57 protein-coding genes and 1 pseudogene (1 of these 58 running past the window's edge) are annotated in these 55499 nt (G+C 61.5%); 34 read left to right on the top strand and 24 right to left on the bottom strand.

Going from position 1 to position 55499, the window contains the following annotated elements; genetic code table 11:
- Positions 1-113: 113 nt before the first annotated feature.
- The 10 genes from AC1VNY_RS07465 to AC1VNY_RS07420 form a co-directional block, all read right to left on the bottom strand.
- The gene (locus AC1VNY_RS07465; RefSeq protein ID WP_482404693.1) at positions 114-533 is read right to left on the bottom strand and encodes a DUF2000 domain-containing protein; all 420 of its coding nucleotides are present in this window, start codon (positions 531-533) and stop codon (positions 114-116) included.
- An 82-nt stretch (positions 534-615) separates the two neighbouring features.
- On the bottom strand, positions 616-1434 hold the full coding sequence (locus tag AC1VNY_RS07460; RefSeq protein ID WP_225162487.1) for an SDR family oxidoreductase: 819 nt from the start codon (positions 1432-1434) through the stop codon (positions 616-618).
- Between the two features lie 4 nt (positions 1435-1438).
- Positions 1439-2233 (bottom strand): enoyl-CoA hydratase/isomerase family protein, encoded by a 795-nt coding sequence (locus tag AC1VNY_RS07455; RefSeq protein ID WP_482404692.1) that lies wholly within the window; start codon positions 2231-2233, stop codon positions 1439-1441.
- A gap of 107 nt (positions 2234-2340) precedes the next feature.
- Positions 2341-3543 carry an ABC transporter substrate-binding protein gene (locus AC1VNY_RS07450; protein WP_482404691.1) on the bottom strand — a complete coding sequence of 401 codons (1203 nt, stop codon included), beginning with the start codon at positions 3541-3543 and terminating at the stop codon, positions 2341-2343.
- Between the two features lie 93 nt (positions 3544-3636).
- Positions 3637-4407, bottom strand: a complete 771-nt coding sequence (locus AC1VNY_RS07445) for an enoyl-CoA hydratase/isomerase family protein (protein WP_225162484.1) — start codon at positions 4405-4407, stop codon at positions 3637-3639.
- A gap of 31 nt (positions 4408-4438) precedes the next feature.
- A complete protein-coding gene (locus AC1VNY_RS07440) occupies positions 4439-6433 on the bottom strand; it encodes an acetyl/propionyl/methylcrotonyl-CoA carboxylase subunit alpha (protein ID WP_482404690.1) in 1995 nt (664 codons plus the stop codon).
- A gap of 15 nt (positions 6434-6448) precedes the next feature.
- Positions 6449-8056, bottom strand: a complete 1608-nt coding sequence (locus AC1VNY_RS07435) for a carboxyl transferase domain-containing protein (RefSeq protein ID WP_482404689.1) — start codon at positions 8054-8056, stop codon at positions 6449-6451.
- A gap of 167 nt (positions 8057-8223) precedes the next feature.
- A complete protein-coding gene (locus AC1VNY_RS07430; protein WP_482404688.1) occupies positions 8224-8640 on the bottom strand; it encodes a Zn-ribbon domain-containing OB-fold protein in 417 nt (138 codons plus the stop codon).
- Positions 8640-9821, bottom strand: coding sequence for a thiolase C-terminal domain-containing protein (locus AC1VNY_RS07425; RefSeq protein ID WP_482404687.1), 1182 nt, complete (start codon positions 9819-9821; stop codon positions 8640-8642). The genes AC1VNY_RS07430 and AC1VNY_RS07425 overlap by 1 nt, the downstream gene beginning before the upstream one ends.
- Entirely contained in the window at positions 9818-11359 is a 1542-nt protein-coding gene (locus AC1VNY_RS07420; protein WP_482404686.1) for a class I adenylate-forming enzyme family protein, read from the bottom strand. Before AC1VNY_RS07420 ends, AC1VNY_RS07425 begins: the two co-directional genes overlap by 4 nt.
- Before the next feature lie 132 nt (positions 11360-11491).
- On the opposite strand from AC1VNY_RS07420, the gene AC1VNY_RS07415 reads away from it, so the two are divergent.
- Positions 11492-12301, top strand: coding sequence for an enoyl-CoA hydratase/isomerase family protein (locus AC1VNY_RS07415; protein WP_028342801.1), 810 nt, complete (start codon positions 11492-11494; stop codon positions 12299-12301).
- Between the two features lie 102 nt (positions 12302-12403).
- Here the strand turns inward: AC1VNY_RS07415 and AC1VNY_RS07410 are convergent, their stop codons facing one another.
- Positions 12404-14419, bottom strand: a complete 2016-nt coding sequence (locus AC1VNY_RS07410; protein ID WP_482404685.1) for an AMP-binding protein — start codon at positions 14417-14419, stop codon at positions 12404-12406.
- Between AC1VNY_RS07410 and AC1VNY_RS07405 the strand changes: the two genes are divergently transcribed.
- On the top strand, positions 14420-15232 hold the full coding sequence (locus AC1VNY_RS07405; RefSeq protein WP_482404684.1) for an enoyl-CoA hydratase/isomerase family protein: 813 nt from the start codon (positions 14420-14422) through the stop codon (positions 15230-15232). It abuts the gene before it with no gap.
- 7 nt (positions 15233-15239) lie between these two features.
- On the opposite strand, the gene AC1VNY_RS07400 is transcribed toward AC1VNY_RS07405, so the two are convergent.
- The 3 genes from AC1VNY_RS07400 to AC1VNY_RS07390 form a co-directional block, all read right to left on the bottom strand.
- Positions 15240-15971, bottom strand: coding sequence for a TetR/AcrR family transcriptional regulator (locus tag AC1VNY_RS07400; protein ID WP_482404683.1), 732 nt, complete (start codon positions 15969-15971; stop codon positions 15240-15242).
- Between the two features lie 296 nt (positions 15972-16267).
- A complete protein-coding gene (locus AC1VNY_RS07395) occupies positions 16268-16480 on the bottom strand; it encodes a hypothetical protein (protein ID WP_482404682.1) in 213 nt (70 codons plus the stop codon).
- A 631-nt stretch (positions 16481-17111) separates the two neighbouring features.
- Entirely contained in the window at positions 17112-17291 is a 180-nt protein-coding gene (locus tag AC1VNY_RS07390) for a hypothetical protein (protein ID WP_482404681.1), read from the bottom strand.
- Positions 17292-17543: 252 nt separating this feature from the next.
- On the opposite strand from AC1VNY_RS07390, the gene AC1VNY_RS07385 reads away from it, so the two are divergent.
- Positions 17544-17876, top strand: a complete 333-nt coding sequence (locus tag AC1VNY_RS07385; RefSeq protein WP_482404680.1) for a hypothetical protein — start codon at positions 17544-17546, stop codon at positions 17874-17876.
- Between the two features lie 29 nt (positions 17877-17905).
- On the opposite strand, the gene AC1VNY_RS07380 is transcribed toward AC1VNY_RS07385, so the two are convergent.
- Both AC1VNY_RS07380 and AC1VNY_RS07375 read right to left on the bottom strand, forming a co-directional pair.
- The gene (locus tag AC1VNY_RS07380; RefSeq protein WP_482404679.1) at positions 17906-18130 is read right to left on the bottom strand and encodes a hypothetical protein; all 225 of its coding nucleotides are present in this window, start codon (positions 18128-18130) and stop codon (positions 17906-17908) included.
- 171 nt (positions 18131-18301) lie between these two features.
- A complete protein-coding gene (locus AC1VNY_RS07375; RefSeq protein WP_482404678.1) occupies positions 18302-19192 on the bottom strand; it encodes a 3'-5' exonuclease in 891 nt (296 codons plus the stop codon).
- A 344-nt stretch (positions 19193-19536) separates the two neighbouring features.
- On the opposite strand from AC1VNY_RS07375, the gene AC1VNY_RS07370 reads away from it, so the two are divergent.
- Positions 19537-19749 carry a hypothetical protein gene (locus AC1VNY_RS07370; RefSeq protein WP_080686856.1) on the top strand — a complete coding sequence of 71 codons (213 nt, stop codon included), beginning with the start codon at positions 19537-19539 and terminating at the stop codon, positions 19747-19749.
- Between the two features lie 15 nt (positions 19750-19764).
- Here the strand turns inward: AC1VNY_RS07370 and AC1VNY_RS07365 are convergent, their stop codons facing one another.
- Positions 19765-20430 carry an SOS response-associated peptidase gene (locus tag AC1VNY_RS07365; protein WP_482404677.1) on the bottom strand — a complete coding sequence of 222 codons (666 nt, stop codon included), beginning with the start codon at positions 20428-20430 and terminating at the stop codon, positions 19765-19767.
- 10 nt (positions 20431-20440) lie between these two features.
- Entirely contained in the window at positions 20441-20647 is a 207-nt protein-coding gene (locus AC1VNY_RS07360; RefSeq protein WP_370144986.1) for a hypothetical protein, read from the bottom strand.
- Positions 20648-21287: 640 nt separating this feature from the next.
- On the opposite strand from AC1VNY_RS07360, the gene AC1VNY_RS07355 reads away from it, so the two are divergent.
- The 3 genes from AC1VNY_RS07355 to AC1VNY_RS07345 all read left to right on the top strand — a co-directional run bounded on the left by AC1VNY_RS07355 (position 21288) and on the right by AC1VNY_RS07345 (position 22884).
- Positions 21288-21533, top strand: a complete 246-nt coding sequence (locus tag AC1VNY_RS07355; RefSeq protein ID WP_209909225.1) for a LuxR C-terminal-related transcriptional regulator — start codon at positions 21288-21290, stop codon at positions 21531-21533.
- 634 nt (positions 21534-22167) lie between these two features.
- Positions 22168-22587 (top strand): thermonuclease family protein, encoded by a 420-nt coding sequence (locus AC1VNY_RS07350; protein WP_482404676.1) that lies wholly within the window; start codon positions 22168-22170, stop codon positions 22585-22587.
- Between the two features lie 105 nt (positions 22588-22692).
- Positions 22693-22884, top strand: a complete 192-nt coding sequence (locus AC1VNY_RS07345) for a hypothetical protein (protein ID WP_482404675.1) — start codon at positions 22693-22695, stop codon at positions 22882-22884.
- Between the two features lie 1142 nt (positions 22885-24026).
- Here the strand turns inward: AC1VNY_RS07345 and AC1VNY_RS07340 are convergent.
- Positions 24027-24554 carry a transposase gene (locus tag AC1VNY_RS07340; RefSeq protein ID WP_482404674.1) on the bottom strand — a complete coding sequence of 176 codons (528 nt, stop codon included), beginning with the start codon at positions 24552-24554 and terminating at the stop codon, positions 24027-24029.
- Positions 24555-24873: 319 nt separating this feature from the next.
- On the bottom strand, positions 24874-25251 hold the full coding sequence (locus AC1VNY_RS07335) for an IS110 family transposase (protein ID WP_482404673.1): 378 nt from the start codon (positions 25249-25251) through the stop codon (positions 24874-24876).
- Between the two features lie 610 nt (positions 25252-25861).
- Here AC1VNY_RS07335 and AC1VNY_RS07330 point away from each other — a divergent pair.
- Positions 25862-27052 (top strand): DUF932 domain-containing protein, encoded by a 1191-nt coding sequence (locus AC1VNY_RS07330; protein WP_482404724.1) that lies wholly within the window; start codon positions 25862-25864, stop codon positions 27050-27052.
- A 320-nt stretch (positions 27053-27372) separates the two neighbouring features.
- Here AC1VNY_RS07330 and AC1VNY_RS07325 read toward each other — a convergent pair whose 3' ends face one another.
- On the bottom strand, positions 27373-28569 hold the full coding sequence (locus tag AC1VNY_RS07325; RefSeq protein ID WP_482404672.1) for a thiolase C-terminal domain-containing protein: 1197 nt from the start codon (positions 28567-28569) through the stop codon (positions 27373-27375).
- An 11-nt stretch (positions 28570-28580) separates the two neighbouring features.
- Complete coding sequence (locus tag AC1VNY_RS07320) at positions 28581-30140, bottom strand: class I adenylate-forming enzyme family protein (protein ID WP_482404671.1); 1560 nt, start codon at positions 30138-30140, stop codon at positions 28581-28583.
- Between the two features lie 138 nt (positions 30141-30278).
- Here AC1VNY_RS07320 and AC1VNY_RS07315 point away from each other — a divergent pair, with 138 nt between their 5' ends.
- The 17 genes from AC1VNY_RS07315 to rlxS all read left to right on the top strand — a co-directional run bounded on the left by AC1VNY_RS07315 (position 30279) and on the right by rlxS (position 45638).
- Positions 30279-30911, top strand: a complete 633-nt coding sequence (locus tag AC1VNY_RS07315; RefSeq protein ID WP_482404670.1) for a TetR/AcrR family transcriptional regulator — start codon at positions 30279-30281, stop codon at positions 30909-30911.
- Between the two features lie 276 nt (positions 30912-31187).
- Positions 31188-31718 carry a cupin domain-containing protein gene (locus tag AC1VNY_RS07310; protein ID WP_482404669.1) on the top strand — a complete coding sequence of 177 codons (531 nt, stop codon included), beginning with the start codon at positions 31188-31190 and terminating at the stop codon, positions 31716-31718.
- Positions 31719-31840: 122 nt separating this feature from the next.
- Positions 31841-32704 carry a fumarylacetoacetate hydrolase family protein gene (locus AC1VNY_RS07305; RefSeq protein WP_482404668.1) on the top strand — a complete coding sequence of 288 codons (864 nt, stop codon included), beginning with the start codon at positions 31841-31843 and terminating at the stop codon, positions 32702-32704.
- Positions 32705-33131: 427 nt separating this feature from the next.
- A complete protein-coding gene (locus tag AC1VNY_RS07300; protein WP_482404667.1) occupies positions 33132-34784 on the top strand; it encodes a carbohydrate porin in 1653 nt (550 codons plus the stop codon).
- A gap of 234 nt (positions 34785-35018) precedes the next feature.
- Positions 35019-35741, top strand: a complete 723-nt coding sequence (locus AC1VNY_RS07295) for an autoinducer binding domain-containing protein (RefSeq protein WP_209909208.1) — start codon at positions 35019-35021, stop codon at positions 35739-35741.
- 211 nt (positions 35742-35952) lie between these two features.
- Positions 35953-36591 carry an acyl-homoserine-lactone synthase gene (locus AC1VNY_RS07290; protein ID WP_482404666.1) on the top strand — a complete coding sequence of 213 codons (639 nt, stop codon included), beginning with the start codon at positions 35953-35955 and terminating at the stop codon, positions 36589-36591.
- A gap of 158 nt (positions 36592-36749) precedes the next feature.
- Entirely contained in the window at positions 36750-37202 is a 453-nt protein-coding gene (locus AC1VNY_RS07285) for a cysteine hydrolase family protein (RefSeq protein ID WP_482404665.1), read from the top strand.
- 327 nt (positions 37203-37529) lie between these two features.
- Complete coding sequence (locus tag AC1VNY_RS07280; RefSeq protein WP_155258737.1) at positions 37530-37676, top strand: hypothetical protein; 147 nt, start codon at positions 37530-37532, stop codon at positions 37674-37676.
- Between the two features lie 16 nt (positions 37677-37692).
- On the top strand, positions 37693-38316 hold the full coding sequence (locus AC1VNY_RS07275) for a thermonuclease family protein (RefSeq protein WP_375764440.1): 624 nt from the start codon (positions 37693-37695) through the stop codon (positions 38314-38316).
- Positions 38317-38398: 82 nt separating this feature from the next.
- Entirely contained in the window at positions 38399-38761 is a 363-nt protein-coding gene (locus AC1VNY_RS07270; RefSeq protein WP_482404664.1) for a hypothetical protein, read from the top strand.
- Between the two features lie 7 nt (positions 38762-38768).
- Entirely contained in the window at positions 38769-39794 is a 1026-nt protein-coding gene (locus AC1VNY_RS07265; protein ID WP_482404663.1) for a DUF2285 domain-containing protein, read from the top strand.
- Positions 39795-39951: 157 nt separating this feature from the next.
- Positions 39952-40170, top strand: coding sequence for a helix-turn-helix domain-containing protein (locus AC1VNY_RS07260; protein WP_035633119.1), 219 nt, complete (start codon positions 39952-39954; stop codon positions 40168-40170).
- Positions 40160-40699, top strand: coding sequence for a S26 family signal peptidase (locus tag AC1VNY_RS07255; RefSeq protein WP_051448108.1), 540 nt, complete (start codon positions 40160-40162; stop codon positions 40697-40699). The genes AC1VNY_RS07260 and AC1VNY_RS07255 overlap by 11 nt, the downstream gene beginning before the upstream one ends.
- A 345-nt stretch (positions 40700-41044) precedes the next feature.
- A complete protein-coding gene (locus AC1VNY_RS07250) occupies positions 41045-41455 on the top strand; it encodes a hypothetical protein (RefSeq protein WP_482404662.1) in 411 nt (136 codons plus the stop codon).
- 59 nt (positions 41456-41514) lie between these two features.
- A complete protein-coding gene (locus AC1VNY_RS07245) occupies positions 41515-41763 on the top strand; it encodes a PilZ domain-containing protein (protein ID WP_482404661.1) in 249 nt (82 codons plus the stop codon).
- Between the two features lie 1012 nt (positions 41764-42775).
- Positions 42776-43087, top strand: coding sequence for a DUF736 domain-containing protein (locus AC1VNY_RS07240; protein ID WP_209909191.1), 312 nt, complete (start codon positions 42776-42778; stop codon positions 43085-43087).
- Positions 43088-43670: 583 nt separating this feature from the next.
- Positions 43671-45638, top strand: a complete 1968-nt coding sequence (rlxS, locus tag AC1VNY_RS07235) for a relaxase/mobilization nuclease RlxS (RefSeq protein WP_482404660.1) — start codon at positions 43671-43673, stop codon at positions 45636-45638.
- 26 nt (positions 45639-45664) lie between these two features.
- On the opposite strand, the gene AC1VNY_RS07230 is transcribed toward rlxS, so the two are convergent.
- Complete coding sequence (locus AC1VNY_RS07230) at positions 45665-46255, bottom strand: RES family NAD+ phosphorylase (protein WP_482404659.1); 591 nt, start codon at positions 46253-46255, stop codon at positions 45665-45667.
- Entirely contained in the window at positions 46252-46917 is a 666-nt protein-coding gene (locus tag AC1VNY_RS07225; RefSeq protein ID WP_482404658.1) for a hypothetical protein, read from the bottom strand. Before AC1VNY_RS07225 ends, AC1VNY_RS07230 begins: the two co-directional genes overlap by 4 nt.
- A 484-nt stretch (positions 46918-47401) precedes the next feature.
- Between AC1VNY_RS07225 and AC1VNY_RS07220 the strand changes: the two genes are divergently transcribed.
- The 9 genes and pseudogenes from AC1VNY_RS07220 to trbL all read left to right on the top strand — a co-directional run.
- Positions 47402-49429 (top strand): conjugal transfer protein TraG, encoded by a 2028-nt coding sequence (locus tag AC1VNY_RS07220; RefSeq protein WP_482404657.1) that lies wholly within the window; start codon positions 47402-47404, stop codon positions 49427-49429.
- Positions 49430-49441: 12 nt separating this feature from the next.
- Positions 49442-49999 carry a CopG family transcriptional regulator gene (locus tag AC1VNY_RS07215; protein ID WP_482404656.1) on the top strand — a complete coding sequence of 186 codons (558 nt, stop codon included), beginning with the start codon at positions 49442-49444 and terminating at the stop codon, positions 49997-49999.
- Positions 49992-50975 (top strand): P-type conjugative transfer ATPase TrbB, encoded by a 984-nt coding sequence (trbB, locus tag AC1VNY_RS07210; RefSeq protein ID WP_482404655.1) that lies wholly within the window; start codon positions 49992-49994, stop codon positions 50973-50975. Before AC1VNY_RS07215 ends, trbB begins: the two co-directional genes overlap by 8 nt.
- A gap of 109 nt (positions 50976-51084) precedes the next feature.
- Positions 51085-51354, top strand: a complete 270-nt coding sequence (locus AC1VNY_RS07205; protein ID WP_035633115.1) for a TrbC/VirB2 family type IV secretion system protein — start codon at positions 51085-51087, stop codon at positions 51352-51354.
- Entirely contained in the window at positions 51354-51611 is a 258-nt protein-coding gene (locus tag AC1VNY_RS07200; RefSeq protein WP_482404654.1) for a VirB3 family type IV secretion system protein, read from the top strand. Before AC1VNY_RS07205 ends, AC1VNY_RS07200 begins: the two co-directional genes overlap by 1 nt.
- Positions 51605-54184 carry a conjugal transfer protein TrbE gene (trbE, locus tag AC1VNY_RS07195; RefSeq protein WP_482404653.1) on the top strand — a complete coding sequence of 860 codons (2580 nt, stop codon included), beginning with the start codon at positions 51605-51607 and terminating at the stop codon, positions 54182-54184. Before AC1VNY_RS07200 ends, trbE begins: the two co-directional genes overlap by 7 nt.
- 26 nt (positions 54185-54210) lie before the next feature.
- The gene (locus AC1VNY_RS07190; RefSeq protein ID WP_482404652.1) at positions 54211-54426 is read left to right on the top strand and encodes a hypothetical protein; all 216 of its coding nucleotides are present in this window, start codon (positions 54211-54213) and stop codon (positions 54424-54426) included.
- Positions 54427-54441: 15 nt separating this feature from the next.
- Positions 54442-54963: pseudogene (trbJ, locus tag AC1VNY_RS07185) on the top strand (P-type conjugative transfer protein TrbJ); the annotation flags it as partial.
- Between the two features lie 9 nt (positions 54964-54972).
- Positions 54973-55499: the 5' portion of a P-type conjugative transfer protein TrbL gene (trbL, locus tag AC1VNY_RS07180; protein ID WP_482404651.1), read on the top strand. Its footprint extends 631 nt past the window's final position; 527 of the gene's 1158 nt are visible here — the first part of the coding sequence; it begins with the start codon at positions 54973-54975; its stop codon lies off the right edge, out of view.

Here is a 55499-nt window from a genome sequence, read left to right as displayed (position 1 = left end):
CCCAGCGAGAGCACCTTGACGCTATGCTTGAGCGGAGATGGCGCCATGGCGTAAGGGTACACGACCATGCTCATGATGAGGTCAGTCCTCAGGTCCATGACGCGGCGATATCTTCAGCGCAAGAGCTTCAAATTGCCCGTCAGCGACCGAACCCATTTCTCAGGCCCGTAGAAGCCCAAGCCGTCGATCGTCTCGTTCGAGAGCGCGCGCAGCGGAAATTCGGCGAGATAGTCCTCAAAGCGGTGGAGCCCCCTGGCGAATTGCGGGAAAGGTACCAAAACGGCGCCGCTCGCCAATGGCTGCGCGCGCGTCAGCAGTACGGACAGCGCTTCGGGCGTGGCTTGCAGAATTGGTACCGGACGGTTTGCACTGGTCCGGACGGTGAGCCCGTTACCGTCGGTCAAGAGGTTTCCCCCGAGGTCCGGCTCCGCGGCGCCGATACCGATGCCCAAGGCCGCAACTGTGTTCGCAATCAACCCGAGCGGCAAGGCTGGATTCACAATAATGGCAACGCGCGCGCTGACGATGTTCATTCGGAAGCCATTCCTGCAGCCGGCTAAGTCCGAGTACCTCGATGCTTCCCTGCCGGGAAGCTTTCCCCGATCGTTGCTGCAGTCATTCGATCAAGATGTCTGGCGCAAGCTGGCTGGCAGGATCTATTGCATAGACCGACAGGTCGTCGACACCCTGCAAACGCAAAACCTCCTCGTCGATCAAGGTTCTGCCCGAGAATGCGCGGCTGTCTTGCGTAACGATGAAGTGTGCCGCATCGGCCATGATTGAAGGCGAGCGGCTGCGGCGATAATCCGACCCGTAGTGCACACGCACGGCATCGGTCGCAATCATGGTCTTTGGCCAAAGAGCATTGGCGGCAATTCCAAACGATCGAAATTCCTCGGCCAGCGCCAGCGTGTACATCGTCATGCTGTACTTCGAGGTGGCGTATGCGGGATACTTGCCGAGCCAGATCGCCGACCTTGGCAGTGGCGGCGACAAGGTGAGAACGTGGGGATTTGACGACCGCTTCAGGTGCGGTACAGCATGATAGGCACAGATGTAGGTCGCCCTGCCGTTCACCGCACTCAGCAAATCGAACTTCCTGGCCGGCGTATCGAGCAATCCGGTCGGACTGATGGCGCTGGCATTGTTCACGAGGATGTCCAACCCGCCGAATTCCTGAACCGTCCTTTCGATGGCGTTTGCGAGTGCGTCTGCGTCGCGCACATCGACACGGAGGGGAAGGGCGGCGGTACCGAGCTTACGAATGTCTTCGGCCACTGTATGGATAGTTCCGGGAAGAGTTGGATGCGGCTCGCTCGATTTGGCCGCGAGCGCAACTCGCGCTCCTTCCGATGCGAATTTAAGCGCGATCTCCCGGCCTATGCCGCGGCTCGCGCCTGTAATGAAAACGACCTTACCGTCCAGGGATCCCATTTTCTCACTCGCCTGCGAATATTGGCGGCCGCCTATCGTTGAACGCCTTCATGCCCTCGCGAAAGTCCGCCGAGGAGGCGCAGTCGACGAATGAAGCTAGCTCGGCCGACAGTTGTTCGTCGAACGTTGCGGTATCGGCGCTCCAGACCAGGGCTTTCACCGCACGGCTTGCGGCGGGTGAGTTATCGGCTAGCGCCCGCGCCATTCGGGTCAGCTCGGCCTCGAGCTCCTGCTCTGCACATACTCTCGTGATCAATCCGCGCGACAGTGCCTCGCTTGCGCTTGTGCGGTCAGAGAGGAGCATCAACTCCAGCGCTCGTCTTGGCCCCGCCAGGCGCGTCAGCGAGTGACTCATGCCGCCATCGGCGGGAACGCCCAGCCGCCGGTACGCTACTGAAAAATGTGCCGTGTCGGCGGCTAGAACGAAATCACAGGCCAACGCCAGGGACATTGCTCCGCCGGCGCAAGCCCCGTGCACCGCGGCGATAGCCGGCTTTCCTGAGCATCTCAGTGAAACGAGCGCGTCGTGGAAAGCAGTAATGATGTCCATTGCAAGCCGCGGGAAGGTGGCGCCGGCAGCGGAGAAAGCTCGAAGATCTCCGCCGACCGAGAAATTTGCTCCGCGGCCTCGGATGACGACGACCTTGACGCTGGCGTCACGTTCGAGGTCGAAGGCAGCTGCCCTGAGCGCAGTCGCCAGCCCGAGCTCGATCCCATTGCCTCGCTCCGGCCGGTTCAGCCAAATCGTCCCGATCCTGTCGGCAACGACGAGTTCGATTGGAGATGATGCTGTGGTCACGAACTGATCGTCCTTCCGATGTTCGGCAATGATTTGCCTTACTTGTTTCCAAAATCCGCCCGGCCAAGCAGTGGCCTTCGCTCGCTCTTTGCGCCGATCAGGTCGTTTCACTTCTTGAGAAGCGCGCACTTCGATTCGCTGACAGGCCGATATGCGTCTTCACCCCGGATTGTCTTGACGATCTCGAGATAGTCCCACGGCTCCTTCGAATCTGATGGCTTCTTTACGCGCGCCAGGTACATGTCACGGATCACCCGCCCGTCCTCGCGCAGCCTGGCGCCATGTACGAAGGTGTCCTCGACCGGAAGTTCGCGCATCTTGGCCATGACCGCGGCGGGATCATCTGTGCCGGCGGCCTTGATCGCCTTGAGATAGTGCAGCACAGAGCCGTAGACGCCGGTGTGAATCATGGTCGGCATGACGTTGGTCCGGGTGAAGAACCTCTTTGACCAGGCGCGGGTCTTGTCATCCATGTTCCAGTAGGAGGCCGTCGTCATGTAAGTGCCTTGTGCGGCCTGCAGGCCGACAGCGTGCACGTCGGTATCGAACATCAGCAGGCCAACAAGCTTCTGGCCGGCCTGAACCAGGCCGAATTCACCGGATTGCTTGATGGCATTGTCGGTGTCCTGGCCAGCATTGGCAAAGGCCACAACATCCGCCTTGGAGTTTTGCGCCTGCAGTACAAATGACGAGAAGTCGGCTGTGTTGGTCGGATGCCGCACGTTGCCGAGTACCTTGCCGTCCAGCTCCTTGATGAAACGCGTCGCGTCTTTCTCGAGTTGCTGGCCGAACGCGTAGTCGGCGGTGACAAAAAACCAGGACTTGCCACCCTCCTTGATAACAGCCGACGCCGTCACTTTGGATAGCGCGTAGGTATCGTAAGAAAAATGTACGGTGTTGGGGCTGCACAATTCGTCGGTCAGGGAGCTCGCGCCCGGGCCGGACAGCAGCGCGATCTTGTTGCGCTCCCGCACCATATTGTGAACGGCGATCGCAATTCCCGAGTTCGGAATGTCCGCTACCGCGTCGACCTTGCCGTTGTCGAACCAGTCGCGAACGATCTGCAGGCCGACGTCGGTCTTCATCTGGTGGTCGGCGCTGACGATCTCGATTGGCATTCCGAGCACTGTCGGGCCAAACTCCTCAACGGCCATTTTCGCCGCCTCGACCGAGCCGGGACCGCTGTTGTCGCGTCCCCAACTTGACAGGTCAGTCAGCACGCCAATCCGGACCACGTCATTCGAGATTTGGGCGGAGGCGGTCGACGCTGTCGCAACCAGGATGGCCAGGGCCAGGAAATTCCTCTTCACGTGTTCTCCCTCATTGTTTTATCGGACAGTGGAATGGTCGGCCGCCCAGATGTCTGCGCGACGATGTGGTCGGGCCGAACGCAGCCGTTACGGCTACGTCTTATCGAATCGCGGCTCGCGCTTTTCCCGGAATGCATTGATGCCTTCGCGTGCATCGGCGTGCATCAGCAGGAACGGAAACCCATCGATCGCATGACGCATCTCGTTGCCGCCAAGACCGCGATTGTAAAAGGACTTGGCCATCTGCACGGCAAGGCGAGGCTGTGAGGCGATGCGTTGCGCGAACGCGATTGCGTCGACGAGAAGACGTTCGTCGGGAACGACGCGCGATACGAGTCCAAGACGACTTGCTTCCGCGGCGTCGACAGGGTCGCCGAGGATGCTCATTTCCTTGGCTTTTGCGCGCCCGACGATGTCCTGAAGCCGAACGATAGCGAAGCCGGGCAGCAGCCCGAGCTTGATCTCGGGTACGGCAAAGCGAGCGCTCTCGGCCGCCAGGATGAAGTCGGATGCAATGGCGAGCTCAAATCCACCGCCATAGGCTATTCCGTTGACCGCGGCGATCACCGGCTTGAGTGCGCGTTCGGGAGCGCTCAGGACCTCCATGGCGTCGATGAAGAACGCGCGCGCTTTCTCCGGATCGAAATCGAAGGTGCCGATATCGGCGCCAGCGCAGAATGCCTTGCCACCGGCGCCGGTGATGATGCTGACACGTACCGCATCGTCCTGGTCAGCCCGCTGTAGTCCTTCGCGGATGCCCATGCGAATGCCGCTGGTCAGTGCGTTCAGCTTTTTGGGTTCGTCGAGCGTCAGGATCGCGATGTTGCCCTGAACATCATAATTTACACTTCCCAATCGTAACATGTGCTTTCCTGAAGGGTTCGTGAGGAGGTGGCTATTGCGGGTCAGGCTCGACGACGGCGACGACGGCGTTTCGCTCGACGGTGTCGCCGGGTTTGAAGTGGACGGCGGTCACGACGCCGTCCACCTCGCTGGCAATGCGCAGTTCCATCTTCATGGATTCCATGACAACGGTCGGATCGCCTGCCTTCACGCGGCTACCGACCGTGACATTGATCTTCAACACCACGCCGGTCATCGGGGCACGCAGTTCGCCGCTGATCTCGGCGTCGGTGCTGATGTATCTGAGGTAGGCGATCGCGGTCATGGTATGGGCGCGGCGCGGATCGTGCACGAAGATCGCCTGGTCTTTCTGTACGATCCGCACGATCTCGCAGCGCGCGTTGACTGTGGCTGCGAACATGCCATCGGCAAGTGGCGACAGCTGCACCCGAATCCTGTCATCGTCGACACCGATCAGCATCGCGCCATCTGGCTGCAAGGGCGCAAAGCGGATCTCCGCGCTGTCGCCTGCGGCCTCAAGGTGGAGAATGGGGATCGGTGACAAGCCGTCATCGGCTGCCGCCATCTGCCAGCCGGTCAGACTGTTGGACTGCCAGGGGTTGCCGGAAGCGGCAGCGCGCTGGCGCATCATCCAGAAAAATGCACCAACCGCCAGCGCTTCCGGGTCAATGTCGCCAGCGGTGGCCGCGAGCGCATCGATCTGTTCGTCGATCAGACGGGTATGAAAAGTCGCGGCCCGGGTCGCAGGCAAGGCGATCAATCGCCGGAGAAAATCCCGGTTGGTGACGACACCGAAGATCGAGGTTTCACCGAGCGCGCGATCGAGTTGGTCGAGCGTCTGATCGCGGGAGGCGGCATGAGCAATCAGCTTGGCGAGCATCGAGTCGTAATAGGGCGTAACGATCGACCCACTTTCGACGCCGGTCTCGACGCGAATGCCGCTGGACGGGAACCTGACATGGGCGAGCTCTCCAGTGGATGGCATGAAGCTGTCGTTTGGATCTTCGGCGCAGATCCGCGCCTCGATCGCGTGGCCCTGGCACAACACTTCGCCCTGCTTCATAGGCAGGCCTTCGCCGGCGGCGATGCGGAGCATGGCCTCGACGATGTCGATGCCGGTAACCATCTCGGTTACGGGATGCTCGACCTGGAGCCGGGGATTGACCTCCAGGAAATAATGGTCGGTGCCGGTGACGATGAATTCGACCGTGCCGACGCCACGATATCTGAGCCTGCGTCCGAGCCGGACAGCATCGTCGAGGATACGCTGGCGTAAGGCGGGAGCCAGGTTGGCAGCTGGCGCTTCCTCGATGAGCTTCTGGTGGCGACGCTGCAGCGTGCATTCACGTTCGAACAGGTGGATCACGTTGCCGTCGCCGTCACCCGCGATTTGCACCTCGATGTGCCTGCCTTGCAGGATCAGTTTCTCTACGATCAGCCTTGCGTCGCCGAAAGCATTCCTTGCCTCACGCATCGCGGACTCGATTTCGTCGGCAAGTCCGTCATAGGTCGAGATCGCCCGCATTCCCTTGCCACCGCCGCCGGCCGCGGCCTTGAGCATGACCGGCAGTGCGAGCCGACGGACGCTGCGTTCGACTTCGATGCGATCCTCGCTCGGAGCTTCGCTTCCGGGTACCGTGGGGACACCGGCGGCGACGGCTTCCCGCTTCGCGGATGCCTTGTCGCCCAGCCGCTCGATGATATCCGGCGTCGGTCCGATGAATACCAGTCCGGCTGCTTCGACCGCCCGGGCAAAGTCAGTGTTTTCCGCGAGGAAGCCGAAGCCAGGATGGATCGCTTCCGCGCCGGTGGTTTTCGCGGCGGCGATGATGGCATCGATCCGCAGATAGCTTTCCGATGCCGGCGCGCCGCCGATCCCGATGGATTCACCGATAACCCTGACGTGCAAGGCGTCGGCATCTGCGGTGGAGTGCACGGTGGAAACCGCAACGCCGAGCCGTTGGCAGGTGCGGGCGATGCGGCAGGCGATTTCGCCTCGATTGGCAATCAGAATTTTCCTGAACATGGCGGCCCCCTTCGTCTACATCCGGAACACGCCGAAATCGGTGTGCTGACGCGGGACGCGCCCGGCGAGGTCAAGCAACAGCGCCATCACGCTGCGGGTTTCGAGCGGATCGATCACCATGTCGCACCAGGTGTTGCGGGCGAAATTGTAGGCATTGGCGAAATCCTCGAACGTTCGCCGGGTCGGCGCCATGTAGGCCTCGCGCTCTGCGTCCGTCCAACTCGTGCCCTCGCGTTTGTGCACCTCGTCGCGAACCATCGCGAGCGTGGTCGCGGCCTGGTCGGGACCCATGATGGCGGAACGGGCATTTGGCCACATCATCATGGCATTTGGCCGGAACGCCCGGCCGCACATCGCGAGGTAGCCTGCGCCGTAGGCATTACCCATGATGAGCGTGTATTTCGGGACATTGGCGCTTGCCATTGCCGTGATCATTTTTGCGCCGTTCTTGGTGATGCCGCCTTCCTCGGCTTCACGGCCAACCATGAATCCCGTGACATCCGCCATGAACAGCAGCGGGATGTCGCGCTTGCAGCACAGCTCGATAAAGTGCGTCGCTTTCAGCGCGCTTTCGGAGAACAGCACGCCGTTGTTGCAGAGAATGCCGATCTCGAAGCCCATGATTCGCGCAAAGCCGGTCACCAGCGTGTCGCCATAGAGCGGCTTGAACTCATGGAATTCACTGCCGTCGACGAGACGCGCGAGGACATCGCGATTATTGGTGGGAATGCGCGGATCCGAACTGATCAGGCCGTAGATTTCGTTGGGGTCGAAGTGTGGCTCGCGCACCGGGGCGACGGTCCGGGTTTGCCGGGGAATCTCGCCGAGACTGGCGACGATCTCGCGCGTGATGGCAATTGCATGGGCGTCGTTTTCGGCGAGATGGTCAGTGACACCGCTCACGCGGCTATGCATCTCGCCGCCGCCGAGTGCCTCGATGCCGACCTCTTCGCGGGTCGCCGCATAGACCAGCTGCGGCCCGCCGAGGAACATGGCGCCCTGGTTTCTGATGATGACGGTCTCATCGCTCAATGCGGGAATGTAGGCGCCGCCCGCGGTAGAGGGACCGTGCACCACCGCAATTTGCGGGATGCCTTCAGCCGACATCCTGACCTGGTTGTAGAAGATCGAGCCAAACTGGCCATCGTCAGGGAAGATATTGGGCTGGTCGGGCAGGTTGGCGCCGCCGGATTGGACCAGGGTCACGCAGGGCAGACGGTGCTGCCAGGCGAAGCGCTGCGCACGAACATGCTTCTTGCATGTGATACCATAATAGGTGCCGCCCTTTACGGTGGGCTCGTTGGCGATGATCATGCAGGGACGATCGGAGATCATTCCAACGCCGGTAATGATGCTGCCGCCGGGCGGCACGCCTTCGTACAGGCCGTCGCCGGCCAGCTGACAGAATTCGAGGAACGGTGATCCGGGATCGATCAGCGCCGCGATCCGCTCGCGCGGCAGCAGCTGATCGCGTTCCTTGTGAAGCTTGCGTGCCCGTTCCGGACCGCCCAGTGCTGCCGTGGCCCGGCGCCGCCTGAGATCCGCAACGCGTTCGGCGTAGGCGCTGCGGTTGCGGGCGTAGTCCTCGGTCGAGGTGACGACATCCGATTTCATGATTGCCATTGCGGGTGGTCCTGGCGGCTGCGCGGCAAGCCCGTCGGTGACCTGCCGCTGGTGTAAATCGACCGGTGGGTCGGCGGTGCGAGCGCCACAAAATCGAGGTGCTGCAAAATTCTAACAATTGTTAGAATTGATCGTGCGCGGATGCAAGCAGAACTCATGCGGATCCCTCAGGCTTTCCGGAAGCGCGGCAGAGTTATGTCGTCAGAGACCTGGTCGAATGCGAGCTCGACCTCCATGTCGAAGGTGACGTCCGCCGGATCGCTCCCCGTCAGGGTGCTGATCATGCGCGGCCCTTCGTCGAGTTCGACGAGCAACACGGCATAGGGGACATCCACCTTGAATGCGGGGCCGGGAGCCCGATAGACCACGCTGAAGGAGTGCACTTTGCCGCGGCCGGTCGCGGGCCTGTGCACGAGCTTATCGCCGCCGCACTCGCGACATGTGGTTTGCTGGTAGTACTGCACGTTGCGGCATCGGCGGCAGTGCTGCAGCAGGAGCTTGCCGTGGCGCAAGCCATGCCAGAATGCGGTCGTATCGGCATCCGGAGCGGGCAGGGGCTTTCGGGTGGAATTCTCGGATGCCATCACAGCGCTCCCTCAGTGCCCAGAATGGCCGTGGCATTGGTGGCGAATCCCGCTCCGAGGCTGTGCACCAGCCCGAGCGCGGCGCCGTCGACCTGCCGCTCGCCGCATTGCCCACGCAGCTGCGCGATCACCTCATGGAAGTGGAACAGGGCGCCAGGCATTCCGGAATGCGCGAATGACAGCAGGCCGCCATGGGTGTTGGAGGGAATTTGGCCGCCGTAGCTCATTTGTCCGTCGGCGACGAACGGGCCGCCTTCACCCTTCCGGCAGAAGCCGAGGTCCTCAAGCATCATCACCACGGTGCCCGTGAAGCAGTCATAGATGCCGGCGACATCCATATCGCGCGGCTGGTAGCCGGCCATTGCGTAGGCCCGCCGGCTGGATTCGACGGCACCGGTCGTGGTCAGGGACGGCATCAGGAAGATGTGTTCGTGGGTGTAGCATTCGCCGCAACCGAGGACGAAAATTGGCTTCTCGATCCCGAGGGCCTTCGCATGCTCGGCCGACGTGAGGACAAATGCCGCGCCACCGTCCGAGATCAGCGAACAGTCGAGCTTGTGATAGGGCGTGGTGACCATAGGCGAATTGAGCACGTCCGCTGCGGTGATCGGTGTCGTCTGCTGCGCGCCGGCGGTCCGCGCCGCGTGACGCCTGTGCACGACGGCGACCTCCGCCAACTGCTCGGGCGTGGTGCCGAACTCCCTCATATGCCGGTGCGCGGTCATTGCGAAAGTGTTGGCAACCGGAATGCCGAACGGCATCTCGTATTGCTGATCCCGGCTTTCGGTGAGCGAACGAAGCGCCAGATCAGGCGTCAGCCCCGTCATCAGACTGTCGGCCGCGACCAGCAGCACTACCTTGGCGAGGCCGCCGTGAACGGCGGCCGCACCAATGCTGAACATCGTTGCCGCCGTGGCGCCGGACACCTGCAACGTGTTCGAGAAGATCGGACGGATTCCAAAATATTCGCTGAAGGCAACGCTGAAGCGATGGAACGGGGAGGCGAAGGCATGGCTCGACAGTACGCCGTCCACCTGGCTCTTGGCGAGGCCGGCGTCGGCGAGTGCGTTTGCCGCGGCCTCTGCCGCAAGCGAGAGTGGACTGCGGCCCGGCACCTTGCCGACCGCCGACAATCCGATGCCGATGACGACAACCTTTCCTCTCAGGCTGGTGTCGCTCATGTGGAAGCTTTCAACAGGCGTTCGAGTTCGTGGCGCTGGACCTTGCCACTTGTCGAGCGAGGGAATTCACCGAAGGCAATGAAACGGAATTCGCGCGGCCGCTTGTAGCTCGCCAGCTCGCGTCGGCACAGTTCGGTGAGCTCGGCTACCGTCATTGCAGCCCCTTCGCGGCACGCGACAAAGGCGACGGGGGCCTCTCCCCACCTCGGGTCGGCAGCGCGGACCACTGCGACTTCCGCGATCCGATCGTCGCCTAGCAGGACGCGTTCGATTTCGGCGGGATAGATATTCTCGCCGCCAGACTTGATCAGGTATTTGGCGCGGTCGACGAAATCGAGCGATCCGTCGGCGTTGCGCCTGAACACGTCGCCCATGTGAAACCAGCCGCCGCGGAAGTCGCGCGTGTTAGTCTCGTCCGCGCGCCAATAGCCGGAGAATAGTGTCGGGCTGCGAATGACCAACTCGCCGGGCTCGCCGGGCGCGACCTCGTTGTCGGAGGTATCCACCAGCTTGATCTGGCAGAACGCATTTTGCCGCTTGGACAGGCTGGCCGGCACATCGCCTGGCGCAATCAGCGCCCGCGTCGCCGGCGGCAGGCCGGTCTCGGTCGAGCCGAAGCTGTTGAGATAGGGAGCGCCGAGCATTTCGGTGACCTCGGCAATGGCGTGCGGGGCGACCAGATCCGCCATGGCTCCGCACACCCGCACTCCCTTCACCTTGGTGCGTTGCGCTTTCAGACCATCGATAAGCGCCTCTACCATGCCGGGAATGAGGACCAGCCAGCCGATGTCGTGTTGGGAAACGGCCATCAGCAGCGGTTCCAGCTGGAAGCCGTCGATCACAACGACAGTTCCGCCGCGCAGCAGGGTGGCGAGCGCATGATCGGTCGAGGCCATGTGGAACAGGGGGGCCCATGCGACGAATGTGTCGTGCGGAGCGATACCGAGTTCGGAGGAGAATACCAACGCCCGCATGACCATCGCGCGGTGCGAAATCACGGCACCTTTCGGCAGGCCGGTCGTTCCGCTGGTGTAGAGAATGACGAGCCCATCTTCCGGTTCGGCGACAGACGGGGATGCCCGCCCGTCTGCTCGCGTAAGCTCGCTTTCGTATTGAGATCCGATCTCCAGGATTGGATTCGCCTTCGCGGCCGGCGGGAGGCTTGCTGCGAGGTCGGCCTCGACCAGCAGCAGCTTGGGCGACACCAGTTCGATGCAATAGGAGAGTTCGCGCTCCGACAACCGCCAGTTAAGGCAAGCCGTGATGATCCCGAGATTGGCGGCCGCCAACTCGATCTCGAGATATTCGGGACGGTTGCGCGACAGCAGGCCAAGCCGGTCGCCACGTTGCAGGCCCCGCGCGGCAAGCAGGACGGTCAACCGACGGACCCGGTCGCGCAACTCCCCATAGGTCACGTGCCGGCCGCGGTATTCGATCGCAGGCCTGTTGGCATGAAGCTCCGCACAGACCTCGAACAGTGCACCGACGGTTCCGATGCCGGATCCGCCGCCTGTCTGGATACTGAGCCCGATTTCCATCAACGTTTCCTCGAGCGCTGTCTTTCGACATTCTTGTTTCGAGCCAGTGCTTGCGCCGGCCGACTACAAATTCTAACATCTGTTAGAAATAATTGGTAGCGCTTCTTAGGCGCCAAAAGCGGGAAGATCAATATGTCCAATCGGTACGCGGCCTACACGAGGTTGAAGCTCGACTATCCGGCTGAACGGATCCTTCGGATCACCTTCGACCGACCGGAGACCTATAACTCCGTCGACGCCGAGACCCATACACAGCTCACTCACATCTGGAGAGACATCGACTGCGATCCCGACATCAGCGCCGTGATTGTCACGGGGGCGGGCAAGGCATTCTCGGCCGGCGGCGATTTCGAGTTGATCAAGTCACTGCTCGACAATCCGGCCGCGCGGATGGCGACCTGGAAGGAGGCCAAGGATCTCGTCTACAACGTCATCAACTGCAACAAGCCAATCATCTCGGCGATCAACGGCGTCGCTGTGGGCGCCGGCCTCGTCGTCGGGATCCTTGCCGACGTGTCGATCTGTGGCAAATCGGCGCGGATCGTGGACGGCCACACCCGGCTCGGTGTCGCCGCTGGCGACGTCGCCTGTATCATCTGGCCGCTGCTCTGCGGACTGGCGAAGGCAAAGTACTATCTGCTCACGTGCAAGCCGCTGTCGGGTGAGGAAGCCGAGCGGATCGGCCTGGTTTCGCTGTGCGTCGAAGATGCGGAGCTGCAAGGCATCGCATTGGAAACGGCGCAGGATCTCGCCACCGGCGCACAGAGTGCGATCCGCTGGACCAAATATGCGTTGAACAACTGGCTTCGCGTCAACGGGCCGCTGTTCGACACGTCAACCGCCCTCGAAATCCTCGGCTTTGCCGGCAATGAGGCCCGCGAAGGCCTGGCCTCGCACCTTGAGAAGCGCAAGCCAGCTTTCCCCAAGGATTGCCCGATCTAGGATCGTCTGATCCCCGTCAAGGCAACCGACCTGAGTGGTTGCCTTGATGTCTCACTTCACACCAAGCGACGTCGCCTGGTCCGGGCCAATCCGGGCCAGCAGCTATCCCTTGAGCTTCTGACGGATATGGTCGATCGCCTCGGGGTTGGCGAGCGCCGACAGATCGCCGGGGTCCTTGTCTTCGAAGACTGCGCGAAGCACACGGCGCATGATCTTCATGTTGCGCGTCTTCGGCAGGTCATCGACCAGCAATACCCTTTCCGGGCGATACGAGGTGCCCATTCCGTGCACCAGGGCCTGGGCAAGCTCTTCCGACAGCGCGCGGAGGTCTTTCGCACCAGGGCTCGGCACGCAAGCACAAACGATAGCGGAGCCTTTGACCGGATGCGGGACGCTGAAGACGGCAGCTTCCGCGACCTTGCCGGTTGCGGTCAGCACGCCCTCGAGCTCTGCCGGACCGACGCGCTTGCCCGAAATCTTGAGGGTGTCGTCCGAGCGGCCAAGAATGTAATAGAGACCGTCCTTGCCGCGCATGGCAAAGTCGCCATGCACCCAGATTCCCGGAATCGTATTCCAGTAGCTCTCGAGATAGCGCTGGTCGTCCTTCCACAGGCTCTTGGTGAGCCCGATCGATGCATGACGCAGCACCAGCTCGCCGACCTCGCCGTCGGGGACAGGGTTACCCGCCATGTCGACGATATCCGCGCCGACTCCGAGGGCCGGCCGGGAGAACGAACACTGGTTCATTGGATGGTTGGGGGTGCCGGTGAAGATGCAGCCGCCGACTTCCGTTCCGCCGGAAATATTGATGATTGGGATCTTTGACTTGCAGACGTGTTCGAAGAACCATCGCCACGGTGTCTCGGTCCAGGCCTCGCCGCCCGAAGCAGTCATTCGCAGGCTCGAGAGGTCGTACCGCTGGACCTCCTCGCCATGGCGCATCATGCCGCGCACGATGGTCGGTGAAACACCGAGATAGGTGACCTTGTGATCGGCGATCAGGCGCCAGAAGCGTCCCGTATCGGGATAATCGGGCGTCCCCTCGGCCACGAGGAGTCTGCCGCCTGCGAAGCTTGGAATGCAGGCGCACATCGCGCCCACCATCCATCCCATGTCGCTGAAGAAGAAAAACAGATCCGTTGGCTTGAAGTCGCCGCAGATGATCATATCCCGCGTCACCATTGAGCCAATGAAGCTGATATGCGTCCACACGCAGCCCTTTGGTTCGCCGGTCGTTCCCGACGTGTAGAGAAGGATGGCAGGATCTTCCGCGTCCATCTCGACGGTCGGAAGGTTTGCCTCCTCCTTGGCGATCTCATCCCACCAGTGGTCGCGTCCCGCCTGGATGGGGGTGTCGATGCCGAGCCCGCCGCGGTTTGCCACGATCACATGCTGGACGGTTGGTGCGGTCTCCAGGGCCTCGTCGAGAACCGATTTCAGCGGAGCCGGCGCGCCTCGACGCCAGGTACCGTTCGCGGTGATGACGGCCTTCGCTTCACCATGGTTGAGCCGCGCCCTGATCGGGTCGGGACCGAAGCCGGAGAACAGGGGCATCACGATCGCCCCGATCTTCAGGATTGCAAAGAAAGCCATAAAGGTTTCGGGCAGGTTGGGCATGTAGATCGCGACGACGTCGCCCTTGTCGATGCCGAGCTTGCGCAGGCCCGATGCTAGCCGTTCGACAGCGGATGCGAACTCGGCGTAGCTCAGTCGCCGCTGCTCGCGCCTGTCTTCGCCTTCCCAGACCAGGAATGTCTTGTCCCAGACTTCAGTTCCGCGGTGCTTGTCGATGCAATTGAGGACGATGTTCGTGGTCCCGCCAACGCACCAGCGCGCCCACGGTTCGCCCCGTGCAAGATCAAGGATCTTCTCGGGCTTGCGATAGAAGCGAACGTCACAGAACCCGAACACTTCCTGCGCGAGCCAGGCTGGATCGACGTCGGCCTTGGCCGCCAGCGTGTCGTAGTCCGGCTGCCCGGTGGCGCGAAGAAACGCGCTCAGGTTGCTCTGCTCCACCAGTTCCGCGGGGGGCGTCCAGAGATACGCCATCTTGCTTCCTCCTGCCTCAAGAGCTGCGCCATGTTCTTGCATCTGGCGTGCGGCGATGTATTCTAACAAATGTTAGAATTCAAGGAAGAAGATATCGTGGCTGAAAAAGAGCAAGTCCGCTATTCCGTTGAAGACGGCATCGCGACCGTGACCATCGACCGTCCCGAACGCAAGAACGCGCTCTCGGTCGAGGCGATGAACGGCCTGACCGACGCCTGGGACAGGGTCGAAACCGACGCCTCGGTCCGCGCGATCATCCTGACCTCAGCGGATTGCGGGGTATTCTGCGCAGGGCTGGATCTGAAGCAGGCCGCGGAAATCCGGGCGAGGGACGGGGTGGATATCCTGACGCTGATGCGTGATCCCATGCAGCACGCGATGCGGAAGGTCTCCAAGCCTATCATTGCTGCCATGACGGGATCTTTGATGGCCGGCGGGATGATGCTTGCGCTGAAGTGCGACTTGAGGATCGGGCTGCGCGGCACCCGTGCGGGAATAACCGAGGTCAAGATGGGGCGCGGGTCCCCGTGGGCGGTGCCGATGCTTTGGATGGTGCCGCAACCCCTACTGATGGAGATGGTTCTGACGGGCGAGACGATCGCGATCGAACGGCTCGCGGAGCATGGTTTCGTGAACTCGCTTGAGGATACACCAAAGGCCGTGCGCGAACGCGCGCTTGAGCTGGCGCGGAAAATCGTCGAGGGCGCGCCATTGTCGGTCAAGGCGGCCAAAGCGAGCGTGCTTGCCGCGATGGACCTGGGGCTTGCGCAGGGCCTCGTCGCGGCCGAGCGCCGGCATGAGGAGGCCTATGCCAGTCTCGATGCGATCGAAGGGCCGAAAGCGTTCGCAGAGAAGCGCAGGCCAGTCTGGCAGGGCAGATAGATTGGGATCAGGGCTTATTGACGCCTTCGAAGATCAGCGTCTCCGTGCGACGGGCCAATTCAAGCACGGCATCCCTGTTTTCCAGCCTGAACCATTCGATTGTCCAGTTGAGAGCGCCGATTACGAACATACGCAATGGCACCACCTCCATGTCGGCGCGGATCTCGCCGGCGCGCCGGGCATCGATGAAGAGCTGGTCCCAATATTCTGCGTATGCGCGCCGCAGCGGCCGGTGCGGCTTCTTCAGTTGCTCCGGCAATTGCCCGTAGATTCGAATGTTGGCTGAAGTGAAGTCGCTCGTCTCGAGGAGCGCAACGAGGTGGGCCTCGATCGCAAGACCGATCTTGCGCCGGTGCGATACTTTTCCGGCGCGCTCGACCGAGTTCTTCACCGTCTCGAATACGTGGCGGAGGCCGCGGTCCAGCACCTCGTCGAGAATCTGCTCCTTGGAGTCGAAATGGTAGTAAATGCTACCAGCCTTGATCTTGGCCCTGGCTGCGATCTGGCGCAGCGTCGTTGCCGAAAACCCCTGGCGGCGAAACAGCTGGGCCGCGGAATGCAGGATGAGATCCCGCGACCGCTCGGACTTGGGCGTTGCGGCCGCAGAGCCTTTGTCGGCTTCGGCCTTGCGCCCGCGGCTTGCGGACGGGGCTTTCGGCCGGCGCGTCGCCGGCCTCGGGCCAGACCGGTCACCGGAACGCGAGGATGACCGCACTCTCATGCTTGCCGCAAGCTCCATGTCGACCTACCAGGCTGCCGGCTCGTGCAACCAATGATCGCTGTCGAAGCAGATTCCGCGGAGCATGGCAATATCCGGCTGGTAACACCCCGATGGTAGCTGACGGCATCAAAACACAGGGCCCGCAAGCCGCGTGGCGGCGGCGGCTCGCTTGGCAGGCGGCAGGCGACATTCGGCACAACCGCCGATGCCGCGGGAGTTGAGAAGTCATTCCTGGCTAAGCGGCGTTTCTGTCGCCGCCTCTTTCACTTTCAGCTGAGTTCAACGCTGTCACTCACCTTAAGATCGGCTTTTCATCATCCCGTGGTGATGGCCAATTCCTTATGTGAGGCATGGACCTCCTTTTTCTTCGTCTCCGGGTTCGATGCTGGCGTAGATTCGGCAAAGCCATTGAAGCGCATTAAGCACCGGTGCTCCAGCTTCAACCAAGCGCGCCAGTGCGGCAAGGAGTCATTGCCGGTGTTCGTCACGAGCCGTCCATGCGCGGCGGCGGGGTGTCCCCAGCGCATGAGTAACATCTTGGGTTCGGCACCGGCGTTGCAAACTACGGCCAGCCAGGTAATCGTGGAAGACGCCGAGGATAGTCGCAAGATTGCCAACGTACCGCTTGACCACTACAAATAGGTTGAGGATCGCAGCTCGGTTGGGCGTGATGTTGTAGAGATTGCACGTCGCTCAAGCATGAGGGTTTCCGCCTTTGTCGTCGAGGGCCTTGTCGGCTGCGCGACGTTCGGCCATTGCCTCGACAGCCTCGACAACGTTTCGCCGTGCGGCTCGATCCTTGATCGCGCGGAACGCCCGTAGCAGGCGGAAGATGTCTGCCGCGTCTCGAGCGAGTTGCTCCTTCGTCAAAAGTGAATCCCCGCAATGACCGCTGAAACGGACCGTGGAATCGAAAAGGACCGTCCAAGGGGCGGTCCTTTCCGGCCGGCTGCAATGGGCCTGTAAAAACTCGAAAGGTGAAAAATGCTCTGCAAGTTACGATAACATCGGCAGGGATTGTATTACGGCCGTCCTGCCTCTCCCGAAATCCGGATCAATACGGTGTTCTGGCCGTCGAACGAGACGTGGCTGGGACAAGTGCAGTATGCGGCGATCCGACAGCGGCGGCAGAAGCCTAACAGGCGCTTGGCGGGCCCCTCACTGGAGGACCTTCGGTAGCACGACAACGACATTGATTTCCCGGCCGACGATCTGCGACGCAACGATTGCGATCGGCAGGGCGAAATTGTCCTCGATTTCGGCTGCGCTCGATTCGTCTCTTGCGTAGACATACAGAAGATGCCCGTCGATCTCCGCAAAGCGGATGCCGGCGAACACGCGGTCAAACGCTCCCGCGCCAACGATGAACGCCATTCAGGGATATTGCGTTGCTCGACATGATAGATGTTCACGCCTCCTGCTGGCGGCAAGGGCGTTTTTTCAGAATCGAGCCGAAGGGCGGGCTCCGGATTGGGTGAAGGCGGTCCGCTTTGAGTTACCAACGGAAGGGCTCCTGGCCTATAAGAGGATGAGGTCACCGGTTAAGCCCGGTTACCTTTGACCGTCTCATAGTTCAGCAAGGCGTGCAGAGTGAACAACCCAGAAGCCGTCGCCGCAATCGTGTCGGCCCTCCGGGAGGCGCACGGGGACAACGTTGCTCGCGCCTTCCTTGCTGATGGGGTAACCCTTGCGACGCTTGTCGACACAGTTTTCTCCCTCCCGATAAAGAATAGTGTGGCAGTCAGAACGATCGCCCGCGCGCTCGAATCCGGAGATTTTGTTATCTCACCCGAGGTCGGGTCGCCTTGGCACGTCAAATATGTGTACAGCCACCCGGGCTCGATGACCGTCGTAGACATGGTGGTGCTGACACCCGAGAGGACGTTCACGAGCACCGAGATCTCGTTGCAGCTGCGCGGGTGATCCCCATTGCGGTTCGAGCCTCAAGGACTCTATTGCAATTCCTGGATATGGCCGGTGCTGTCGACGAGAATGGACCGTTCCTTCCCATCCCGTGTGGCCTTGAACGCCTTGATCTTGCCAGATGGCACTTCGCGGATTTGCGAATAGCCAGCTGCTTCAAGCCTTGCCTTGATATTTTCCAAGGTGAGGGCAGATGCGGCCGGCAGCGCGTTGAACACCGTCAGCAAACAAAGAGCGCGACAAGGATTGTGCATGTTCATCGCCAACAGGGGTGCGGGCGATTGCCGCCTTGCGTCCGGTAATTTTGGCCTAATTGTTCATGAATGACTAGCGGCAGGATCGAGGCCAGCGGGCAATTCCGGAGGTGGCCGGCAGGAGCATTCGTCGGCCGTACGTTGGAATCCAGTGAAAGCTACAGTTGGTCCTTAGACCCGTATGGAAAATCGGTCGAACGCTGTGAGTGTCTGGATCCGGATCTCGACGTCTCGTTGATAAATCGCCTCCTGGAGATATTCGATTTCGGCAGCCTGATTGCCATCGTCGACGTCGATGTACCAGGATCGCGGCCGGCCATCGGCACCATCGCTCCAGCGGTAGCCGCGCCGCTTGAGCTCGTCCTTGAGCTCAAAGGGCGACTCCTCGGCCCAGACCCTGATCGTCTTGCGGCGGGCGCGCTCGAGCAGCACCGAGAGCACGGTGCGATTGAGCTCGGGCAGGGCCATCGCCAGGATCTCGAGCAGTGCCTGGCAATCGTCGACCGCCCGGTGCGCCTCATGAAACAGCCCGGCTTTCATCAAAAGATAGGACAGGCGCGATCCCTCGAAGCCGTGGCTGCGCCATTCGACCTCGCTGACCGAGCAGGCCCAGGCCTTGTGCACGAACAAAGACGCGTAACGCTCCATGAACTTGCGATCGAAACCGGCATTGTGCGCGATGACGATGACCGCCTCGGAAGCAAACGCGTTGATACGGTCCTCATCGAGACTGTGACCAGCAACCGTCTCATCGGTGATGCCGGTCAGCGCGGTGATCTCGGCGGGAATTGCGATCGACGGTTGGTTGAAGCTGCTAAGGGTGTCGATGACCCGGCCGATCCTGCCGTCGGCAAGATAGCTGAACTTGACCATCCCGAGCTCGATGATCTCGTCCTTGGCGGTATCGAGGCCGGTGGTTTCGACGTCGAGCAGGATCGCGACCTTCTCTGGCTGTTCGTGTGGCGTGAATTCGACGCGTGGAACCAGCCGTCGCAGCACCCGGTAGTCGGGCGACTGTTCCAGCATGGCGGCGATCTCGGCGAGGGTCGGTTGAACGGTCATTATCGAGCGTGATCGGGGTCGGGCCTTGTGGCGGCGGGCAAGCTTACCCGATCAAGCCGGAACCGGCATCGTTGCGCCTGTGGATAGGTCCTGGCTCACTGCCGGCACCCGACAAAGAGAAGGCCTTGCGTGAAATTGGCCTGGTGATGGAGCAGTTTTGAGCGCCGGCGGATGCGGGCGGGGTCTCGTGACCGTGACGCTTCGCGTCACGGCCTCGCTGCCTCGATCCCTCGCGCAGCAACCGGGCGCGCCTCGATCACATAATTCGGAAAAGACGAAATATGACTCGACGAAACACCCAACTCACTTTTATCATGGTGCCTTCGGACGGTTAGGTGGTCGTGATGGCAGATCCGCAAGTCAGGTCTTCGGACCTCGTTGAAATCGCTCGCAGAAGCGGCGAGTTTCGCAAGCATTATGGTGTCGTGCTCGGAGCATTTCTGTACCTCAGTTCGATCAGCGCGGCGCGGCCGCGCTCGATCTGGTGGAGCGGGGTGTTGACGGCTCTGGTCGGTGCAATGGCCCTGTGGATCAAGAGCCGCAGCGGCGGTGGCTGACCTGCGGTCCGGAGTTCAAGGGGCGGCCGTGACGTCCTCCTTATCAGGGCCACGCATTACGATCTGCAGCAGATCATCGGGCAGGGGGCGCTGCAGCGCCTTCGCCTCATCCCAGGAAGCGCGCATCCAGACATCACGCTGCTCCGCGGTGGTCAGGATGACAGGCATTGCCTTTGGATGGATCGGCTCGACAATCGCATTGGGCGACGTCGTCAGGAAGCCGAAGACGAGGTGAGGGCCGGGGATCGGCTTCGACTTGGTGCCGCGGTCGCCTCTGAACTCGGTCCAGATCCCGGCGAAACAGAACAGCGGCCGGCTTTGCTCGAGCGCGAACCAGACGACGTCTTTCTTCTTGGTCTCGGGATTTGGCTCGGGGGCGTACTCCGCGAAACTGTTCGCCGGCACGAGACTGCGATGCTCCGGCTTCAGCCAGCCGCGCCAGTGCGGCGAGGAGGTGTTGCGGATGTTGGTCACCGGCGGCCCCCCGGTCTTGGGTGGAGGAGGCATGCCCCAGCGCATCAGCATCATTTCCGCGGCGTCGCTGGCATTGCGGATCACCGGTGCGGGGTAGTCTGGAAACACACCGGGCATCGGCGCAAGATTGCCGACATAGCGATTCATGTGCCTGAACAGGCCGGCGATCGCCGCCTGGTTGGTCGTGATCGAATAGAGATTGCACATCCGGCGTCGTCTATCTCGTGTGGGTCCGAAACCGCCCCCGCGTGAAGGCGTGCGAAACTGCCTTTCTCAATTCTACAATCTCGGCTTCCAGGAAATTGTTCGCAACGATCTGGGCACGAATGGTTGCGCGCAGATCGCCGCCGCAAACAGCGATCGCCTGATCGACGGCAGCCTCAAGTCCATCGTCCTGTTCGTTCGGCTTGGAAACCGAGGACATTTGGTCTTGTTTCCGGGTTGACCGTCGATGACTCATGTTCTTATTTTGTTCTCATGGAGTCAAGCTGTCCGTATTTAAGCCCCGGTGTCCTAAGTTGATTTTGGGAGTGTCCTAGTTCGGATTAAGCGAACGGAAGCCGTAGCTTGGCCGCTGTTCTCAATAGGACCACCGAGAGCGCCATTGGATGTTCTGGCCCCATCAGTTTCCCTGGGACGCCATCCGTTCTTGATTTAGCTCAACGAGCGGAACAGCGACGGTGTCCGGGGTTCTCCGTGGGTGAACGGAGTGCCAGTCTCCCAGTTAGCGCGGTTTGTATACCGCGATGACTTGGTGGAATTCGTCATCGTCGTCGACGGTCAAAAGACCAACGATCATCCAGCCTGTGCACAAGCCGAAAACCATCAGCGCCATTTTTAGCCACGGTCTCATAAAGGCTAACATGCTCCGAGAACCAGCTATTTACCACTCCACGGCGCTTGCCATGGCACAAATTGCACTAGCGGCCATCCGGCATTCAGGAATAGGGTTTCAACCCCAACCGTAGGGGTTGTGTCATGGGCAGTGACATACTTAAAGGCGCTTGCATTGTTCTGTTCGGACTAAGTCCACTCATCATCGTCGGCATAGTGATGTTCGCGCCGTGACGGCGCTGATACTGAGCCCGCGTGAAAAGAAGCTCCTGAGACGCATGGCTCTCGGGCGGCGCGATGCTGAGATTGCCGTGCAGATCGGCGGCACCGAAGCGCAGGTATCGGTTCAGCGCCTTCGCTTGCTTAGGAAGCTAGAAATCCACTCTCAAACTCAGATCGTGGACGCAGCGAAAAGATTGGCTGGTTGGCCAGCAGTAGCCTTTCACAAACCTGGCTCGGAGCATCGGGCTCGGTAGATGGCCCCAGCAACGGCCCCCATGCCCCCAAAGTTGCTGGGGCCGCTCAATAGTAAGGCCGCCTCAGTTGGCGGCCTCTTCGTCTGATCCGGTCATACCACGAGCGACGCCCTTAAGAGAAAGGGCACGTCGACGCCACCATGGCGCGAGCCCGCAGCCCGGAATACCCCGCAATCCGCCTTAAGGAGGCCGTCGAGCGGGTCAAGATGCTTGGGTTGCCGACTGATACCCGAGTCACAGAGATTTCTGGGTGGTGCATACAGGGCACAGCTCCGGCAGCGCCATCATCGATGGCACGGACCCAAGCAACCACAGGCTAAAGAAAGCCCCCTAATCCGAAAGCCCGCCGCGATGGCAGGCTTTTTCTTGCACCGAAGAAACGCCCCAGCGAGGGCCAAATGAAAAGGGGCCGTGTCGCGAGACGGCCCCTCTACCGGAAATTTGAAAATTGCTTCGGAATGAAATCTAGCCCCGGCAAGAGCAAAATTAGCGCCCAATGACGTTGAGGTGGATTCCGTAGAATCCCGGTGACGAGATGTCGCCGAAAGAAAAGGCCCCAGCGCCCGGGAGAGCGCTGAGACCACATCCATGAGGTACGACAGTTCAGTCGATCAGAAGCCAGCCTAAGCTGACGATGAACGCGACGAGCGCATCCGTCTCCGGGGAATTGACGCGCCGGAGAGCAGCCAGTTCTGCCGCGGCGACGACAAGTCTTCAGTATCGCTGTGGCGCGCAGGCGGCAAACGACCTCGACGCCTTTATCGGCCGACGATCGGTCGACTGCATACCGCTCAACCTCGATCCATATGGTCGGACGGTGGGGACCTGTTCGGTCGGCGGTGCCGATCTCGGGGAATGGCTTGTGCGCAGTGGCCTTGCACTGGATTGGCCTCGATACTCGAAGGGCAGATATGACGCAGCTCAGCAGGACGCAGAGCGCGCCGGTCGAGGTATCTGGAAGGGGAGCTATGTGGAGCCGTGGCTCTATCGCGCCTGCATCCGGGCGAATGGTAAGCCGTCCTCCTGCTTGGACGATGCGAACGCGCATCCTTGATACAGGCGGACAATCCGGTTGTTGGCGGAAGTGACGCTAGCCTGGTTTGGGCGACTCACGTTACCAAATCGCCCTCGATTGCCTTCACTGCACAACGGGGACGACATGGTTGCAGCCACTCCTAAATTGCCAACTTCGGGTTACGGGCTCGAAGTGGATGGCCGGTTGAAAGTCGAATTCTCAACCCAGGCCGGCGCCAGGGCAGGTGGCGAAGAGCTCAAGAAGCGTTTTCCAAGGCTTCAGGTGAGAATCTATGACGCGGAAACCAAGGCTCGGGAGGAAATCCGGTTTCCCTGAACCCCGCGTCTTCTCAGGATTTAGTTTGCGCGCGTGCGGCTTCGCCGCGGCGGGCCCTCGTGAACCGAGCCGCGTGGCGGCTCGGCCATCCGGCTTTGATCCCTTCTGTAATCCGAACTGGAAGGTCAAGCCATTTTAAGGCAACGGTGTCTCGTTTTGAGGTAAGCGGTCACCTCCGCCTCAAATGTTGCGGTCTCATTTTGATCCCCAAGGCATACGTCCGGGTCGACCAAGTGCGTTTGCTCCGATCGCGTGCATTGCGAGCGCCATGCCGATCGTGCGACGACGCGTGATCAGTCGCCTATATTCACTCGATCGCTCCCCATGTACTATCCTTGGAGCCATCGCAGATCGAGAACATAAGCAACTGCTTCCTGGCCATGCACCAATGACCCGTTTACCCAAAGCGATGCGAGAGAAAATTCTCCGGCGTGAAGGCGCTCTCACTGAAGCCGAGGCGGCCGCTTACGTTGGTGCCAAAACGTTAGCGGAGTTCCGTCGTTTGTGTCGGACCGGGCTGCTCGGAGACCCAATCCCTGGCACTACGCTGTGGGATCAAAATGAGCTGCACCGTTCCGTCTCGGAGTGTCGACCCAACCCCGAGCATCGACTCCGTATAGAGAGCAAACAATCGCGACCAGCGAGATCGAGACGCAAGGCATGATCGGTTTCGCGACTGTTGGAAGGGTAACGTCAAATCGTTCCCCGCGCCCCAATCTCACGGTCTACCGTCCAACAAGCGGTCGACTAGGCGGGTTCGCTTGCAGGGAACGCATCGTCTCGCGCGGCGGGCTGAGCCGGTGTGTCCAGACTATCTCCTCAACGATGGGGGCGACGGGCCTTGCTAATCCATAATTTCGATTCCGGCCCCTGCCTTCGGCCGGTCACGCTCTACTCGTAGGCGTGCGCCTGCGACCGGATCCGCGAAGGGTCTCCGCCCATTGGGTGACGATCGTTGCCGCTTACTGCTTCTGCCTGGTCCGCGCTTTTGTTCGGAGTCGACCAAAAAGGTGCGCTCCATAATGGGGTCCGGCGAGGCGAGGTCGTCCAAGCTCACAGCGCGTGCTGAAACGCACAGGGATCGAAACGGACTGACCTTCCCCACGTCCTCGGCAGAGCAGATGGCTACGCCGGAACGATTCTTAAGTTGCGCTCGAAGCCGATGGCTGGCCGAAGCGGAAGTCTGTGCCAGTCACCCACATACAGTGCATAATAGCCAGCTTTCTGGCTACCGCCACGCATGCTTTCTTCGCCCCTATGCGTTTGGCGAGCTTCATGCCCCACGCGCGCAGAACGGACCATTTCTTCGCGATCCGAAGATGCGAGTTTGCCGCTTCGTATAGAGCGTGGCGCATCAGCTTGTCACCGCATTTGCTGATATTGCCAGACCGGTCGATCTCGCCAGACTGATCGACACGAGGCGTCAGTCCCAAGTGCGCCGCTACGGCCCTCGAGTCCTTGAACCGCCCAGGATCGTCAATCGTCGCCTTGAACGACAAGCTTACGATTGGCCCTACGCCCGAGACTGTCATCAAACGTCTACAGACCTCATCTTTGCGTGCTATTTGCGAAAGCTGACGATCCAACAGAGCTTTTTTCGCTCGCATAGCGTTACGCACGTCGAGTAAGGGCTCGATCGCCGATCGCAACTCTGGTGCATCAGCGAGCATGGCTTCGACCTTGGCGGCGAAGCGGGCCCGATGCAAAAGCCCAGCTTGAGGCCATGCACCTTTAACAAGCCGCGAATGGTGTCTTCGATCGCCAGCATGTGATCGACGAACTTTCGACGGGCAATCAAAGTCGTCCTCAGAGTCTGACTCAAAATAAGTCTTTGAAAATCAAGGGACGCGGTGTCGGGCTCTTAGGAGGTAATAGATTCCTCCCGATCGGAATCCTCTACGAATTAAGCGCTTTCGCAACAGCGATCTGAGGTTTCTGTTCCGATGATGCCCGCCGCAAGATGTTGAAATGACTCGATTTCATTTTCGGTCAGGCTCTCAGGATCTGCGAAGCCTTACTCTTGACGTGCACCGCCCGGTAGTGGCCAAGCCTCATCATCTCGGCAATGCCACGCGCATCGCTACGATCCGTCTTGTTAGGCCGAGAGGACAGAAAACGCTGAGCGTGCCGCGTTTCTATACACACAATCTGAAAGCCGCTCTCGAGCAGTGCGCCGTAAAGCCATTCTGACAAAGGGCAGGCCTCAGTAACGACCAGCGCGATTCTCTGGCGCCATCCGACCAAGACTTTGACGAGTGCGGTCGGCTCACTCTCGGTCTTACCTTCCCATACCGGCGAGCCGTCTGCTTCCACGACACAGATCGAAGTTGTTTTCAGAGAAGCATCAAGTCCGACGAACAAAGCCATTTTGCGTCTCCTTGCTGGGCCGAATCAGTCCCAGACCAAGGTAGCGAAGGCTGGGATCGGATTACCCCAGCTCGCGCGCCATCATGTGTCGCTCGCCGGAGGCACTCGCCCGCGGGCCCCGCCGTCTTGGCATGCCGGCGTCGTTATCACTGTCCCGTGTTCGGGTACCTTGTTGACCGGTCTTGCGACTGCAGTCGCCTCGGGGCCCGCGGCCATTGCATGCCCGCGTCGCTATCACTGGCCCGTCGGCGGCTGCCTTTCTTGGCTTTCTCACACTCACCTTGAGTCCCAACCTCTGCCGAGCTGTCCAGCGTTCTCATCGATGAGAGGGAAGGGGCTCCGCCCCTCGCGCGCGCCAGGGTAGAGCGCCGGCTATGCCGGCGCCGACCCGAGAGGTCTCCCCGGTCTTCCGCGCTTTGCTCATTTGCCGACCTTGGACGACGTGAGATGCGCTTGTGCAGACCCGCTCTTGCGAGCGGCCCTGTTCGGGCGGGCGAACCCCCTCCACTCGGGTCGCCCTGGCACTTGCTACCCCCGGTCTCGCCGACGGGCAGGGTTGCAGCGCAGCGCTGCGCTTCAACCTCAGTCCCTCAGGAGAATGACCGTGAACATGCTGAACCTTTCCCAGAGCGAACAGTCTACGTCAGGCGGCTTCCGCGTGGACGTATCGCGCGGCCAGCGGATTGGCCGCGTATCGTCCGAATGGTTTGCGCGCCCGGATGACGAACGGTTTCTAAATTTGCCGAACCTCTATGAGGTCGTGCGGGGCCGCGCCGAACGCGCGCAGGCGCGGACGGTGGAGACCCGGGCCATCCAGGTGGAGGCGAGCCCGGATATTTCGGGGCGGCTGGCCCTGACCGTGCCAGGACGCGACGGGGCGGTGACACCGACGCATTGGAGCTTTGGTCAGTTGTGCACGCTCGTTGGTGCGCCGACGTCCTATCTGCGGCAGCTTCCTGCGGCGCTGTCCGCGATCAACCTGCAACACGGCTTGCTCTCGCACCGCGCCGAGCTCGTGAAAACCTTGGAGAGCAACAGCGGATGCGTCGAGCTTCGTGCTGTGACCGGGCCGGACTATGGCCGGATCTGGGACCACGAACTTGTCGCCGCGGTGATGACGATCGCAGGTAACGGCACAGGCGATACGCGGTGGAAGGTGCCGGGCGTGCTGGATTGGGCGACCATGACCCATAATCCCTTTGTAGACGTGACCAGGGACACGACGACGCTCTACGCCAGCGACCGCGACGTGTTCCTATTCCTGGTCGACGACACCAACCCGATCGAGGCGGGGCGTTTAGCGGACGGATCGCCGGATTTGTACTTCCGGGGATTCTATTGCTGGAACAGTGAAGTCGGCAGCAAGACGCTCGGGATTGCAAGCTTCTATCTCCGCGCCGTCTGCATGAACCGCAATCTATGGGGCGTGGAGAATTTCGAGGAAATCACGATCCGGCATTCGAAATTCGCCGCGCAACGCTTTGCGCGTGAAGCGGCACCCGCGCTGACGAACTTTGCCAATTCGTCGCCCGCGCCCTTCGTCGCAGGGATCAGGGCGGCCCGGGAGCGGATTGTTGCTCGCACTGACGAGGACCGGGCGAGCTTTCTGCGCAGAGGCGGGTTTTCCAGATCCGAAATCTCGAAAATCATCGAGACCGCCCTCGACGAAGAAAATCGCAAGCCGGAAAGTATCTTTGATTTTGTGCAGGGCATCACCGCGCTTGCCCGCGGCAAGGCGCATCAGGATGCTCGGCTTGAACTGGAGGGCAAGGCAAGGCGCCTGATGGAACGCGCAATTTGACGACATGAGCTGCGCAACCAGTTGCCGGTTGCGTGGCCTTGTCGGCCTGGTGCATCGTCGCCGATTTCGGCAAGCCGGATCGACGACGATGACGTGTCCTCCGCGCCCGACGCTCGCCCGGCCTTCGGCCCGGCTCGCCGCCAACAGTGCCGCACTATCGGGCCCAGGTTATCCATCGACCATGGCTCATGTTTGGCGCTTGAGAAGATCGGCTGCCCAGAGGCCATCGGACGGCGTTGTCTCGCGGAGCATTTCACCACGGAGACGTTCGGCGGATGGAAGTTGCACCGTGGTCGCTGATGATGAGTCAGCTGTGCAGATCACACCTGCGAAGAGTTCTGCAGGATATGCACGAAACCCGCGCTGCCCAAGCCGGCGTTTTGTTGCAGCCCGGTGCGAGCTCCTTCAACCTGGCGCCGACCAGCGATGCCGCGAAGCTGCCATGTGAGTTCCGCGATCTGGGCCAGTCCTGTAGCCCCGAGCGGATGGCCCTTGGACAGCAGGCCGCCGGACGGATTTACGACAATGTTTCCTCCATAGCTGCCCCGGCCTTCGATGATGAATCGTTCGATCTCGCCTTCGGAGCAAAAGCCAAGCGCTGAATACATCAGCGCCTCGTTGCTGGTGAAGCAGTCGTGCAGCTCGACGACGTCGATGTCCTTCGGTCCGACCCCGGCATTCTCATAGGCCTTATCTGCAGCGTCCCGACCGAGCGCACGGAACATAAGATCCAATGGATCGCCCGAAAAATGTTCAGTGCGATCGCTTATCCACCCAGATCCGATAACGCGCACATTTCTCTGCAAGCCGTGCCGCGCTGCGAACCTTGGCCCGCATAGGACTGCGGCCGCCGCGCCACAGCTTGGCGGACAAGCGAACAGCTTGCGCAGGCCTCGAAAGAGCAAAGGGCTCGCCAAGACGTCATCTTCCTGTAACGGTGTTCGAAACAAGGCGTATGGATTGGCTGCGGCGTGACAGCGTGCCTTAACCGCAATCTTGGCCAGGGCTCGATCGTCGACGCCGCAACGCTGCTGCAGCAATTCGACCTGACAACCAAAGAGCTGGATCGCCGGCGGTTTTGCACGATCATCGACGGTCAGGTCCATCATTTCCGCCACACGGGCCAGGTGCGGGCCAACCGGATTGGGTCGATCACCGAATACCACGTCCAGTGCGCCGGGGGCCATTTGCTCAAACCCCAGTGCCAGGATGCATGCGTCCGGCTGATTGCGGATCGTCTCGACCGCAAGCGCAAATGCGGTCGAGCCGCTGGCGCAGTTATTGTTCACGTTGATGATCGGGATCCCTGTTGCGCCCAGGTGACCGAGCGCAGCTTGGCCGGCGCAGCTGTCACCGTATACGTAACCCGCATAGGCCCGTTCAAGGTCGGCATATACGATACCAGCATCGTCCAGAGCTGCGCGCGCGGCTCCGGCACCCATAAGATCGTAACTTTGATTTTGACCGGGCTTGGCGAAGGGGATCATGCCAACCCCCGCGATCAGGACATCAGCCATGCTGCTCCACCTCAATTCACTGCGCGTGTCCGCCCGTGCCAATAGGTTGCCCTCAGCTCGGTCTTGAGCACCTTCCCGGCCGCGCTGCGCGGCAGGTCCTCGACAAAATCCACGCTCTTGGGCGCCTTGACGCCCCCAAGGCTTTGTTTGACCAGGGCGATCAGCTCCGCTTCCGTTGCTTTGGCAGCAGGCTTGAGCTGAACCACAGCCTTCACGGCCTCGCCCCACTTGTCGTCCGGTACTCCGATGACCGAACAGTCTTGCACGGCCGGATGAGCGGTCAGGACCTGCTCAATCTCGTTGGGAAAGATGTTGAAGCCGCCCGAAATGATCATGTCCTTCTTGCGGTCGACGATCGTGACATAGCCTTGCTCGTCCATCACCCCGATATCGCCGGTGTGATGCCAGCCAAACCGGCGGATAACTGCAGTCGACTCAGCGTCGTTGTAATAGCCGGGCGTAACCAGGGGCCCGCGCACGCAGATTTCACCGGCTCTCCCGCGCGGCAACTCTGCTCCAGCGTCGTCGAGAATGGCGACCCTGTTCCATACGCCGGGTCGTCCGACACTGTGCAGGCGGTCGATGTCGATTTCACCTCCGGCGCCCAGATAGTCCCATGGCGCCTTGAGGCAGATCGCAGCCGGACATTCGGCCTGACCGAACGTTTCCGACAACACCGGCCCGAATGCTCCTATGGCTTCCTTCAGTTTCTCAAGCGAGGAGGGCGCCGCTGCCACCAGCAGATGCCGCAGCGATCCATAGTCGTGCCGGCCAAGGTCGGGGTGAGCCAGCACCATGTAGAGCACCGTCGGCGGAAGGAAGAGATGGGTGATGCGGTGTTCTTGAATCGCCTCGAGAATGGCGCCGGCATCAGCCTTTGCCATGATGACGTTGCATCCACCCCGGCTAAAATGGAGGCAGCCGAGAATGCCGGCCGAATGCGTCATCGGAGCCACGACAAGATGCCGCGCGCCCTCGTAGTAACCGAAGTGGCTCATGAAATTACTGAACATTGCCGCGATATTGCCGTGAGTGATCATCACTCCCTTCGGCTGACCGGTTGTTCCGCCTGTTGGGAAGATCGCAAACATGTCATCCGGCGCGTATTCGCCGGTGAGATCGCTCGCCTGCTCCTGACTCGTCCAGGCATCGAGCGAAGGACCCAGTAGGCTTTCGGCGTCGAGGCAGACAGTGGCGCGCAGTTCAGGGACTTCCGGAAGGATGTGTTGTGCGTCCCTCTCATGGACCTGGCTGAAGAACAACAGCTCACCATCGAAGCGTCGTAGAAGGTCAGCGTTAACCGCTGGCGGATTGCGGGGATTGAGCGGAAGCCAAGTTGCTTCGGCGCGCATCAGCCCGATCAGGGTCACGAATGCAATGCTGCTATTGGGCGCCAAGATGCCGATCTTGGCGCCCTTACCAAATCCATGTTCCCGAATCGCTGCCGCGATCCGGCGCGTCAGACGATCAGCCTCTCGATATGTCAACATCTCGCCGCTTGCGAGATCGTGGAAAGCGACCTCGTCGGGATGATAGGCGACGCCCTGATCGAAGTGATCGATGATTCGCATAAGAGCTCACTGCTTAAGGTCGACAAGATTGGTACCGTATTGTGCTTACTGGTACCATCGGGGACTTGTCAACATGGCTCTGGGTTTTCCGCCCGGTGGCGCGCTATATCGGAAGACCTGCAACGAGGAGAGATATGGATGGGCCAAGGCACGCGCCGGAGCGAGGACCGCCAGCATGGGCGTCATAGGGAGATCCTGGATGGGCTCGAAGAGATATTCCTAACTGAGGGGTTTCAGACACCGACCGTTGCTGATCTTTGCGCGCGATTGCACTGCTCGAAGCGTTCGCTATACGAGATCGCGCCCACCAAGCCTGAGTTGTTTCTACTGATTCTGCGACGGGTGCTCGATCGTATCCGGCGACTCGGCATGCGCGGCGCGCTTGAGAAGGAAGATCCGCAGGCGCGTATCCTCGCTTATTTGCAGCCGGGCATCACCGAAAGCTCCCGAGCGACCCAACGCTTCAATGAGGATTTGAGAGCTTTTGAAGCTGCGCGGCTGATGCTTGAGGAACACCAGAAGGAGCGGGTAGCGGTATTGCGCGATATAATTGAAGACGGCATCAAGAAGGGGCACTTCCGAACGTTGCATGCGCACTTGGCTGCCGAAATCTACTTGGCCGCGGCGAGACTAACCAACCAGCCCGAGGTACTTGCCGCTGCTGGACTCACCATGAGCGAAGCCTTTGCGGAGCTCCCGGACTTGCTCTTCCACGGGCTGTTCAAGCGCAACGACGACGCGCCTCGGCGCGCGGCGCCCAAAAGCCGTTAAGGTACCTTCAGCTTTCCGAATGCGGATATGGACGGCGGCGAGCTCGACTCGAGGGCCGCTGGCGGCCGATTTTTGCACGCCCTTGACCGATTTGCTGCGCTAGCCGCTTGACAGCGAACTGGTACTGGATTATCGATTTTGGTACCAAGAATGCGTTGGGCAAGTGCGAGTCAACGTGACGATGGGGAGGCGGCGATCGCGGAACGGACGCGACCTCGTGTTGGTCATCCGCGCGCCGGAGCTCTCCTTACGCCTTGCCGGAAGAGAGGAGACACCATGAGGCGCTTTGTTGTTGGAAATGATGGGGGCGGAAGGTCAGATGTTCTGGCCGTCGATGACATTTCAGATCTGCCGCACCTCGGCTTTAACGTGTTCGGTCGTGATCTATGGATCACCCACGAGACTCCAGCAGATCTGTCCTGTTCGCGAGACCCCACGGTCGGCGCGACGATCCAGCACGAGCCCCCGGACGGAGGCACAGTTTTTCGCGTTGTTCGTTTCAGGCCCAATCCGGAGCCCCACTCGGCTGCGGAAGTCGAGGCAATGCATCGATCGATCCAAAGTGTGCATGTGCCGTCTCGCGAAGAGATCGAAAGGTCGAAGCACAGCTCCATGCACAAGACCGACACCCTCAACTATTTCATGATCGCCTCCGGACAGGTCTGGATGTTGACCGAGGGACGGGACGTTCTTCTTCAGGCCGGTGATGTGGTCGTGCAAAACGGTGGGATGCATGGCTGGCGCAATGATGGTCCCGACGATTGCGTATTGGTCGGTGTACTCGTCGATGGAAAGGTCTCGGCATGAGGCTAGTCACCTTCAGCGTCCAGAGCAGGCGTTCAGTTGGGGCACTCCTGGCCAACGACAGGATTGTCGATCTTACCGCGTCAACTGCGGCGGATTCTCGGGCCTCGGGCTGGTTCAGATCGATGCAAGACATGATTGAGGGGGGCGCGGAGGCACTTAGCCTCGCGCGACAAATCATCAGCCACCCTTCTGCCGCGGCCATTGTGCCGATGGTCGAGGCGAAGCTGCTCGCGCCATTGCCGCGCCCCGTTCGCATGCGCGACTGCAACATGTTTACGGAGCATGTGGAACGTTTCTTTGAGCGCAAGGACCAACTCGAAGCCGAGGCCGCAGCCGGCTCGGATCAGGCGGCAGCTCAACTCGCCGTTGCCAAACGGCTACGCTTTGATCTGCTCCTTGAGCGGCTGACCTACTATACGGTAGACCCTTTGTCCGTATCGGGCCCGGATGAGGATATTCAATGGCCCACTTATTCGATGGCTGCGGACTTTGAGCTGGAGTGGGCCGTCGTCATCGGGACGCGGGGCAAGGATATTCCGCTGAATGCGGCGAGAGACCACGTCTTCGGGTACACGATCTTCAACGATTGGAGCGCCAGAGACGAACAACTGATCCACATGGAAATGGGGATTGGGCCCGGCGGCGGTAAAGATTTTGATGGAGCGGTAACTCTTGGGCCGTGCATCGCGACCTCAGACGAGTTTCGCGACGTGTCCGACGTACGCATGATTGCGAGAGTTAACGGCGAGGAATGGACCAACCGGTCCTCCCGGCATATGCGGTTTACCTTCGAGCAAGCAATCGTTGAGATGAGCCGCTCCCGCACCATTTACCCTGGCGATATCTTCGCGTCCGGTACGGTTCTCGGAGGTAGCGGTGTCGATCACGGCCGCTCACTGAAGGACGGCGACGCAGTCGAGCTTGAGGTCGAGGGCATCGGTGTATTGCGAAATCGCGTGCGCATAGCGACGCGCAGCTCGGGCTGATCGGAGGCGATGAACTTCGAATGGGATGGACGCTCGAACTCCTCCAACCTTGGAGAGACGATATGGATTGATCAAGTGGGTCCTGTTCCGAATTGCCAATCCAAAACTGTGATCTGACCTGCATCGCATCTTAGTCCGGAGCGTCGGTCGAACTCCGCAAGTTCGTTGCGATGTGAAGCATCGGGGCACATGATCAGCAGCACGTCTTGATCGTTGGCGAACGCGCCTATCTCTTGGGCTGCAACGCTCCAACCCGCCACCAACGCGAAGAGCCAGCTCTCCGACGGTAATTCCGTCGGCGAGGAGAGCTGCGCCGTTTTGTGAGATCTCAGCGCCAGCCAGCCTGGTGGTTCTCACCATGCGTGCAGCAACGCTTTCAGGATGATTGCAAGAGCCAACGAAAACATTTGTCAAAGGGAGGATAGAAATGAATCAACAACGGGCTGTTACCGGAGATCAAACGGTCGCGTCACCAAGCGAGGTTCAGCTGCATCGAGCCTGGTATCGAGCGTTTTGCGTGGGTTCGTTAAGCATAGCTGCGCTTGTCGTGAGCGACATGTCGGCTCGGGCCGAATTCGTCGAACACAAGACAAGGCCTGGTGAGGCAATAACCGATGGACACGCAGCGCGCGCAGCTCCCGCCGGTAAGAACGCCAGCAATATTCGAAAGCGCGCATTGCGGCAAGAACTTGCGTCGGCTGCGGACGGCTCTGATCGGAAGATTGTTGATACGACGACGAGCCAGCGTACGGATCTGCGTGAGCTCAATAAGCGCCATGGGGTCAAGGGCTGGAATATCCCGTTCCCTTCCTACAGCGATTCGCTTCTGCGTGATGAAGGCGGCTGGCGATCAGCATTGGCCTCAGCGGGCTTTGGTTTCCAAGCTTATAACATCGCGGTCTTTGAAGCCAATATGCTGGATACACCGCGGCAGGTGCCGAGCAATTATCCGCCTTGCACATCACGCTACTCTCAAGCGACCGGCGCGATCTGCGCGGGCAACCAGACCTATTTCGGTCAACGTCCCAGCTATATCAATGAAACGATCGCTTGGCTTACCTACGATATGAGCCGCTGGGGTGTTCCCGACGGACAATTGATGGTGGCGGGGCTGTACAGCGCGGGCAACGATGTGGGGTACCTGCCAAATTCCCTCCAGCTCTATCAGCTCGCCTGGTATCAAACGTTCCTCGACAAGAAGCTGGAAATAAAGTTCGGCTATGTGACCAACACGACTGAGTTTATCGGCACTTTCGTTGGTTCGAATCTTGCCAGTACGTTCGGGCCCAGTGGCTCGATCCCCATCCAGCTGGGTATGTCGATTAGTCCGACCCCGAGTTTCAGGACAACCTGGCACGTCACGGATACGATTTATAATCAAGCTGCTGTGCAACGCAGCCTGCCGATAAATAGCGTCACCGGGAACGTCATCTTTGATGAAGCGCTGACGAACCCGGCAGGCATCAACTGGAATGGACCAAAGGGCACCAGGGAGCTCTTCATCGAAGAGCTCGGCTACAAACAGCCGGCAAGCCCGGGCAATCCCCAGACATGGCTGCGGCTCGACCTTCTCTACAACACTTCAACCTTCCGCGATTTTTCGCACCTACCGGCAAATCCGGGCGCAACGCGCGACGGCAACTTCGGCGTGACCTTTCTGGCCGATCGACAATTGTGGCAGCAGGACCGCTCGTCACCATTAGCCGCCGCTCGCGGCCTATATGCCGGCATATCGGTCATGTACGCACCGCCCGAAGCGACCGGTATTTCCCAATACTATGAGGGGCGGGCGTACTGGATTGGCCCATTTGACAACCGTCCGACCGACATGTTTTCCCTCGTCGCCGCTCGCAATGTTGTGAGCCACTATCTATCGGACGCAACCAACCGGTTCTCGGCGCTTACCGGAGTGTTTGCCGCCCGAACCTCCAATTCAGTCACGGCGACCTATACCGCGCATCTCATGCCCGGTCTCTGGGGTACGATTGGGGTAGGCTACACCGATCACCCAAGTCTCGCGTATTTCAAGACCGAGGGACCCTCATTCAACGTTCTCGCTTCTCTGCTCGTAAACATGTAGTGGCGCGTCATTTGATGCCATTGATTGGATCGCCAGATCTCGGGATCCAATCAATGGCAAACGTCGGCACCGTATGGCCAAGCCGGGCTGCGGAAACCATTGACGCAGCCCTGACGTGGAATTGAGTGGGGCGATCGCCTGGCGGCCGGCGTTGCGCGATGGCGAAGGCCGCTTGCCGCCTGCCGATGGCGTGTCTCGTGTTTCAGCTGGGGACCTGACCGGGCCGATGGCTCAATGATGACAGCGGTCGATCGTTTATTTCAGGAGTTCGTCGATGCTATCTGGACGGTAGACGACGAGCAGGGGTTCGAAAAGGTCGCAAGACGCCTGACCCAGCGGCTTGGATTTCGATGGTTCGCCTATCTGCAAATTACCAACGACGCGCCAACGCTCGTCTCCTCCTATCCGAAGGCATGGACCGGGCGATACTTCGAACTTGGCTATCAGAGACTTGATCCCGTTGTGCGTCGAGCTCGTTCGGAAAATGAAGTTTTCTGCTGGGGTGACGGTGCACCCAAACCTGTCGGGACAAAGCAACAGCGTAGTTTCTTCGAAGAGGCCATGACGTTTGGCATCAGGTCTGGCGTCACAGTCCCGATTAGGGGCGGCTACGGACGGATGGCGGCGTTCACGTTGGCCACTGACGAGCCCGCCGCCTCAACGAGCCGGCTTGTCGCCGGTTCCAAGACCGCTGTTCACCTTGCTGGGCTCTATTTTCATGCCCACGCAGCCGCGCGTCTGAGAATGCCGACGCAAGGCACCACCACTCTTACCCAGCGCGAGCGTCAATGTCTTGCCTGGGTCGCCCGGGGCAAGACTGTCGCGGATATCGCCGTCCTCGTTCAGATCTCACCGCGTACGGTGGTGTTCCATCTCGAGAACGCTCGGCGCAAGCTGGACGCCGCAACGATCGCCCAATGCGTCGGCGAAGCGCTGCGCCGGGGGCTATTGCCCTGATTTCACCGCGCGCGGTCGGGATCACGACCCACACCAAATCGAGTCTCTTCCTCACTTGAGGAAGGGCATCTTCGATTGCTGAAATTGGCTCACTCTTGATAAGAGTGGATCTAGCTTCGCCTGTATCGGCTTCAGACCTGCAAGATTCGACAGGCGCGCGATCCGTTCGCCTCTGGCTTTGTGACGTCCTGTTCTCAAGCAGGAGGTCCTCATGCAAGTCGTTGTTCTCCGCCATCATCAGTTCGGGCATCATCTCGATCTGCTTGCCGCAATGTTTCGCCTGCGCCGGCGCGTGTTCAAGGATCGCCTCGATTGGACAGTGTCGGTATCGGGCGAGTTCGAAATCGACGTCTATGACGCGCTCAACCCGACCTATCTGTTGATTACGACGGAGACCCGGGACGTCGTGGCATCCGTTCGGCTGCTACCAACCACGGGGCCCACCATGTTGACCGACACGTTTTCATCCCTGCTCGCAGGCCAGCCGGCACCACGAAGCGAGCAGATCCTCGAAAGCTCCCGGTTTTGCGTCGATACCGCCCGCGCTCCCGAGGCGACGGAGGGCGGGCTCAATCGCACGACGTTCTTGCTGTTTGCGGCTATGATCGAGGGCATGCGGGCCGCCCGAGCGGATGCGATCGCAACTGTTACCGACGTACGCATGGAGCGCATTCTCAGGCGCGCCGGATGGCCGCTGGAGCGGATCGCACCAGCGCAGCGGATCGGCCAAACCATGGCTCTGGCGGGCTTCCTGCGGAATTCGGATGCTGCGCTAGCCGCGATGTACCGACATGCAGCTGTCGAAGGCCCTGTGCTTCGGGACGAGCCGCTGCCTCTCGCTGCCGCCTGACTCCGACACCTTTCCGCTCTCTATCGGTCATTCGGTCCATTTCTCAAGTCAAAACGATGCTGGCAGATCCGCGGCAAAGTCGTCTGGTCCTGATCAATCCCGGGCGTAACAGGCCCGGGACCGCATCCGCTGAACGCGCTGATGCTCGGCAGGAGAGCATGGCGCTCCTGCCGGCGGTGTTCGAGGTTTTTGGGGTCACGGCTAACGTGCTCGGTGAGTACGAACCGCCATGGGCCAGCCAGTTTCGCGGTCTTGCTGCGCTACCCGAGGCGGATCCTCTGGAGCTCTGGCGCAGCGACAGTTTCATGGCGAGCCTGACATCCGCAGATACGAGCCTGGTCTTGGTTGCCGGAGCGTGGCTGGAGGAGGAAGTCCTGATCGCCGCGCTCGAGGGCACGAGGCTTGGTTACGATGTGCGAGTGCTTGCGGATCTCTCCCTCTTTCGCCGCGAACAGGAGCACCTGCATGCTCTCGATCGCTTGTCGCTGCACGGAATTCCGGCAACGACGATTCGCCAGACCATGCTTGAATGGGCGGCGTGCCTTGGTTGTCCGAGCGCAATACAGAAGGTGCGGCAGCTTCTCGCCAGTCCGGAATGCGGACCGTCTTGAGCGCGTCCACTTACAGATGGCGCAATTGACGCGCGGGTCGATCGAACGGTGGCGCCCGAGGTTCCATCGCGGTCATTGCGGCGAGCAGCTGCGCGGACTAGATGGCGTCCCGCGAAGACCCCACAGGCCCAGCTCGGAGAGCGTTAAGCGTTTGCTCAGATGCAACCGGGCCTGCCGATTCGGCCGCCGTGGGCTCCGTCGCTTGTCGGGAGCTCCGAGTCGTGAATCAAACCCTAACGCTGCAGGAAATAAGCTTGCGGCGCAGCCTCCGCGACTCAGACTATGAGTCCGGCTCGATCCACGGAAGGAACTGGACGGAGCCGGCCCATGCCAAATGCATTCAGCATCTTTGTTGACGGCGGTGCCATGGTGAAGCGGTGCGTTGCGCAGTGTGTGGTCGGAGGGGCGACATTGACCGCGACGCTGGTGATGCTGGTGCGGGTCGTTTCCTCGCTGACGGTCGGGACGCCTTAGGGGGCGGACCGGACATATGGATCGGCTATCCCAAAGGATCACGTCAGGGCAGGGCATGCCGCCGGAATTCGTCGCGGTGCGGTTGGACCGGATTTCGGGATGGCGACGGCTTGCAGGCCGCGCATTCGCATTGCTTGTGATCGCCGGGGCACCGGCCGACCAGGCGCGCGCCGGCGACGTCGCCGGGCAGGCAAGCGTGATCGATGGCGACACCATCGAAATCCATGGCACGCGCGTGCGTCTCTACGGGATCGACGCGCCGGAGCACGACCAGCTCTGCAGCGACCGGCACGGCGGCCGCTATCGCTGCGGGCAGGTGGCCGCGAACGCGCTGGGTGCCTTCATCGGCAGGCAGGCCGTGGCCTGCGTCGAGGTCGACCGCGACCGGTACGGGCGCTCGGTCGCGGTCTGTAGCGCGGGCAAGGTCGACCTTGCGGAGTGGCTGGTGCGCGGCGGGCTTGCGGTCGACTGGCCGCGCTACAGCAAGGGTGACTACGCTGCGGCCGAAGCCTGGGCGCGCGGCAAACAAAGCGGCATGTGGAGCGGACGATTTGTCGAGCCCTGGCGCTACCGCCAATGTATCGGCGCCGGGGGCCGGCCAAATGATTGCTCCGCCGAAGGGGCGGGCGGACAGCGATAAGGGGAGGCGTCAGGGGCTGATCTGCGGGACCGCCGCGAACGGCAGTCTGCAATAGGACCGCCAGAGCAAAGAAACCGGACCCATGTGCATCAATCCGGTGGCTGCTCGAGCCGTGTGCACATGGGGCCTGCCTGATCGTCGCCGCAGCCTCGCAAGAGCATCTTGCGATGCATCCGGTCGCCTCATCGCCATGATCGGCGCGACCGGCGATGCCGCGGCGGCCTGGGCGCGCGGAAAACCGCGCGCTTACTTCTTCATCTTCTTGGTCTTCTTGGCGACCTTCTTGGTCGCCTTCGCCGTCTTCTTCGCCTTCTTCGCTTTCTTGGCCATGTCGTCCTCTTCGTTTGGTTGGCTCGACGAATATGCGAACGCCGTGAATCTGCGCACGCACCATCAAGCTAATCTGAAACTAGCAAGATTGATACCACGTTGGGTTAACGCGTAGCCTGGCGTTGCGGACCGAGCAGCGATGCCCACGTGCTGCTCTTGCTCCGCAGATGTTTTCATATTCCCTTGCCGGCGATATGGCGCGCCGATTTGCCGACGAGCCGCAGGCCCGTCGAGCACGCCTCGCGTTCCGCATGCCAAGGCCCGGGAGCCGTGCTCTTGCCCCAATCGGCCGGAACGATCATAAGCGCAACCTCAAGGCGTGGTGTGCTCTCTTGAATATGTCGCATCACAGGCGAGCTCGGCGCGACGCCGGCGAAGCGGCTTCCGGTCAGGTCTGCTTCGACGCCGCCGACTGGGCGTGGGAGTTCCTGCGGCGTAACGCCGACTATGCCGCGGACTGGCGGCGCTCGGTCCCGCGTCGTCTTCCGTGCCTCGCGCTGACCGACGGCACGCAATTGCTGCGGCTGCCGCGCCGGTTCCCGCAGGCCGAAAAATGGGGGCTGCTGGCCTTCTCCGACCCTGCGGTCGCCGCGCGCGATGCGCCGGTGCTCTGGCATGCGCGCGCGTTGAAACGCGTGGCGCGGCTCAAGGCGTTGCCGCCGCGCGAGGGCGACGAGGAACCGCCGAACGTGCTCGCCGACTTCAAGGTCGAGCGCCATGCGGTCATCGACGCTGACGGCCAGCCGCTCGTGCTGTTGAAGGGCAGGGGTATCCATGTCGCGGTTGAGCTCCATGATCTCCCGGTTCTGACCCGCAGGTTCCGGCCGGTGTTCGAGCTCGAAAGACTGTCGGAGCTTGCGGCCCAGACCGAACTCTTGAAGCGCCTGCAACGTTTCATGGTCAAAGAGACGGCGCCGCCCGAAACCTCATTCCTTGGCGCCGACGAGCGGCTGCGACAGGCGCTGCTTGCGCTGGACGAAAGCATGAACGGCAAGACCTATCGCCAGATCGCGACCGCGATCTTCGGTGCGAAGATGGTTGCCGATGAATGGCAGGGGCCGAGCCAGTTCCTCAAAGATCGGACACGGCGCCTGGTCGCCAAGGGCACCGATCTGATGAGGGGCGGATACCGCGATCTGCTCGGCTGAGCGGGCGGCCTGCCTCACGCTGGACGAGACCTGCCCGCACGGGGTGGCAAACCGCGTTCGCTGATCTTCGCCACTCGGATTCCCGCGCGATCTGACGACGCTTCTTCTCGCATCCTGCGCGTTGCGCGGGCTCTCGCGAGAAGGAGTGCCGGACAACATGACGAAAATGGAAGACAAGCAGCCTGACAAGCCGTTCCTGAATACGGCGGAGGCGGCCGCCTGGCTCAGGCTCACCAAGAACACGCTGGAGAAAATGCGCGTGCAGGGGCGCGGACCGGCCTACCGAAAGCACGGCCGCTACGTCCGCTATCACATCGAGGACCTCGTCGAATTCTCGCAGGCCAGCAAGCGGAGGTCGACCTCAGATGCGGATTGATCCACGCCGTCGTTTCAGAAGGGCCGCGATCCTCGTAGTCATGTGCGGCGGCATCGTCACGCTGTGCATGGCCTTTGCCGATCGCGCGCCGCTTCTGATCTACAACGCCTCGGGCAGCGCGCCGCTCGGCTTCTACGCGCTCGAGCAGCGCTTGCCGGTGAGGGGCGAGCTTGCGGTGTTGAGGCCGCCGCCTTCGATCGAGCTTCTGATCGTGGCGCACGAGATCGCGCCTCAGGCGGTGCCGCTGCTCAAGCAGGTGGTTGCGCTCCGGGGCGATGAGGTCTGCCGCACAAAGGACCCGACGGACGCGATTTCGATGGGTGGCAAGGTCATTGCCGAAGTGCAGGAGAAGGACCATGCAGGCCGGCCGTTGCCGTCCTGGGAGGGCTGCATGCGGCTCGTCGACGGGGAGTATTTTCTGCTGCAGCCGCATCCTCTCTCGTTCGATTCCAGGTATTTCGGGCCGGTCCTGCGCTGCGATATTCTCGGCGTCGCTCGTCCGCTCTGGACGTGGAAGCCGGACGTTTGAGTGGCGGGTAACGGTGCGCGTTCCGACGGAGCGCGCGCGCTTCCTCCGTTTCTTTGGCCTGGCACGATCGGCGGCGTCCGGCCAGGCTCTTCCAAAGAGATCTTGCGCCGATCGTCTTGTTGAACGCTTCGCCATGGTGGATCGGATGGACCGCAAAATGCGGTTATCCAATCTCTGATCGTTTGTCGAAATCGAAGCCATCGAACTCGCCGGCTGAGCTTGACATCGAGCGGCGAGGTTAAATCCGGCACCTAGCTACTCGAATTAGCCAGTCTTGTTCAGAGTAATCGGAGGTTAACCTCTCTGGTCGAGACTTTGCACTCAGCCTGACCGGAGACGTGGAAGTTGTCCTTCCAGCTGACCGTCCTGAAAGTGCTGGCCGGCCAGCCCGCCGGGCGAGCCTCCGTTGCCGAAGTTCGGCACGCGGTCGAAATACTGATGAACAGCGGTAAAGACTGGACTGATCGCATGAAGCGATTGGCCGAACATGCGCCTGACCTGAATATCTTCTCGGCCAAATTTGTGGTTCGCGATGCGGAGGGTTGGGAGATCACGGAAGAGGGACGGAAATTCCTCGCCGCGCTTCAAACGGCGGTCGCTGTTCGAAGGTCGCCGCTTCGCCCAGTCGACGATCCGCCAACGAGCGAGCCCGCCGTAAGGAATGCGCTGAAATTGTCTGATCCTCCGCGCGGGCACCGGCGCAACGGGCCGCGGCGCCGTCGCGGGAAAGGTCGATCCAGTCGGCGTACAGCGTGAAGCATTACTCGCACAGCATCGATCTTATTTGCATTGGTTATTGATGGACATGGACATGAATGCTCTTCCGGACAGGCGGAAAGTCCGTGCGTAATACATCGCTAGACAATGCGTTGATCAGGTTTGGTGACCTGTCATTATGCTGTGTCGTGCGCGATATCACAGAGAGTGGCGCAGCGCTCAGGGCAGAAGATCCGCCATCCTCGCTTCCCGACCAATTCACGCTTATCGTTCCGCCCAGCAAGACCTACTCGTGCAATGTCGTTTGGCGTAAAGGCGACTGGGTTGGCGTCGCGTTCGTGGTGTGACGACTACTTCCCAAATGCACGTGAATTGCGTGGAAAATCCATGGCAATATGATCCACGTCACATTTGGTCCTGCCTAACTGGCACTATCCTGCTGATTTCAGCGGGACGCCATGGACGACGACTTTTGCAAAGAGAGAGCGCGGACTGTGCGGGCGCTCGCCGAACAGGCTGATCCTTTCATCAGGAAGCGTCTGTTGCAGCTGGCCGATCACTACGAGCGGCGCCTCGTGATTCAGCCAGATGGCGCCGATCGCGCTTCAAGGCGAGACGCAGGACAGCGAACCACGTTCGCAGGCTGCGGAGCAGAACCGCAGGGACCACGTGACCGGCTCGGGTAGGCTCCAAGAACCGGCCGCGCGCCCGATGGAGCGCGGCCGATTTCATGGATACAAAGCGGCGACTCCCAACGTAAGCCCATCCTCCGATCAGGGCACGATCCGTCCGATCAACGCCGACTGCTGCAGCCCAGGGAGGCTGTATCACGCCTCCAGTTGCATAGCCGCGCGGCGAGGCCGGACGCTTCGATCGACTCATGATGCCGCGCTTCGAGAACGCGCTCTGACGGATATTCTGGCGGTGCTGCGGGTTCATTTGCGCGAAAATGCGGCCGGGTTCTTTGCGCTGGTCCGTCTGCGTCCTGCCTGCGATTGATGCACGGGCATCGGTTTGTCTTCGGCCGATCCGGCCGTGTTCTCGTGCTGCGCAGGCGGCGGTCGCCACGGTCATCTCCGTCGGTTCCGTCATGAGCTCGCGTCCAACGCAGTCTCGATTGGGCTGATCAAGCCCGGGGGACGGCAAGAGCCTCGATCGCCTTCCCGCAACGGCTGCGCCTGCTTTTTTCCCCCGCCGCGAAGCCGCGGCATTCCTCGCGGGAAGACAAAAAAGCAGGCTTATCGCCGTCCTCCGCTGGCGCTGCGGGCCTTGTGGCTGCGGGCCGATCGCTCCCCGGGCAAGGGATCGCCATCGAGGCTGCGATGAGCGCGGCCCGAGCAAAAACAGACGGAGATCACCATGGCGACCATCGGCACTTTCACCGCTTCCGACACCGGCTTCACCGGCTCGATCAAGACGCTGACGCTCAACATTAAGGCCAAGCTCGTCGCATCCGAGAAGGACAACGACAAGGCTCCCGACTACCGCATCTTTGCGGGTAGCACCGAATTCGGTGCCGCCTGGAAGAAGACCGCCCGCGAAAGCGGGCGCGAATATCTCTTGGTCAAGCTCGACGATCCGAGCTTCCCGGCCCCGATCTACGCCTCGCTGGTCAAGGTCGAAGGCGACGAGGGCTTCAGCCTGATCTGGTCGCGCCGCAACGGCGACTGATCGCTCCGGATCATAAGCCTCGCCTCCTCGGAGGCGGGGCCTTTTTTTGCGTTTCTCGCGCCGCTTTGGGAAGGGCAGAGCAGTATTTTTACGTTCAGAACAGGGCTTCGCCGCCGGCCAAATATGATCAGTCGGACGGATTTCGTGCGCGGCGTTCTGCGCTGATCTCCCGGAATTCCATGTCGCTTTAGGACCGATTTTCGATCCTGGCGCGCTGTCTCGCCAGTTCGAACACCGGCCGCGCCCTGCGCGGGATTGCTCTCTGAGACCAAATTACTGGTCAGCCGATTGGCTGAAGTCCAATCCCTCGTGGCACTTGCACCTTCGGACCCGTGGCGACTTGAGCAAAGTGAGAGACAGCAGGGCTGAGGGCGGAGCAGAGTGTGGCGTAAGGCAAGATTAAAGCACTGGCGTTCGATGAGCTCCAAGTCCTTGTCTGCACATCAAGGAGTTGGCGATACGGCGCAACGGGATGTCGCCAATCGGGCTTCAAGGCGATGCCAATGCTCATCGTTCGCGTCTGCGACTTGGCGAGGGATCTTTGGCTTCACATATCCGCGGTCTTCTCAAGGGAGCCCGTGTCATGCATGGCATCGATGACGACGAACTCGAACCGAAGCTCGGCCGCATCGGCAACCGCAAGGCCAGAAAGCCGGCCGGATATCTTCGACGTGTTCGGCAGGCCGCAGAACGCGCCAGTCGCACGGCTCATCACGCGTCGAACTTCTCGGGCGGCCGGATCGGCCGCGGATACGCGCAAGGTGCTGTGCTCGCCGGTCGAGGCCGGAACAAGGGGCAGCGCCGGGTCGTGGTCAAGGCGCGGATCGTGCGCATCAAGGCCGGCGACACAGGCGCCGTCCGGGCGCATGTGCGCTATGTGCAACGCGACGGCGTGACGCGCACGGGTGAACCTGGAGAACTCTATGATGCAGCCAACGATCGCGCCGACGGCAAGGCGTTCACTGAACGAAGTGCCGGAGATCGCCACCAGTTTCGCTTCATCGTGGCACCGGAGGACAGCGCGGAACTCTCTGACCTGAAACCCTTTATCCGTGACCTGATGCGACAGATGGAGAGTGACCTCGGCACCAGGCTCGACTGGGTCGCGGCGGATCATTTCAACACGGGGCATCCGCATAGCCATGTCGTGCTCCGCGGCAAAGATGACGCGGGGCATGACCTCGTGATCGCACGGGACTATATCGCCCACGGTCTTCGGGCGCGGGCCTCCGACCTCGTCACCCGCGAGCTCGGCCCTGAGACCGAGATCGAGACCGCGCGCAAGCTTCAGCAGGAAGTCACGGCCGAGCGGTTCACGCGGATTGACCGGGCTATCCTGCGCGATGCCCGTGATGGTGTCCTTGAGCTTGCACGGGCCGCGCGGGATCCGGTTTGGCACGCGATGCGCATGGGCCGGCTGCGGACGCTCGAGCGGATGGGATTGGCGGAGGAAGACAATCCCGGCCGCTGGCGTCTTGACGGGGAGCTCGAATTGAAGCTCCGGCGGATGGGCGAGCGCGGCGACATCATCAAGACCATGCATCGCGAATTGCGTGCGGCGGGCATCTCGCGGGCGGCAGCCAGCTATGCGATCTTCGATCCGCGGAGCGCGGGCCGGCACCTGATCGGACGGGTCGTTGGCGAAGGGTTTGCGGACGAGCTGACGGAGCGCCGCTATGTGGTGATCGATGGGGTCGACGGGCTGGCGCACTATGCCGAGGTCGGTGCTCTCGGCGCCAACGAAGAGCTGCCGGCGCGGAACACGATTCTGGAGCTTAGGCCGCGTTCGGCGCAGCTGCGCCCGGTGGATCGAACGATCGCCGAAGTGGCTGCGGCCAATGACGGCTTTTACAGCGAGCGCCTGCACCGGGAGCTGGATCCGCGAGCATCGCCCGAATATATCGGAACCCATGTCCGGCGACTGGAGGCGATGCGTCGGCAAGGGACGGTCAGCCGCCTTGCCGATGGCGGCTGGAATGTCGGCCAGGACTATCTCGACCAGGCTTTTCGGTATGAGGAACTCGAGCGCTCGCGCAATCCGTTGCGCGTTGCGGTGTTGTCTTGGCAAAGGCTCGAAGAGCTGCCGCAGGCAGTCGGTGCGACCTGGCTCGACCGGAAGCTTCTTGCAAGGGAATCCGATGGGCTCGCGCCAACCGGTTTCGGCGCGGAGGTCGAGACGGCATTGCGGGCGAGACGGCAGTGGCTGATCGAACAGGGGCTGGCGCGAGAAGAAGGGGGGCGGGCGCGCTATGCGCGGAACATGCTGCATATCCTTGAAGAGCGCGAGCTGGCGAAAACGGCGGCGGACATTTCCGCTCGTACGGGGCGCGAATATCGCAACGTCAGGGCCGGCGACAGCCTCAGCGGCGTCTACAAGCGAATGCTCACGCTCAATAGCGGACGGTACGCGCTGATCGAGCAGTCGCGCGAATTCGTCCTGGTGCCCTGGCGGCCGGTTCTGGAGCGCGCGCGTGGCCAACTCGTCAACGGCAGCGTCGGCGGAGAGGGCATTTCCTGGTCGATCGGAATGAGGCGCGGCATCGGACGCTAGTCCCGAGCCTCCCGACTTCGACGGGGCTAGCCGGGTGCAAGCCCGACCCTGTACCGCTGCGCAACGCGCCAGAACCAGTCCTGATCGAGGTTGGCCTGTCGATCGATTTCTCTGACCGAGCTGCGTGCGCGATCGAACAGCGCATAACAAAGACCTTCGTCGTCGTGGCGGGCGTAATAGGCGATGCCGTCGGGATTGAGCGGATGGCTGAAAAGCGCCTTCGACCAGGCCTGCGGCACGTCGTAAGGCAGTCCGCCATGCACCACCTCGGCGGTCGCGCCGAGAATGGCGAGGGAGGGGCCGGCCAGTCTGACCAGCGAAAGATCTGCCGTGATCTTGAGGCGAGCATAGGCCTTGCGACGGAGCAGGCTGGGATCGAGCAGGGTCCGTCCCGGTACGCGGAGGAACGTCTCTGCGAAGGCGCCAAAAGGCTCCCGGGCGGCATAGAGAACGCCATAGCTCCCGTCGGGCGCATTCAGCCGGCCGAGACGCGAGGTGTCGAAGAAGATCGGATCGTACCCGGCGGTGTAGAACCGGTGAACAACCGTCCCCGCCCGCAGCCGGACCTGGCGGGGGCGGCGGCGATCGAGATCGTCCGGCGGCAACGGAGCGGTCACGCGCCTTGCTGAGCCATGCGCCGGGCGGCCTCGACCACAAGTTCAACCTTGCCTTCCCTCAGCAGGTCGATCGGCTTGCGGCCACCCAACCGGTCGTCAGGCTGGGCGAGGAAGTTCAGAACCGTCCAGGGGTTGTTGGTCGGCAGCGCCTCCTGGACGGACTTCAGACCTTCGACGACGGTGCCGTCGACGTTGAACTGAAGCGTCGGAAAGCTCCGGTGATTGCTCGGACCCGGCACCGCGAGGAGGCTGCCTTCCTGCACGCGCTTGTCCACAGCCTGCCTGGAGATTCCCCGCAGGAGCGTTCTGACCTGGTCCAGATCATACGCGCCGCCGGATCGCCGAAGATCCTCCTGCGCAATGCGGACGCCCTCAAGGACGGCGAGCGCGCGGGCATCTGGTGCGAATGCGTCCTTGTTGACGACAGCGGTTTGCTTCGCCGCCTCGGAGAAGAACCGGAATGCTTGCCCCGTCAGTTGCTTGTTCTGCTCACGCACCTTCTGCAGTGCGGTCACGCTTTTGGAAACGATGGCGACCTGCGCGTCGGCAGGGAGCGCGAGGCTCTTCAGGGCCGCGGGTTTCTGCTTAAGTACCATCATCACACCGTCCTCGTGGACGGACGGATCCTCGGTACCGGAGCGCTTTGACTGTGCCTTGGACATGAGCTGAACTCCGCCTTCAATATCGGTATCGAATGCAACTTTGTCAACTTTGACAAAGAATAACATAGGTATTATAGTAGTATAATTGATCCCATGTACGAGATCGATGGCCGTCGCACAGCCCGTCGCGCGGCGATAGTGCTTTCGTCCCCGTGCGCCCTTTTTCAGGCTGACGGTCGATGCGACCGTCGACGTTGAGGGCACAAGCGGCCTTTGTTCGATTCGTTCATTCGCTGGGTGTGCGCATGCGCGATCACCAATCCTGGGCAAGGCCGAACCGGTGATCCAGTTTGATCATGCCATTCACCTTCAATTGAGGAGCTTCCTCACCCACGCCGAGGCTGCCGCGACAATGATCTTGCTTCGATGGGTTTGATCGAGCCGGATCTCGTTGCCGACGGCGATTTTTATTCAGGTTGAATGCGAGCCGTCATCCCGCTTTTCATCTCGCCGCGCTCGTTGCGAGCGTCGAGTGGGGCGGACAATGTTTCCGGCAAAAATCTACGTCGGTCAGATCACGGTCGTCTTCGGCATCGTCATCGCGTCGACATGGGGAGCGACGCAATGGACGGCGGCGGCGCTCGGATTTCAGGCGCGGCTTGGCGCGCCGTGGTTCGCCATTGGCGCCTATCCGGTCTATCTGCCCTGGCGATTGTTCGAATGGTGGTTCGCCTATGAGGCCTATGCGCCCGAGATATTTGAGGAGGGCGGGGCTATCGCCGCGGCTGGCGGCATTGCGGGCGCGCTGTTTGCAATCGTCAATTCGGTGTGGCGGGCGCGGCAAAACCAGTTGGTCACGACCTACGGCTCCGCGCGCTGGGCCAATGTGAAGGAGATCCGCGCTGCCGGCCTGCTCGCGGGCAGGGGTGTGTTCCTCGGGCGATTTGAAAATTACTACCTGCGTCACGATGGACCCGAGCACGTCATGTGTTTTGCACCGACGCGGTCGGGCAAGGGCGTGGGGCTGGTGCTTCCGACACTGCTGTCCTGGACTTCGTCGGCGGTCGTGCATGACATCAAGGGCGAGAACTGGGAGCTGACGTCCGGCTGGCGCTCGACCTTCTCGCATTGTCTGCTGTTCAATCCGACCGATCCAGCAAGCGCGCGCTACAATCCGCTGCTCGAGGTCCGCAAGGGCGCGGCCGAAGTCCGCGATGTCCAGAACATTGCCGACATCCTGGTTGACCCGGAAGGGGCATTGGAGCGCCGAAGCCACTGGGAGAAGACCAGCCACTCGCTGCTCGTCGGCGTCATCCTCCACGTCCTCTATGCAGAGCAACAGAAGACGCTGACACGGGTCACCGAGATCCTGGCTGACCCGGCGCAGTCCTTCGAGAAGACGTTGCGGATCATGCTGGCTACCAACCATCTCGGAACAGAAGCCAAGCCGAAGGTCCATCCCGTCGTCGCCGCGACCGCGCGGGAGTTGCTCAACAAGTCTGAAAATGAACGTTCCGGCGTACTGTCCACCGCCGTGAGTTTCCTCGGCCTCTATCGCGATCCGGTTGTGAGCCGGAATACCGAGAGCTGCGATTGGCGCATCGCGGACCTCGTTGGTGCGGACAGGCCGGTCACGCTCTACCTGGTTGTCCCGCCGTCAGACATCAGCCGCACCAAGCCGTTGGTCCGGCTGATCCTCAACCAGATCGGCCGCCGATTGACCGAGTCCTTGAACCTCAGGGCAGGCGATGCAAAGCATCGCCAGCTGCTCCTGATGCTGGATGAATTTCCTGCGCTCGGCCGGCTTGATTTCTTTGAGAGCGCGCTCGCCTTCATGGCCGGCTACGGCATCCGGGCCTATCTGATCGCCCAATCGCTCAATCAAATCGCCAAGGCCTATGGCGAGAACAACGCGATCCTGGACAATTGCCATGTCCGCATCGCCTTTGCGGCCAATGACGAGCGAACCGCGAAGCGCATTTCGGATGCGCTCGGCACCGCAACGGAACTTCGGGCACAGCGGAATTATGCCGGTCACCGGCTCGCGCCCTGGCTTGGCCATGTCATGGTCAGCCGCCAGGAAACCGCCCGGCCGCTGCTCACTCCAGGCGAGGTGATGCAGCTGCCCCAAGATCAGGCCATCGTGCTTGTCTCGGGGCTTGCGCCGGTTCGGGCTCGCAAGCTCAGGCACTACGAGGACTCAAATTTTGTGACGCGCTTGCGTCCGTCACCGCACCGCGGTGCTGGCGAATACCGCGATCGCCCGGCTGCACGTCCGAGCGATTGGGGGCGCCAGATCCGGGCGGTCGATCTCCGATTGGCAACGCTTCCATACCGCGACCTCATGCAGGCGGGTGCAGAGGAGGGCGGGCTTAGACAGCAACTGCCGCTGTTTGAGGAGGCGGCTCCCCAAGCCGAGGCGACGCGGTTTGCCGAGGAGCGGCTGCTCGACGACGACGCAGATGTGGCGGCGGATCGCAACGAGATGCAGCGCGCGGCGAGCGCCTCCAGCGCCATCCGCAGCGCTCATGCCGTCACGCGCGATGACGACGATCTCCTTCCTGCATTCTGAGGGGCACTCCCAATGAAACCAAAGCTATCCGCCTATGTCTCCGACAGCGTGGCGCAACGGCTCGAACTCGCGGCCAGGCGGCCGGGCACCAACAAGTCGGCGATCGTCGACGCCGCCCTCGACCGCTTTCTCAATCCGGAGCGGGATGCAAACGGAGACGCAGCCCTGATCCGCAGGCTCGACCGGATGAGCCGGCAGCTCGATCGGGCAGACCGTGATCTCTCGATCATGGCGGAAACCATTGCACTGTTCGTCCGCTACTACCTGACAATCACGCCCCCGCTGCCCAGCGGAGACCAGGACGCCGCGCGTGCGCTGGGGCGTGAGCGGTTCGAGATGTTCGTCGCGCAGGTCGGCAAGCGTATCGCCGCGGGCGGCCGGCTGGTTGCCGACGTCATGGAACAGGTCTCGACATCAAATCCGGACCTCTTCATGCGGCATCTGGAGGAGGGCGCGCCGCTCGGCGGCGGTGAGGCGCAGACCACGACAACAGAATCCCGCTCGCACCACGCAGCGGGCCAGCAGCCGGAGCCGTCTCCGGCTGGGCGAGAGGAGGTCGGCAATGTCTGACCTTCTCTCGCCCGAAACCCGCGAGCGCCGCCGCGGCATGCTGCGGACCGCTATGGGGCCGGCGATCGCGCTGGCGCTGGAAGAGGCCGAGGTTGTCGAGGTGATCGTCAACCCGGACGGCAGGCTCTGGCTTGAGCGGCACCGGTCCGGACGTACTGATACCGGCGTCATTCTGACGCCGCAGGAATCGGAGCGGATCATCCGACTGGTCGCAAGCCATGTCCGGGCCGAGGCCAGCGCATCCTTCCCGATCATATCGGCCGAACTTCCGGAGACCGGCGAGAGGTTCGAAGGCGTGCTGCCGCCGGTCTCGCTCGCGCCCTGCTTTGCCATCCGCAAGCCCGCAACAACGACGTTTCTTCTCTCCGACTATGTCAGGGCGCAGATTGCCTCGCCCCTGATGGCCAAGGTGCTGGCGGCGGCCGTTGTCGAAGGTCGCAGCATCCTTGTTGCGGGCGGCACCGGATCGGGTAAGACGACACTCGCCAATGCGCTCCTGGCCGAGATTGCGCGTCTCGATGAGCGTATCGTCATCATCGAGGATACCCGCGAGCTGCGCTGCGAGGCCAAGGACGTCGTGACCCTGCGCACCAAGCCGGGCGTCGCGAGCCTTGCCGATCTCGTGCGCTCAACGCTTCGCCTTCGACCTGATCGCATCATCGTGGGCGAGGTGAGGGGCGCCGAGGCCCTCGACATGCTGAAGGCCTGGAATACCGGCCATCCCGGTGGGATCGCCACGGTTCACGCCAACTCGGCGCGCGCCGCGCTCTATAGGATCGAGCAATTGATCCAGGAGGCTGTGGCCACCGTGCCGCGCCGGCTCATCGCCGAGGCGATCGACCTTGTCGTCTTCATCAGGGGACGGGGTCCTGCGCGCCGGATCGAGGCGATCGCCGAGCTCAAGGGCCTCGATCCTTCCGGCGATTACCTCCTGGAGACCCCGCCAGGCCTTCCAAACGCTTCGCATCGTCCCTGATCTACACGGAGAGTACGACATGTCTGGTTTGCCCCGTTCGACGGCGCATTTCTGCTTTCGCCGAGTTTACAGGCGTTTCCTCATCGAGCTCGGAGGGGGCCTCGCGTGCATGCTCCTAACGGGCCCGGCTGCGCACGCTGCAGGCTCGGGCATGCCATGGGAAGCGCCGCTCGAGCGCATCCTGGAGTCGGTGCAGGGACCGGTCGCGAAGATCGTCGCCGTCATCATCATTACGGTAACCGGGATTTCGCTTGCGTTCGGCGACACCTCGGGTGGTTTCCGCAAGATGGTCCAGGTCGTCTTTGGCCTCTCCATCGCTTTCGCGGCGAGCTCTTTCTTCCTGTCGTTCTTCTCATTCGGCGGCGGAGCGCTGATCTGATGCGTCCCGACGGCTTTGAACTCGTGCTCCATCGCTCGTTGACCGAGCCCATTCTGCTGGGCGGTGCGCCGCGCTCTGCGGCCATCCTGATCGGCACCCTGTCGGCCGTGCTGGCGCTCGGGCTGCGGCTCTGGCTCGCAGGCGTCGTGCTCTGGATCGTCGGGCATGCCATCGCGGTGTGGCTTGCCAGGCGCGATTCCGCCTTCGTCGAGGTCGCAATCCGTCACACCAAGCACAAGGGCTGGCTCGCATGCTGAATTTGAGAGAATTCCGTCCTCATGCCTATCGTCTGGCCGACTGGTTGCCCTGGGCGTGCCTCGTCGCACCTGGCGTGATCCTGAACAAGGACGGCAGCTTTCAGCGCACCATCCGCTACCGGGGTCCGGATCTCGACAGCGCGACCGAGGTCGAGCTCATGAGCGTGGCCTCGCGGGTGAACAACGTCTTAAAGCGCTTTGGCTCGGGCTGGGCCCTGTTCTTCGACGCCACGCGAATTGCGGCGTCGGAGTATCCGCGCTCACGCTTTCCGGACGCAGTATCGTGGCTTGTCGATGAGGAGCGGCGGGCCGCCTTCGAAAGCGTGTCCGAGGCCTCCTGGGACGATCCGTCGCGTCCGCGCGGACAGCATTTTGAGAGCGTGTTGCATCTCACCTTGATGTACCTGCCGCCGGCCGAGCGCGTGTCGCGGCTGGAGGGACTATTCCTCGAGCGAGACGAGCGGGGTCCGGGACGATCACGCCGTCAGCGGCAAGCGCAGCAAGCTTCCGGGGCTGATCGAAAAAGCGGCCGGCCGGACGATCCAGTCGCCACGACCGCTCGTGAAACTGACCAGCCCCTGCCGTCGCGGGAGCACAGCTATCGTGATCATCTCGAACGCTTTGTCCAGGAAACGGACCGGGCGATTGATCTTCTGTCTTCGGTCCTGCCCGAGATCTGGCCGCTCGATGACGAGGAGACACTGACCTACCTGCATAGTTGCATTTCGACCAAGCGGCATCCGGTCGCCGTGCCCGAGATTCCGGCCTATCTCGATTGCTTCTTGAGCGACGAGCCGTTGACCGGTGGATTGTCACCGGCGATCGGCCGAAGCCACCTTCGTGCGCTGACCGTGCTCGGCTTCCCGCACGTGACCTTTCCCGGATTGCTGGATGAGCTGAACCGACTTGGCGTTGCCTATCGCTGGGCCACCCGATTTCTGCCGCTCGACCGCACGCAGGCGCATTCCTCGCTATCGCGGTTTCGCCGCCAGTGGTTTGCCAAGCGCAAATCGCTGGGAGCAATCGTGAAGGAGGTCATGTTCAACGAGCAGGCGGCGCTCGTGGACACGGACGCCAGCAACAAGGCGGTCGACGCGGACACTGCGCTGACGGAGCTCGGCGATGATCTCGTCGCATTCGGTTACATCACGACGACCGTCACTGTCAGCGACGAGGACGCGCGCACCGCCGACGACAAGATCCGGCTCGTCGAACGCGTGATCAACAGCCGGGGCTTCACCACGATCCGGGAAAGTGTCAATGCGGTCGAGGCGTGGCTTGGCGGTCTGCCAGGACAAGCCTATGCGAATATCCGCCAACCCATCGTGCACACGCTCAATCTGGCGCATATGTGCCCGTTGTCGGCGGTGTGGGCTGGCCCAGCGCGATGCGAGCATCTCGATGGACCACCGCTTCTGATCGCCAAGACCAAGGGCGCAACCCCCTTCCGGCTTTCACTGCACGCCGGTGACGTTGGGCATTCCATCGTTGTTGGGCCGACCGGCGCCGGCAAGTCTGTGCTGCTCTCGATGCTGGCCCTGCAGTTCCGGCGCTACTCGAATGCCCAGCTGATCACATTCGACAAGGGCCGCTCCGCGCGCGCGACAACGCTTGCGCTGTCGGGCGCGTGGTACGAGCTCGGCGCCAAGGGTGGCATCGCGTTCCAGCCCCTGAAGGATGTTGCGGAGGAGCAGGCGCGGCTTTGGGCGCTCGACTGGCTTTGCGGCGTCATTGCCCACGAGCGGGTGAACGTGACGCCGGAGGTCAAGGAAACCATCTGGTCGGCACTCAAGAGCCTGGGTACGGCGCCGGTGTCCCAACGCACGATGACCGGGCTCGTGGCCTTGCTCACGCGGGACGCCCTGCGTCAGGCGCTCCAGCCCTACACGCTGGAGGGACCTTACGGCCGCTTCCTCGATGCGGACGCCGACCGGCTTTCGAGCGCCGACGTCCTGACCTTCGAGATGGAAGAGTTGATGGCGCTGCCGGGGCTTGTCGCACCCGTGCTCACTTATCTGTTCCACACTCTGGAGTCGCGTTTCGATGGGCGGCCGACCCTGCTGGTGCTCGACGAGGCCTGGGTGTTCCTTGACGACCCGCTGTTTTCGAGCCGGATTCGCGAATGGCTGAAGACCCTGCGCAAGAGGAACGTGGCGGTGGTCTTTGCCACGCAGTCGCTTGCCGATATCGCGGACAGCGAAATCGCGCCCGCGATCATCGAGTCCTGTCCGAGCCGAATATTCCTGCCCAATCCCCGGGCCCTTGAGCCGACCCAGACCGAGACCTATCGGCGCTTCGGCCTGAACGACACGCAAGTGCGCCTGATCGCCGAAGCCTTTCCCAAGCGCGACTACTATCTGCAGTCTCGTGCCGGCAACCGCCTGTTCGAACTTGGCCTTGGACCGGTGGCGCTTGCGCTCGTCGGGGCATCCTCGCCGGACGATCAGCGCATCATTGACGATGTCCTGGCCCGTTCGGGGCCCCACCATTTTGCCGAACGCTATTTCGCTGAACGCGATCTGCACTGGGCGGCCAACCTGATCAGCACCTTTGAACAGGCCCACAAGGCCTGACCCGATCTCAATCTCCGGAGTCTTCCATGCTCGAAAGTGTCGGCCGCTTGGGCGCGCGTACAACTACAAGAATTATCGTGACAGTAGCGCTATCTGTCGTCGTTGCTGTGAATGGATCGCGGCGGGTCGGGGCGTTCGATATCGTGTTCGACCCCTCGAACTACAGCCAGAATCTTCTGACTGCCGCTCGCGCGCTCGAGCAGATCAATAACCAGGTCAGGAGCCTCGAAAATCAGGCTTAGTCGCTTCTCAATCAAGCAAAGCATCTGGCAAGCCTCCCGACCAGTGTCGTCGGCCAGCTCACTTCGACCATAGGTCGGATGAACAGCCTCATTACACAGGCAAAGGGCATCTCGTTCGACGTTCAAAAGACCCAGCAGGATTTTGCGCAGCTATATCCTCGGCAGTATGGCGCCGCCACCTCCGCTGACAGGATGGTCCAGGACGCGACCGCACGCTGGAATAACAGCTATGAGGGGCTCAAGCAGGCGCTCACAATCCAGTCGGCCATCGTCAGCAACCTGGATCAGGACGGCCAGACGCTTCGCACACTTATGGCGAGTTCGTCAGCCGCGGTCGGCTCCTTGCAGGCCCAGCAGTCCGGCAACGAGCTGCTGGCTTTGCAGATCAAGCAGGCATTGCAGACGCAGGCGCTGCTGGCAACTCAAGCCCGCGCCGACACGTTGAGGGCGGCTGAAGAGCGCGCGTCGGCGGCGGCCGCCCAGGAGCGCTTTATCCGCTTCATCGGCGATGGCCATGCCTACGCCGGCGGCAGATAGGAGGGGGCCATGGCTGATCTCTCCGTCATCGATCGCTTCACCGAGACGTTTTCGCGCTACATCGATTCTGGCTTTGGTCTTCTGTCAGGCGAAGTCTCGTTCCTGAGTTCGACACTTGTCGTCATCGACCTCACGCTTGCCGGGCTTGCCTGGAGCGAGCGGTCCGACGACCAGATCCTGGTGACGCTTGCCAAGAAGATCCTCTACGTCGGTGCATTCGCCTTCATCATCGGCAACTTCAAGAGCCTTGCCGACATCATCTTCAACTCGTTTTCTGGCATCGGCCTGAAGGCGTCCGGCGGCACATTGAGCCCGGCTGATCTGGCCCGGCCGGGTTTTGTTGCCGCCGCTGGGTTCACTGCGGCGCATCCGCTTCTCGAGGAGGCGAGCCAGTTCTCGGGCTTCGATGTGCTGACGAACCTGCCGACGATCGTGATCCTCTTGTTCTGCTGGATCGTGATCGTGCTCGCGTTCTTCGTGCTGTCGGTCCAGCTGTTCGTGACCCTGATCGAGTTCAAGCTCACGACACTCGCGAG

The sequence above is a fragment of the Bradyrhizobium ferriligni genome (genome assembly GCF_056837965.1).
Note: the sequence above shows the minus strand (reverse complement) of the source record. Positions and strands in the feature narration are given on the sequence as shown.

What these genes read in the sequence shown, in the direction of transcription:
- AC1VNY_RS07465 (WP_482404693.1), bottom strand. Translation starts at nt 533, where the DNA reads ATGAACATCGTCAGCGCGCGCGTTGCCATTATTGTGAATCCAGCCTTG.
- AC1VNY_RS07460 (WP_225162487.1), bottom strand. Translation starts at nt 1,434, where the DNA reads ATGGGATCCCTGGACGGTAAGGTCGTTTTCATTACAGGCGCGAGCCGC.
- AC1VNY_RS07445 (WP_225162484.1), bottom strand. Translation starts at nt 4,407, where the DNA reads ATGTTACGATTGGGAAGTGTAAATTATGATGTTCAGGGCAACATCGCG.
- AC1VNY_RS07440 (WP_482404690.1), bottom strand. Translation starts at nt 6,433, where the DNA reads ATGTTCAGGAAAATTCTGATTGCCAATCGAGGCGAAATCGCCTGCCGC.
- AC1VNY_RS07435 (WP_482404689.1), bottom strand. Translation starts at nt 8,056, where the DNA reads ATGGCAATCATGAAATCGGATGTCGTCACCTCGACCGAGGACTACGCC.
- AC1VNY_RS07430 (WP_482404688.1), bottom strand. Translation starts at nt 8,640, where the DNA reads ATGGCATCCGAGAATTCCACCCGAAAGCCCCTGCCCGCTCCGGATGCC.
- AC1VNY_RS07425 (WP_482404687.1), bottom strand. Translation starts at nt 9,821, where the DNA reads ATGAGCGACACCAGCCTGAGAGGAAAGGTTGTCGTCATCGGCATCGGA.
- AC1VNY_RS07420 (WP_482404686.1), bottom strand. Translation starts at nt 11,359, where the DNA reads ATGGAAATCGGGCTCAGTATCCAGACAGGCGGCGGATCCGGCATCGGA.
- AC1VNY_RS07415 (WP_028342801.1), top strand. Translation starts at nt 11,492, where the DNA reads ATGTCCAATCGGTACGCGGCCTACACGAGGTTGAAGCTCGACTATCCG.
- AC1VNY_RS07405 (WP_482404684.1), top strand. Translation starts at nt 14,420, where the DNA reads ATGTTAGAATTCAAGGAAGAAGATATCGTGGCTGAAAAAGAGCAAGTC.
- AC1VNY_RS07400 (WP_482404683.1), bottom strand. Translation starts at nt 15,971, where the DNA reads ATGGAGCTTGCGGCAAGCATGAGAGTGCGGTCATCCTCGCGTTCCGGT.
- AC1VNY_RS07395 (WP_482404682.1), bottom strand. Translation starts at nt 16,480, where the DNA reads ATGCGCTGGGGACACCCCGCCGCCGCGCATGGACGGCTCGTGACGAAC.
- AC1VNY_RS07380 (WP_482404679.1), bottom strand. Translation starts at nt 18,130, where the DNA reads ATGCACAATCCTTGTCGCGCTCTTTGTTTGCTGACGGTGTTCAACGCG.
- AC1VNY_RS07375 (WP_482404678.1), bottom strand. Translation starts at nt 19,192, where the DNA reads ATGACCGTTCAACCGACCCTCGCCGAGATCGCCGCCATGCTGGAACAG.
- AC1VNY_RS07370 (WP_080686856.1), top strand. Translation starts at nt 19,537, where the DNA reads ATGGCAGATCCGCAAGTCAGGTCTTCGGACCTCGTTGAAATCGCTCGC.
- AC1VNY_RS07365 (WP_482404677.1), bottom strand. Translation starts at nt 20,430, where the DNA reads ATGTGCAATCTCTATTCGATCACGACCAACCAGGCGGCGATCGCCGGC.
- AC1VNY_RS07360 (WP_370144986.1), bottom strand. Translation starts at nt 20,647, where the DNA reads ATGTCCTCGGTTTCCAAGCCGAACGAACAGGACGATGGACTTGAGGCT.
- AC1VNY_RS07350 (WP_482404676.1), top strand. Translation starts at nt 22,168, where the DNA reads ATGAACGCGACGAGCGCATCCGTCTCCGGGGAATTGACGCGCCGGAGA.
- AC1VNY_RS07345 (WP_482404675.1), top strand. Translation starts at nt 22,693, where the DNA reads ATGGTTGCAGCCACTCCTAAATTGCCAACTTCGGGTTACGGGCTCGAA.
- AC1VNY_RS07340 (WP_482404674.1), bottom strand. Translation starts at nt 24,554, where the DNA reads ATGCTCGCTGATGCACCAGAGTTGCGATCGGCGATCGAGCCCTTACTC.
- AC1VNY_RS07335 (WP_482404673.1), bottom strand. Translation starts at nt 25,251, where the DNA reads ATGGCTTTGTTCGTCGGACTTGATGCTTCTCTGAAAACAACTTCGATC.
- AC1VNY_RS07330 (WP_482404724.1), top strand. Translation starts at nt 25,862, where the DNA reads ATGCTGAACCTTTCCCAGAGCGAACAGTCTACGTCAGGCGGCTTCCGC.
- AC1VNY_RS07325 (WP_482404672.1), bottom strand. Translation starts at nt 28,569, where the DNA reads ATGGCTGATGTCCTGATCGCGGGGGTTGGCATGATCCCCTTCGCCAAG.
- AC1VNY_RS07320 (WP_482404671.1), bottom strand. Translation starts at nt 30,140, where the DNA reads ATGCGAATCATCGATCACTTCGATCAGGGCGTCGCCTATCATCCCGAC.
- AC1VNY_RS07315 (WP_482404670.1), top strand. Translation starts at nt 30,279, where the DNA reads ATGGGCCAAGGCACGCGCCGGAGCGAGGACCGCCAGCATGGGCGTCAT.
- AC1VNY_RS07310 (WP_482404669.1), top strand. Translation starts at nt 31,188, where the DNA reads ATGAGGCGCTTTGTTGTTGGAAATGATGGGGGCGGAAGGTCAGATGTT.
- AC1VNY_RS07305 (WP_482404668.1), top strand. Translation starts at nt 31,841, where the DNA reads ATGCAAGACATGATTGAGGGGGGCGCGGAGGCACTTAGCCTCGCGCGA.
- AC1VNY_RS07300 (WP_482404667.1), top strand. Translation starts at nt 33,132, where the DNA reads ATGAATCAACAACGGGCTGTTACCGGAGATCAAACGGTCGCGTCACCA.
- AC1VNY_RS07295 (WP_209909208.1), top strand. Translation starts at nt 35,019, where the DNA reads ATGATGACAGCGGTCGATCGTTTATTTCAGGAGTTCGTCGATGCTATC.
- AC1VNY_RS07290 (WP_482404666.1), top strand. Translation starts at nt 35,953, where the DNA reads ATGCAAGTCGTTGTTCTCCGCCATCATCAGTTCGGGCATCATCTCGAT.
- AC1VNY_RS07285 (WP_482404665.1), top strand. Translation starts at nt 36,750, where the DNA reads ATGGCGCTCCTGCCGGCGGTGTTCGAGGTTTTTGGGGTCACGGCTAAC.
- AC1VNY_RS07280 (WP_155258737.1), top strand. Translation starts at nt 37,530, where the DNA reads ATGCCAAATGCATTCAGCATCTTTGTTGACGGCGGTGCCATGGTGAAG.
- AC1VNY_RS07275 (WP_375764440.1), top strand. Translation starts at nt 37,693, where the DNA reads ATGGATCGGCTATCCCAAAGGATCACGTCAGGGCAGGGCATGCCGCCG.
- AC1VNY_RS07270 (WP_482404664.1), top strand. Translation starts at nt 38,399, where the DNA reads ATGTGCATCAATCCGGTGGCTGCTCGAGCCGTGTGCACATGGGGCCTG.
- AC1VNY_RS07260 (WP_035633119.1), top strand. Translation starts at nt 39,952, where the DNA reads ATGACGAAAATGGAAGACAAGCAGCCTGACAAGCCGTTCCTGAATACG.
- AC1VNY_RS07255 (WP_051448108.1), top strand. Translation starts at nt 40,160, where the DNA reads ATGCGGATTGATCCACGCCGTCGTTTCAGAAGGGCCGCGATCCTCGTA.
- AC1VNY_RS07245 (WP_482404661.1), top strand. Translation starts at nt 41,515, where the DNA reads ATGCTCTTCCGGACAGGCGGAAAGTCCGTGCGTAATACATCGCTAGAC.
- AC1VNY_RS07240 (WP_209909191.1), top strand. Translation starts at nt 42,776, where the DNA reads ATGGCGACCATCGGCACTTTCACCGCTTCCGACACCGGCTTCACCGGC.
- rlxS (WP_482404660.1), top strand. Translation starts at nt 43,671, where the DNA reads ATGCATGGCATCGATGACGACGAACTCGAACCGAAGCTCGGCCGCATC.
- AC1VNY_RS07225 (WP_482404658.1), bottom strand. Translation starts at nt 46,917, where the DNA reads ATGTCCAAGGCACAGTCAAAGCGCTCCGGTACCGAGGATCCGTCCGTC.
- AC1VNY_RS07220 (WP_482404657.1), top strand. Translation starts at nt 47,402, where the DNA reads ATGTTTCCGGCAAAAATCTACGTCGGTCAGATCACGGTCGTCTTCGGC.
- AC1VNY_RS07215 (WP_482404656.1), top strand. Translation starts at nt 49,442, where the DNA reads ATGAAACCAAAGCTATCCGCCTATGTCTCCGACAGCGTGGCGCAACGG.
- trbB (WP_482404655.1), top strand. Translation starts at nt 49,992, where the DNA reads ATGTCTGACCTTCTCTCGCCCGAAACCCGCGAGCGCCGCCGCGGCATG.
- AC1VNY_RS07205 (WP_035633115.1), top strand. Translation starts at nt 51,085, where the DNA reads ATGCTCCTAACGGGCCCGGCTGCGCACGCTGCAGGCTCGGGCATGCCA.
- AC1VNY_RS07200 (WP_482404654.1), top strand. Translation starts at nt 51,354, where the DNA reads ATGCGTCCCGACGGCTTTGAACTCGTGCTCCATCGCTCGTTGACCGAG.
- trbE (WP_482404653.1), top strand. Translation starts at nt 51,605, where the DNA reads ATGCTGAATTTGAGAGAATTCCGTCCTCATGCCTATCGTCTGGCCGAC.
- AC1VNY_RS07190 (WP_482404652.1), top strand. Translation starts at nt 54,211, where the DNA reads ATGCTCGAAAGTGTCGGCCGCTTGGGCGCGCGTACAACTACAAGAATT.